Below are 57671 nucleotides of genomic sequence, written 5' to 3'. Positions count from 1 at the left end.
TAAAAAGCGCTACATCATTGGCGAAAACCTCCCAAACGACAGCTTCTATTGGCACGGTAAGATGACCAACACAGCGAGTTTAACTGTAAACTCGGAATGCAGTGACGGTGAATTTATTGTTCCCCGTGGGTCAAATAGATTTAATTTCGTTGGTGGGGCAAAGTTTATTCACGGTGGTATTATGCCACAAGAAATTTGTGTTCCAGTCATCCAAGTCAAAGAACTGACTACAAATAAATTGCAGTCACGATACGCCAAAGAGCGAGTACCCGTTGTTCCGCTTTCAAACCCTATCCGTCTTGTCTCTATGGCAGATAAAATAGAGCTTTTCCAAGCTGCGGCTGTTGGCGAAAAATATACGGCTCGTGAGCTAGAGATTTGGATTGCTGACCCTAATGGTCAGCCCGTATCCCACAAACAGAAAGTGATGTTTGATGCGACCTCTGAAAAACAAGATGATAGAAAGCGAAATGTCGTGATCATGCTCAACGGTACGGGATTTGATCGCACCGTATCTTATAAGTTAATGATGAAAGACATCAGCGATCCGACTAAGACACAAGAGCTACAACCTCACTCTGTCACGATCGATATCGCGATAGAAGATGACTTCTTTTAAGGCGTTAGGAACCCTGTATGACAGAAAATTATAATCAACAAGAGCCTATTGACGTCCCTAATCAGGCAGATGAAATCCAACATGTCAGAGATGTCGATCTGGATGAGTTGATGACGACTCAATTCAAAGGAAGAGTTGTACGTAAAGACCTGACCAAACAACTCAAGGAAGGAGCCAATGTTCCTGTCTATGTCCTCGAGTACCTGTTAGGGATGTATTGCTCGACTGATGATGATGAGTTGATAGAAGCTGGCTTAGGTCGAGTAAAACAAATTCTGACTGATAACTATGTTCGCTCAGACGAAGCTGAAAAGGTCAAATCACTGATCCGAGAAAAAGGCACACATAAAGTTATTGATAAAGTCACTGTAAAGCTTAATCAGAAAAAAGACGTATACGAGGCGAGCCTATCGAATTTAGGTATCAAGGACGCGGTGATCTCTGCCAATGTTGTTAAAGAGAATGAAAAGCTGCTGACAGGCGGTATTTGGTGCATCATTACTCTAAGCTACTTCTATGAGGAAGGCCAAAAAACGTCACCATTTTCTGTTGTTGGCTTAAAAGCAATTCAGATGCCTTCAATGAACATGCAAGAAGTGTTTGACGCTCGACGCAACTTCACTATGGATCAATGGCTAGATATGCTATTACGCTCAATTGGTATGGAACCTGCCAATCTGGAGCAGCGTGCTAAGTGGCATATTTTAGCCAGAATGATACCGTTCGTTGAAAATAACTATAACGTCTGCGAGCTAGGCCCTCGCGGTACAGGTAAGTCTCACGTTTATAAAGAATGTTCTCCGAACTCTTTATTGGTATCAGGCGGTCAAACCACCGTCGCTAACCTTTTCTATAACATGTCAAGCCGCCAAGTTGGTTTGGTTGGCATGTGGGATATTGTCGCTTTTGATGAAGTCGCTGGTATCCGATTTAAAGACAAAGATGGCGTGCAGATAATGAAAGACTACATGGCTTCAGGTTCATTTAGCCGTGGTCGTGACTCCATTGAAGCGAAGGCTTCAATGGTCTTTGTCGGTAATATTGATCAAAGTGTCGAAACGCTGGTTAAAACGAGTCATCTACTTGCCCCATTCCCTCCAGAGATGATTGACTCAGCGTTTTTTGACCGTTTCCACGCTTATATTCCTGGCTGGGAAATTCCTAAAATGCGCCCAGAGTTTTTCACAAACCGTTTTGGTTTGATCACCGATTACCTTGCTGAATACATGCGCGAAATGCGCAAACATGCATTTGCCGATGCTATCGACAAATTCTTCAAGCTGGGAAACAATCTCAATCAGCGAGATGTTATCGCCGTTCGCCGTACCACATCTGGACTACTAAAACTTTTAGTGCCACATGGCGAGTACTCTAAAGAAGATGTACGGATTTGCTTAACCTATGCACTCGAGGTTCGCCGCCGAGTAAAAGAGCAGCTCAAAAAAATTGGGGGAATGGAGTTCTTCGATGTTAACTTCTCTTACATTGATAATGAAACGCTCGAAGAGTTCTTTGTCAACGTTCCAGAACAAGGCGGGTCTAAAATCATCCCTCCAGGTAGACCCAATGCGGGAGTCGTTCATTTCGTTAGCCCTGGCACTGCGGGTAAACTTGGTGTATTCCGTATTGAAACTCAAAAAACAGCAGGTAACGGGAAACTAACGACATCAGGGCTTGGTTCGGATACAGAAGCAAAAGAGCAAGTCAAAGTCGGTTTCGAGTATTTCAAAGGAAACCTATCACGAATAGCAGCAAACAATCAGTATTCGGAACATGAGTTCCATTTGCATTTTGTTGACCTCCAGATGTCTGGTCACTCGCATAGTTCTAGCCTAGCCGCTTTGATTGCTAACTGCTCTGCTCTACTTGGAAAACCGATGCAAGAATCGATGGTGGTTTTGGGGTCGATGACCCTAGGAGGCGTATTGCATCCAGTTCAGGACTTGGCAGGTTCAATGCAAGTCGCTCTCGAAGCTGGTGCAAGCAAGATTCTTATTCCTATGGCATCTGCTACGGATATCCCGACAGTGCCAGCTGAAACATTTACTAAGTTTCAAGTTAGCTTTTACAGTGACCCTGTAGATGCTGTTTACAAGGCCCTCGGGGTTAGTTGATATTTGTTTATGAGATATTAAAGCGGCTTATGCCGCTTTAATATCATTACGCTGCTCAGTATTTATCATTTAGTCTTATATAAACTTCGCTTGCACTGACTCACTGTCAACATCGGAATTGACCTGTTCATTAACGTAGGTATTTAATAGCAAGCCTGAAAAAAATGCAACAAATCTCACAACAACTATCCTACACTAATACCCTTGCACCTGGTACGTAACCGCCCGATTTAGCTATCCTACGTTTTAATTCGAGGTGGTTATCAATAGCTAGTCCACACCACTTTCTGACATCTTCAATGATAGAGAATAACTTCAGTGAATTGATGTTCTCGATTACGACTAACAAGTCATTCTCATCCACATCAGTTTGCCAAGTGAGTTCACTCATATGTACGGCTCCATCGCCGTATTTTTCAGTATCTGGATAAGAACAAATCTGGTACTCATGAGAAAGATGAATCAGCAGGTGATAGTTCATGTCTTCACTTAGGTACAGTTCGCATCGTACCGATTGCCATAAATCATGTTTGATGCATTTATTGTTTGGATAGCGACGGCCATCGCCAAAACGCTCGATAATCGGTTGATTAACAGGTTTTGGTTTGCTCGAGTTCTCGATTAGTAATACTTTTTCTCCTGTTATGACGACCTCTTCGACATCAACGACAGGGTTTAGGTTAAAAGACTCCTCGGTAGCTAGCAAAAACGTCGGACATTGCTTAATAAGCATCCATAGTTGGTATATCAAGTGAAAAGCACCTTTATCCTCAACCAACACAGAGCTGTTGCACACAGGCATCTTAGGGCAGTTATCCTCATTCTGATTTTTTAACCAGTGATGATATCTTTGGAAGGTATCTTCTAAGTCATCATCGCGAATCATTTCATCTAGATCTGACAAGCGAATAGTTTCGATGTAGTTACCATTCTCATCTTCTATTGGAATACACTTACTTAATAAATTGGCCTGATTTTCATGATCTTGGAAAAAGCGAATTAGTTCCCGCAAGTAGCGATTTTCCATTAACTCACCAAACGACGCGACAAAGGTGTCTACGCTGTTAAAGCATAAAGCATGCTCAAAACGTCCAGACTCACGACGCGGCGCTCCGCAAAAGTCGATAATTGATTGCCTTTCAGATGGCGACAAAAGTCTTTTGGCCGTTTTCATCTCACTTATGCGAGACTCTTCTATACAGAGTACATTTGACATATCTTTCTGCGTTTTACCCTGACTCTTAAAGTAGCTGATAGCATGGTTTATCCACAATATGGTATCTCGTTTCTTGCTCATAAGTTCTCCTTAAGTATTGATTTATAGACTATAGAATACCCAATGAGATGTAATTACTTATTTATCGTAATTTATCGTAATAAATTACGAATCAACAAATACAGAGCATTTTGCACTGGGAGGTAATACCTAAAACCGAGTTACAATGCTGGACTGAAACTACTAAGCATCCTATAACTATCAGATCTGTTATTTCGAATGATGTAGGATTTTGTAAAATTGGTATGGAACTGGTTGACTTAGTGGGTGAGCAACATGAGCAATCGAACTCTTTAATCTGAATCACGATTGGTCCAAAATTAATGGATGTTTATGATACTTTAAACCAAAGATTTGGGTGTGTGGAACAAGGAGGAATCGCAGAAGTGCAAATGCGGCGTCAGATGTTAACGCCGCAATATACGACCCGATGGGTCGATTTACAGAAGAGCAGGTGCTAGCTATCCCACAGTCTACAATTCGATGTCACGATACACTAGTCTATTGAGTTCCTTTTCAGCTTTACAATAAATCTGATCAGCAAATATTTCCGAATTAAGGATCTTTGCGTCCGCTGCAATCCCTATAGCGCGATACACGTTGTTCAATTTCCACACGGTTTTACCGCGTTCAACTTCAACAAAAGTTGAATATGGTATGCCCTGGTATGAACCCGCAACTTTTGTATAAACTGTAACCAATACTTGAATACCTACCTGATCCTTTTTAAATAGATAAGTATCTAAAGTCTGCTGCACTTCGTTGAGTATTTTATAGACACCTTCGCTAGTTAATTCTCTAGCACGTGAACTTTTTTGCACTGATTTGAGTGCTTCATCTAAACCCTTAATTTTTATTGAACTCATTGTGACGCCTCCATTGCAGGTGAAGACATCAATGCAGGATTTAACTTCTCAAAATGTTTACTCATTCGAGCAATGACAGCATCAGGTACACCATGAATATTTTGGTATTTCCCATTTGTCTCAATAACTTCGAATGATACATTCATCTCATCCGCAAGTGACTTGTAAAATGACATTTCCCAGTTTTTTACGAATGTGTTTGCAACCACGACGTCAAATCCTGCACGAAGTAAACGCTTCGTTTCGAGTTGACACCAGGCATGAGCATTTTTGATTAGAGCGGGGTCGAATTGGTAGGTATCGTTGCTATCGATAAAAAATTGGTCAGCTTCGACTAAGACAGCATTGAGAGTTTTTGCGTATGTAGACTTTCCAGAGCCTGGTAATCCACGCACAAGAGTAAGTGTTTGCTTGGCCATTTTGGCGTTTCCTTTTATTAAAAAATAATTCCCTCCTCTCACCGATAAGGTGATGAATTCTTTAATATTGTTTAATTTATTTAACTCAATCTTTATACAAATTGAGATAGAGAGTGTTCGAGCTTATTAAAACGTATAAAAATCTTTTCGTCAACAATTTATTTCAATTAAAACAAAGGCTTATTATTTACTTTTAACGCTATTTATATCTAATAAAAACAAAGTGTCGGTTTTACCCCTTATCAGGGGTAAACGACAAGCTACCCTCTATAAGGGGTAAAAATGGTCGGAATTTACTATGAATCAAACATCGATTGATGCACTGCGAAAGCAGTGCTGATTGCGAGCAGCTAACTTCGTAGATGCATGTGCAGACTAAGGCAAACTTTATGTTGTTCCTGTGTTTTCTTTACTTAAAGCTGTTGCTAGTAACACTTCTAAGTACACCTGTTTGAATTCGATTGACGTATGCTTATATAGTGCAACTAACTAAATACTAGATGGCTACACAGGTTATGGGACACAGAAAAATCGCAGTACTTATTGATTCCGAAAATACTCCCCACTCAAAGTTGAGCCTGATCATTGAAGAATTATCTAGCTTTGGACAAATAATCGTTAAAAGGGCATACGGCGACTTCTCTTCTGAACATTTGGAAAATTGGAAACAGCCGTTAAATGAACTAGCAATTCAGGCAAAGCAACAGTTTGCGTATACGTCTGGAAAAAATTCGACAGATTCGTTAATGATTATTGATGCAATGGATCTATTATATACTCACAGATTTGATGCTTTTGCTTTAATTTCCAGTGACAGTGACTTCACTAGCCTTGCCACAAGGTTAAGAGAATCAGAAATACACGTCATTGGTGTCGGGAAAGCAATGACACCGACTGCGTTTAAAAACGCTTGTGATGACTTTGTAGCGATAGAGAACCTAAATCCTGACGTTGAGATTAAAGAAGTACAATCTAGCTCAGCTCAAGACGCAGAACGTGAACTCTGGCGATTAATGCACCAAGCATGGCAAAATTATAGAGATGAGACTGGTTGGGCTAAACTAGGGGAAGTCGGCAAATATTTAAAGAGATTGAAGCCAGATTTTGACCCTAGGAACTACGAATTAAAGAAACTGTCTGACTTTTTTGATAAGTATCCGACCCGCTATAGAGTCCGTAATAATAAGCGGTCTGGTATGGAATTTCAGCTGATCACAAAGGCAAGCAAATAGAAATAGCTTTCCATCTTGCCTTTTAGGCGATTTAGTAACTTTATGGCGTTAGAAATTGCCAAATGCGGCTACTGCCGCAAAGAACAAGTAACCAGTCACTCTTGTGGGTCAGAACTGATTCTCTCAGGAAGCGCTGCACATATCTCTAAATTTAGTTCGACAAAGTGGTCCCAGGCATACTGTTTTGAAAACCGAGACAGATACTGCAATTCGACCCGACAAATATCTGGCCTATCTTCATAGATAGAACAGAGCTTTGTATCTAAATCGAAATGCTTACAGCACCCATCTCCCCTATCAAGAAACTTCGTTTCATCAGAGAGATGGACGTTAGAACAGCATTTACCACATTGATAGCAAGGGAATGAGTAGCTCATCAGAATTTAAATGAATCCTCTGAGCACATCATTTGATCAAATTCTTCAAAAGATTTATATGGTAAAACAGAACCAAATTGATCGCTTATCGTATTCAATGCTTCTAAACATTGATTTGGTTCCCAATCATTCATTCCCAGATCAAATGAATCAAATGCAGACATGAATAATTGCTTTCTTAATTCAAAATGCTGATCAAGTTGCTGCTGAAGTGCTAAACGATTCTGACGAATTTGAGGAACAGCTGCAAGGCAAAGAGCTTGTATCTGACGTCTTCTCTCTTTCGCAATTTTCACTAATTGACTATCACCCAGAGCTACTAGACCTGATTGATGGATCAAATTGCCAATCATATATCCGACGCCAGCCCCGACAATGGAACCAACGACTGGGATAGGAATCATAACTTGACCAAGGGCACCATAATAGAATGACGCTGAACTGGTTATTGCGGTATGTGTAATTTCATCACTAAGTTGCTCTAGCTCTATGTCTCCTTTTAGGTAACTAATCATCGACTTACTAGAACTAATAATCCCTGATGCAATTGCGACTGGGGCATTGCTTCTTGCTAACGCTTTTGACACTCCAGCACCTAAAAAATGCGTCGCAGAGTGTGTTATACCTTTACTTAATGCTGTTACTGTATAACCAGTCGCGTAACCTTTTGCTGTCGATATTGCAATATTTACTGTTGCTTCTCCTAGCTCACGCTCACCGTTATAAACTTGATAAAACTCTGTCACGCTACTGGTCGCCCCACTCAATGCTGCGCCTATGTTACCAGCCCTTTTCCCTGACTCATGCATATCAGCAAAGGCTGCTTCCAGTTTAGATTGATTAGCGATGACTTCTGCAACATTGGCATCGGTGGCCTTTAGCGCCTCATCATAAGTTGTGCCAGCAGATCTTACATTTCCATACTCAAGTGATTCCGTCAGGTTTCTATAAGTTTGCTCGTAGTCTTCGGCCTTAAGGGTTCCTGCTTCAATCCTCTTCTCAAGCAATTCTTTAATTTTTTCAACTTGGTCTTGAGGTGCCAATCTTTGCATTTCTTGGTATTTTTCATTGGACAATGCGAATGCACTGCGTGCAGCACTGTTACAGGATTTTGCTTGCACTTCCCTCAAGGTCTCCTTGCCGTTGGAAATGATGATGTCAACAGGATCTGTTGGAAAGCCCATACTTGCTGTAGTCTTGGCGAAAAGTTCACTATCTTTTTTCAGTGCATCCAAGTTAAATTTTATGACTTCAAGCTGTTCGAACATATGGCCTTGAGCCTTATCAGCAGCGACATTCTTCCATTTTTGAGCGAGTTCAACTAGATGTTCACTATCTTCAAAAATATTGAATGTTCTCTCTGTAAATCTCTTTGTAGCAGCATCTGCTGTGTATCCACCCAGAATGGACACAAAATCATCTTGTTTTTTCATGATTGGGAAGCCTTGGATTTAACAAGTAGGAAGGCTTTACTGCCTTCCTATTTCGTTGCATTACGCAATAATTTTTTTGGTTTCTTCCAACACCTTGCGAGACTCTGGTGTTAGCGTACCCTCCTTGTCTATGATAGGAGCTTCCAGCAAGTTCTTTAAAACTTTTGCAGTAGACGCTGCGATCATTACACCCTTACGATCTTCTTCGGAGTACGTACTATAGTTTGTATTTGATTCTACCAACTCGTTTAATGATTGGAGTAATGGCTGGAATCTAAGTTCTAAGCTACGTAAAACTTTGGTAATTTCTTCAAACCTCAAGCGTATGCCACTTGCCGCAACCCTCGCCTCTTTCATCTGCTCTGAGGCCAACTCAGCCTTATCAAGATTGCCATATGCATCTTCTTTAGCAGCCTCCGCTTTTGAAGCCATCATCATTCCGCCAACAGCGAGTACAGGCCCAGCGACAACACCACCTAAAACCATCATGCCACCTGCCATACCGTACCCCCCCGCAGCGAGTGAGCCGCCCCCTAACCACGCTAGGGTAGCGTTAGTCGCTGCTGCACCACTTAATGTGCCTATGGCAGTACCTGTTGAAGCCGTCCCTAAAACACCGACGCCACCGTAAGCAGCTAAGCCAGCAAGTCCACCACTACCAAGAGCCGTGATTCCACCTGAAAGAACACCTTTTATCTCTAAGACGCTACTTTTCATTCGAGCAAGCTCTCCAGCACTCATCACTGGCAAATTTGTCGCGTCATCTAGGTTATTGTCCTCAAAGGAAACATTTTTTATTTTTGAAAAAACATCAACAAACGGAATGATCGACTCATTGTAAATTTTGTATTTTGCTTGACCTAAGTTTTCCATCGCTTTTTGAGTTAACTCACGCTCCTCTTCTAGCTCGGATTTTGCCTCGTCAAACATGCTCTGCGCACGTCTATTGACCCTTTTTGCAGTGTCAAAGTCATCTTTTGCATCGATACCTTTTTTCACACCATATCCACCCGCTACAATAGCCGCACCTGCTAATATAAATGGTAAAGGCATCGTTACATCTCCATGAATAGGTTGGCTTCTTTAACAAGAATCATTTGACGTTTAACCCAGTTTTCCATGTCAGTGAGCAGACTAGGCGAAATATTGAGAACTTCTGCTAAGTGCTCAATAACAGCCTTCTCACTGTCTTGATAAGTTTCATCTGCATAAGCAACACCAATGAGTTCCAGCATAAACGCCACTTTTTGATGCTGAAGCTCAAATAAATTTCCTAGTTCGTCTAATTCGGGTTTACTATCGAAATTCACGTTGACATCACACTGAGAGCGAATCGTTTCCAACATAAGCTCTTCTTTTTCGTCGATATGTCCATCGACAGAGATAATTTTTTTTGCAAAAGCAATCAATGTTGCCTGTTGTTCATTGTTCAAATGCTGAATAAACATATTTGTCCTTTCTTAAAATGCGATTTAGCAGGGTAATTGAGAACTTTAAACTAACGCTGTAGGTTATCTATTGCTCTCATAAGAGTTCTTGCTTGAGAACTGTCATCTAAACTAACCTTTTCACGTAAACGAATTAGTTGTCTTTTTGCATCTACATCTTGGCTAAACAAGCTATGGTCTTGAAGAGCTGCAATAGCTAATGCTCGCTTCAAGGAGTTTTGCGACTCTTGCTTGTTGTTTTGATGGTAATAATCTAATACACGGTCGCGCGGAGCTTTAGAAATCTTTCCCCAATGTTCCAATGTGCTTTTAGTTGCAGCATCGCCAGCAGCTTTTACGGCCGCTTTGCCAGCACTTACCAATGAATCAAAAAAGCCCATCTTTCTCTCCTTAAGTTAATGTTTCATATTCGTGGTCAGTAATACCTACATCCCATATCAAGTTACCAAACCCATTAAGCCACCTATCCAATTGCTTTGACTTTATGACAGTCGCTGTCACAACAAAATAGTCTGGATGTTCTTCGAGCGTTTGGTCACTCGATAATGGCGTTTCTTTTAGATAAAAACCTGTTTGTTTAGCGATGCAAAATCGAATCGAACACTTGTCACCTTCACCAAAGCCAAAGCGCCCATCCGTATAATATTGACTGAGCTTAAACTCTTTTGGTCTCTCAAACTCAAATGTTGAGACTGTGGCTTTCTTAATGCGGTGGATAGCAATCGTTCGTTCGTTGTCATACCCATCAAAACGGCAAACTAGATATAAACGCTGACCTTGCTGCGCTAATCCGAGCGGCATCACCATTGATGATTTTTGTGTTTGGCTTGCGTTTACGTAGTCAATGGTGAGATAACGATTGTGATACAGAGCATCACTTACTTTCCTGAAAACCAAACTGTCTATTTTCGGCGGTAACAGTGGCAATGTCTCACTAACCACCGCTACCTTTTTAAGCCATTCACGATCTTTGGTACTTCCAGAGGTCGGATTCAATTGGTATTTCGCTTCTTGAAAAAAACCATCCAATGAAGAAGTAAGGTTTGCAGGTAATAAGTACTTAAGATGCTCTTGAGCTAAACTGAGTAGCAAGGCATCAACGGACGATAATTTTGGTAAAGATAAACTCTCGGAACCCTTGTTCCAGCGATAACCATAAGGCTTTGTTCGATCATCTCGCAAAATATCAAAATGATCACAAAGCATTTCAAGGCTTCTTTGTACAGACCTAAGATCTCGAAGAATCCCAACTTCTTCTAACTGGCAGTGTAGTTCACGTGCCGTCACCTGATGTGATCTGGGTATGCGCTTTAGCAATTCAAACGCGATAACTAGAGATTCGTTAGTGCTCGATCGTTTAGCCATACTTGTTCTTGCCCAACTGCTCAAAATTAATTGCTTATTTAAAACACAACAAAGGTTTTAGAAATACATTATTGCCGCGTCATACTTTTTAATAAATTACTTATACATCAATATGCAACTTATAGGTAAGCACTAAGTAACACATGTATCCAATAAGTTCACTATAACGTGCGATTAGTCAAATTGTGTCGCACCAAATCGTTTACAAAACAACCACCTTGAGTAATAGAGCAAATTCAACACACAGTTAATCTCTTGTTCTATGTGACACATAATGTCGTACTTGGGTTTAAGATCACCTCTATTAAGGACACTTTTAACATCGGAGAGCACAATGTCTGTTAATAGGTGTGATAAAAATCTCTCTGCTGAAACCGCTGGTATCAGCACAATTACTAAGGTGACATGGCAGGATCTCATCAACCAGATACGTTTCTTAGAAGCTGAGAATAAGAGCCTCAGAGAAAAGGTGTACTCCTTAGAAAATCAGGTTCGAATAGACAGCCTAACTAAGGTTGAAACTCGTGAATATGGAATGTCATACCTAGAAATGTCTTTAAAAAATGAACAATTGAACTCACTAGGACTAGTCTTCATAGATGTCGATCATCTTAAAATAATCAATGATACGGAAGGACATGTGGTTGGGGATGAAGTTTTGTCTTATGTCGGTAGTACACTAAAAAAAATTAAGAAACCTTACGAATCTATCTCAAGATATGGCGGCGACGAGTTCCTTGCTGTATTGCCGAATGTGTCACGTCAAGAATTAGATGATTGGTGTAAACGAGTTCACGAAAACCTCGAACGACAACAAAGGACATATACTCGCCCATCGCCTCCCATCACAGTCTCGACTGGATGTCATGTATACAACATGAAAGGGTCAGAGAAACTTACATCGAAACAACTACTCAATCTAGTGGACCTAGATATGTATCAAAAGAAAAATCTTCGTTTTCGTTAACGAACCACACAAAAACCAGGAACTCTTTGGGTAAACGTTGAATGTGGACCAGGAAGCAAACATTGGCAATGCACTGCGAGAGCTGTGCTGATTGGAAGTGGCTTTAGACCCTATGACTGCCCCTAGTTAAAAGTCGAGATACGCAACGCTCAATGTGAACAACGGAGAGTTCAGCGCAATCAAGTGGCAGGAATTTTTCTTAGAACTAACTTGCTATACCGATATCAATTGTTCGTTATAAGCAAAAAGCATTGACTACTTGTTTTAAAAATTAAAGGATCTGTAGAAGTTGTGCTTCCAGCTCCTTGCCCATTAGGATCTCAAAAGAGGTATACATTGCAGTAAGACGCACTTCGTTTCCACATATCTCAATACGAGAAAAACCTTTAGATGTAAGTTTCTCAATAGAGACCTCAAGCTCTTCGACACTGCGACCTGTTATCTCAGATAACTTCCCTACACTATTTGGCCTCTCATAAGCCATCATATTCAAGAGCTTAATATTATCGTTAGTTAAAACCTGTGACAGCTCTGTTAAAGATGCAAACCAAAATTGAGGCATATCTTCCACATGGTTTAATTTACCAGCTGCAACATCCAATATATACTTGCGAACGAGTTCCTCCGAGGCGATTCCGATTCTAGCTTTCATAATTTATCCATGTTAACAAAAATATAATAACTTCCTTTAACTGAGAGGAAAAACAGTGATAATTATCATAAATTACAGTAGATTTCTCAAACCTCAATATCAAATTTCTTTAAACCACGCTCTCATCATTCGCTACTTTGATGAAGCGCAATAATCTTAAGAACATCAGCTGTAATATTAACTGCTTTAGTGTTTGATGGTATATCTATCTTATCTTGATATTGCACCCAAACTTCACCGTTTTTTGAAACTCGGATCATTGCAAATGTTTCAGCAAGAAAGGACTTATTGACGCCAAGCTGCTCATGAATATCATCGATCATAGTTATCCCTATTACATGTCGGTAGAAAATATGATTGAATACTAATCCATGATGTTCAGGAAAACAATACTATTCATCTATTAGATTACAAAGTGTACACTTGCATATAATATGAAAAGCCAGATCGTTGATCTGGCAGATATCAAAGAGGCTTTATTAAAGACTGGAACACAAAGACTCTAATATCTTTCTTTCAGTGCTTAATTTTTTAACTCTATTACCAGTTTCAAAACCGTCTATTTTGCTCATGTGTTTAACAAAGCGATCAGCATTTGCTTTACTTGAAATTTTAAAATTAAACAAATTATTGTAGGTTTTAATTTTATCAGTCAATTTTTTATCATAGAAAAGCATATTCTGAAAAAGAATATCAGGCATAACGTATGCGTCTAATACTTGTTTAATTCTGTACATTGATTGATACAGATCTTGTGCTTCTACAGCAGTCAAAAGACCATCTAAAGCAAGCTTTTCAACCATATCTGCTACGTCATGAACTGGCTTTGATATCTTTGCCGCCTCTTTCTTAATTCCCGCTCTGTCAATCTCGAAGTAACCGCGGCATTCATTCATTTTTGCTTTATGATATATTCTGTAATAGTATTTATGTTTAGCTAAAAATTTTTCATAGGCACCTCGAGTAATCTCGAATTCCCCCGACTTGACACATTCAGAAGCATTGTTACTTACAAATTCTTCAAATGTATACTTGGGATATTCATCAATACGTTTTTGAGCTACATTAATCACCATTGTCATTGGAGATCTATTTCTAGAATCTTCATTATCTATCTTTATATTTAATCGAAGATAAAGAGTCATACCTTTTCTATGTCGATACGGCGTATAATACATACCATCATTATTTTTGTTATATCTTTCTTTATCTACTGCTACATTAATTGCATCTGCGTTATTAGCCATGATTAAAACCTTATCATTTATTTTTATCTTTTAATATAAGATACCAGTTAAATTAATATAAGTAAAGAAACTGAAATTTGCCAAAAATATAATTTTAAAAGATTGATTTTCAATCTCTATCTAATACAAACCAACTGACATTCCATTATTATTGACAGAAAAATTTGATAAAAAATTTATTAACTAAGACGAATCATTGATTCTTAAAAATCACCGAGTCATTAAAAAATAATGACTAGGGAATTATATATAGAAAGTAATATCATTGCATTTAAATACAACTATAAATATTAGGTTACTTCTTTATACCTTTGTGATCCTGGTTAATGATACTTTCTAATAGTTTGTTCACCAAACTTTGTTGTGGTTTATCATTCTTGTGTAAGATCTCAACATGAGCGGTAGTAATAAAAGTCTTATAGTCACTCTCAGAAATCTGTTTTGTGCTTAAATTTTCAAATAAATTTTCCATTGCTTTTCGCTTAGTGATGCATCTAAATGCTTTATCAATAGTATCCAAAAATAGCGCTTCAATGACAGTTTCAAAACCCATTTCAACATCTTTAAGCGTAGAAATCATCTCAACGACATACACAACATCAGAAGCGCCTTTTAATCTTTTACGTGCTCTCAAGTTCCACTTCATATCATCTATTAATTGTTCCACTTCTCTGCGATATCTAACATTCACAGAAAGCATGACAAGATAAGTCCTCATATCTTGATCTTGCTTATTCTCATAAACTCTAATCGCATTATCTGATTGTTCTTGAGCGTGCGCAGCCGCTCTTTCAAGTTCTTCTTCATAGTTACTAAGGTCTTTACAGGCGTCATGTAGATTACCGTTTCTAATTAGCTTTCCTAGTGTATATTTTCGATTTCCGCCCAGCTGAGAAGCAGACATTCGAACCCCGTCGAGATTAAATACGATACCCACCGCCATCCCCTTCTTTGTTTGTAGCTCTACTTTGAGCCTTGAATGTGTTGACTCAACAGCAGTGACAAACTCTGCAAGATTAGAGCCTGGCTTTAACTTATTAATACCTGTTTTTACCAGCCGAGCGATTTGAGCCTTTATGTTAAATTTTTTAGCGTCATTAATATCAGCATAGGTATCGTAACCAATCTCATTACTACTTACTAATTGTCGCAGACCAAACTCTATCTCTAGCTCCCTCATTACTTCTTGTGCACGTATCTTGCTATAAGAGTCTTTGATGCGCTTTCTTGTCACTATATCGATGGTAGACGTGACTACGTGTATATGTTCTTCGTCGGTATCATTATGTTTAAAGACAATATATCTACAATTTGCATAACCCAAGCGGCTCATCAAATTTTTAGCTGTTTTACACCATTGTGCATTAGTTAAGCTTTCATTTGTATCGAGGCTAACTATCATGTGCTTAAACTGATGTTTAGCACTTGGGTTAAGCCTTATAGATTCTTGCATCTCCCTTATCGCAAGTGACATATCTAACATATCCCCTGGTGCGTTTTTAGCATTTACAGGGATATTTATAATATTATTTGAATAAATAAATTCTGTTAATGCACCAGCGACTTTAGTGGCTCCTGCACCATAATTTACTAAATATTTAGCCACTCGTTCATCGTCACCAGCAACATACTTTATGAGAGCATCTGCGGTTTGCTCTGTGTGTTTACCACCTTTTTGTTCAGCTTCCTTATAGATCATGACTTGAACCCATTAATTTCTTTCAGTAGCTGAAAAAGCTTGTCTTCATTTAAATGCTGTTTTGCTATTTCATAAGCCACTTCTTGAGTAAAGCTATTCACTAGCAAGTGACGAGTAGCTTGAAACTCTCTTAATAACCCTGCTAGTACAACAAGAGTACTTTCTATTTCATCTCTTGTGAGAGATTTACTATTATCAATATCGTTGGCAATTGTTTTAATGTATTCAGTGAGTTCTGAAGTTTCTGTGAAGAACTCTTTAGATGCCTCTAGAATGATGGGTTTGACTTTTACAGCATTATTGATGATGTCACGAGTAAATGCTGAAAGCTTTGAATAACCAGCTATGCATTGCTTGTTAACTAGCTCTTGATATTCTTTTTCAGTGAGATTTGTCTTTACTGATTTAATCTGCAAATCAGCAGGTTCTTTACGAGCTTTGTATTTCTCTTTTTTTACTGTCTTTATGGCAGTTTCAATAGCTCTAAAATCCTCTGCCCCTACATTCCTTAGAAGATCTAATATATCGTTTTTCATAATTATTACCTTTTGTTGTATTTATACTCACCTCTCAAATAATTAGATATGGTTATTACGAACTAAGACTTACAGCATATGATAAACCAGCGCTAACACCGAAGGGGGTTAGTGCAACCAACCTGAATGGGCGGAGTATTTGTCGGAGTTTAATTTGGAACAAATAAACGCGCAGACACAGCTTGCTTCAAAACTTATTACCTATATTATTAATTTAAAAAATACTTATTTCAACTTTTATTTTAATATACATAAACTCAATCAACAAAAATAAAAAATGAAATAACGAATAAGAAAGTTAAATAAACGTTTATAAATCAATATCATGGCTAGTTATTAATTAATATTATTTTAAAATTTACTCACTTCGTAAGTAAATTAAGCATCAAAGAAACTTAAACATTAATTACTCATGAAAAGTGTTGTTCTTATAGTATAAGTAGTTAGTTATTATAAAAAATTAACAAAGGAAATAATTTATTCAATGCTAATTATTGTGTCATCCACATAGAAATAAAAAACACTCAACGTTAATATTTTACTATATGTTCAAAGTGTTTTTAAACCGAACTTGAACTTGAACTTGAACTTGAACTTGAACTTGAACTTGAACAAAAATCATACTACGGGACAGATGTAATTCAACGATGATATCAATTACCTAGTAGTTTTTAATATGATAAAAAAGCCAACATTATTTGTTGGCTTTTAATTAGATTTCAACAATCTCATTAGAGAATGCATAGTCAACCTTTCCTTTCCTAAAAAATGGTGTAGACTCTATTTCTTTGAGCGAACGAACAATCATTTCTCTATAGTCCTTTGGAGGATTATCCATTTTTTGTCGGCGATTAAACTCTTCATGCAAGATCTTCTCGAGTTTCATTACTCTACCTTTATTCTACTATTCCTTAGGCCTCCTTATGTAAAACGTATAGAATTTTCGAACTCAGTAAATATTAAACTTCACTATCATCACTGTCAAATAATATTTCAATTTAATCAAGTGATATTAAAAATAAAATATCCATGACTTAATATATTATTTATAATATCGTCTTTCGTTATATTTACATCTAAATATTCATTCTTTACATCAGAAAATAATTTACCAAATTTTGATAGTTTTTTGTGTGATTCAATGGGACTCAATCAGAAACTTACGACCTGATCTGCTACTCTATTCAGTCACCATACTCCTATGCCTAAAGCCCGTTACGAAACCACTAACCACAACAAGGGCAATCAAGCACATATTTAAGTGATCGTAATCACTCGTTTATGTTCTTTTCAGGGTTTAGGAACACCTCATCGATATAACGCTAGCCTCTAGTTTATCTGCTCCATCTGCCTAGCTTAGCTAACCTCCTCGAAATGCATAGAGAACAGGAAAATTTCATAAGAAATAGATCCCCTCGTGCATGCACGGGGTACTTACTGTTACAACTCATGCGGAGTTGACCAGAATCCTTCTCACCTTGGGCCTAACATAATTCGCTATAACCTGTTCATTTACGACTACGCTACTGAAAAAGTAACCTAGTGACCGAACAATGTTATCTTTCCAGTAAACCTTACTTAGTCAACTGAACGGTTTTTGCATGTTGCGTATTTCGTTGATTGCGAACACCTGAACCAGCACTTTTTTCTTTCCCTATTTTTACTCTAAGTGTTCGAATTGCGCCAGTTTTCTCATTGACCATCCTGCCAGTTCTATTCGATGACTATCGTGAACGAGACGATCCATTAGAGCGTCTGCGACGGTGGCGTTGCCGATCATGTCGTACCACTACTTTACAGGTAGTTGGCTGATGACGATTGTGCTGCTGTTTTGGTAGCGGTCTTCAAGCACTTCTAACAAGTGACCCGCATGTTCTTGAGTCAGTTTTTTCATTCCCCAGTCATCGAGGATAAGCAGTGCTTTCTTAGCCAACGATTGCAGTTGCTTTTGATAGCTACCATCCAGACGACCTGCGGTCAGGTCATCGAGCAAGCGAGTTAATCGGTAGTATCTGACCGTTTGTTGTTGATCACAGGCGCTGGTTGCTGCTCTAACGCTTTGGCCGCATGACTTAAGCGCAGGGTTTTGAGTTGGTCGTTCAGTGCGTTCATATCCTTTTTCTCCTAGTGATAACAGTTCGGGCCACGAACATTGCTGTGAACAAGGTTCGGTGTGCTTGAGGTGTCTTTGCTCAGTTGCCCCTCGCGATTGTTTTTCAGCAGATTATTGATAAAGGTGTAGTTCGGTTTCGTCAGCATCAGTGCATCTTTACAGGCCTGCTCTAAGCGCGACTCGCCATGGGTTTTACTCAGATTGAGCAGCCCAAGACAGGAACGATAGGCCTGCTCTGGATGAGGCTTAGCGTTCAGCATCTTATTGACGACTTCTCGCGTTGCAGGGCCGATATTGGCTCCCCAGTTGAGCAAGCGTCCAGGCGACCACTTTTGATGTTGATGGTTACTCGGCATGTGCTCTGGTTGAGTGCTGTTTCCACGTTACCTTTGGCTGCGTGGATGTTGAGCGATCAAGTTACCTTGGTGGTAGATCTGCACCTTACGGTTGGAGGCTTCCAGCTCGACATGGTGGCCAACCAGTTGATGGGGAACCGAGTAGTAGTGACGGCGATATTCGATGTGATAATCAGGCCCAACCTTGGCTCGTCTCGTTTCGTTTCGTTTCGGTATAGAGGTATCGCTGCTTGGGCAGCGGCTTTAATGAAGATTTATCGAGTTTGTCGAACAGCGCTTTGCGTCTCGCGCCATACTGTTTCATCTCACGTCGGTTTAACTCATCCATCAGCGCTCGGATAGCGAGATTCAGCTCTTTGAAGGTATAGAAGGTTTGATGGCGTAGCCGCATCATGATCCAGCGTTCGACGAGGAGCACCGCATTTTCTGCCTTGGCTTTGTCTTTCGGTTTGTAGGGGCGAGCTGGCATCACGGCAGTTTGATAGTGATTCGCCAGTTTCTGATAGCTGTCGTTCAGTCTCGGCTCATAACGATTCGCTTTGGTAACCGCGCTGCGTAGATTATCGGGGGCCAAGAGATGGGGGACGCCACAGAAGTGCTCGAAGGCATTGGCATGTGCCTCTAACCAGTAAGACTTACCTTGACTCGGGAAGGCTTCCACATAGGTGTAGTTGGACGCGCCTAAGGTCGCCACGAACATTTCGGCTTCGCTCACTTCACCTGTGTCAGGATTCACCACTTGAAGCCGAGGCCCACAGTAATCGATAAACAGCTTATCACCTGCCACATGAAGTTGGCGCATGCTGCGCTTTTGGGTTTTGAACCAGCTGCGAGTGAAGTGCTCGCAGAACTGAGTATAAGCGTAAGCTTGCTCTTGATATTGCTCATGATATTCCTGCCAGAGCAACATCTTCGTCATACCTTTACGTCTGAGTTCGACAGCGTATTGCGTGAACTCTGGCATGACTTTATCCTAACTGGTTTTCTTGCCGTGATACTGCGCCTGCGTGAGATCAGCATCGCTGCAACCTTCGGGTAGAGGCCAGCCAAGTTGGCTTTGTTTAAAGCGAGTCAGGAGTTCCGATATGGTGGAGGGGCCGAGTTTAAGGCAAGTGCGATGCTGCGATTTGAGAGACCGCAGTCGTACTTAAGGCGTAATACCTCTTTGATTTTGTTCATTGGAGTTCTCTTTTTAGCCATTGACGCTTCCTTACGTTCTTGTTTAAGAAGTAAAGAATAGCGAGCTATTGATTTAAAAGAGAAAAAGGAAGGATTTCGGCATTCCGATCACCGATTTCGGAGTTAGGCTAAAAGTAATCGGATAATCGCGGGGGAATCAGTGAGCGGTTTAAACCGAAATGGGTGATTGGATAATCCCGAAATGACTGATCGGAATGCTCCGAAATATGCAACGTAGGTCTAATCTACGCATCTAAGGTTGCTACGAACACTTCTGCTTCGCGTACTTCGCCATCATCAGTGATAATTGACTTGGAAGAGTAGCCATTGCGGGAATTGGAGTTTGGTTTTTGGGAGTATTTTTCGTAGCCAAGGTGCTCATCAAGCTCAACATTTAATGCTGTCTCAACAGTCACCTTGGTTAACATCTTACGGAAGTTATTAAGATCAGATTCGGTCTTGATTGATTTAGCAGCTTCACGATCAAAAGCTTCAAGTGCTTTCTTATCCATACTGTCCATCCTTAGCCTTTAAGGCTTAAGTTTAGACAGTTAAACAGAATTAAGGATAGTCTCGAATGTCTAATTGTGAGTCACCAGTTCAACAGAGTAAGATCTAGTCGTGACTACTCCATCATCGGATGCGTAAGATCGATGATGGAGTACTACAATTGATTACTATAAATGATTATCATTAATTAATGTTAATTTCTTGATTGCATCCTTCTTATTGTATACTTCACAATCAACCATATATGAAATTGTTGGAAATCTCATAAGATACACAAATAGCTCATCAATGGTTTCAAATGATTTGAACCTAGCAGGATATAGATTTTTAATATATCTAACATTGATTTCAAATAGTTGTTCAAATCCAGTTATAGAAAGCTGATCTGCTTCGAGTTGTTTGTGTATTTGAGACTTCACAGGATTCAAACTTTCTACTACTTCTGTTCTGTAGTAGTAATTTGCACCAAATTGCTCTATTAGTTCATCTAATAAGTAGTGAACAAATGTTTTGTTTTCACTTAATTCAGGTGTATTCGAGTAGTATCGTTTCGAAACATTTATAGCATTATGTTCAGTAGCATTGTCTATCGCTTGCTTGACTCTTTTGTAATGTTCTGAGCGATAGACGCTGTAATGTGTGACCGCCATAAAATCCCCTCTCAAATTTTTAATCAACTCTATTACATACAAAGCATGAACAAAAAGTGACCATATTTTGTATCTGTATTTTTATCTGGATTCCAACAATACTATTGGAAAACGCATAATCAATTCGTTCGTTTCGTAAAAATGGTGCACTTCTACACCTTTAAGTCGGTGAACTTTTAACTTATTTCAAATATTTTTCCTTTATTCGAGACAAATGGACTTTCAAATCAAAGTTAGTAATTACTGCGTTCCCTCCTGAAAGAGAAATCCTTACTTCCTTAAACAAATGCATTATTAAGTCATATGCCTCTGATTCATCGTGGTTTTCAACGTTAATCTTGATAGAGTTAAACATTAAGTCTGATGAAAATTCATCTTGATACGCATACGTGCGAATTACATAATCGTCAAAACACACAATCACAAACTTCAATAATTTCGTTGAACAAACTTCCATATGAACGACATTTTGTCTTAGTTGTTGATTTACTGCTTTTCTCATCAACAATCGCTTCGAATAGTCCTCGCTTCGAAGCTCTTTTTTAATTGTTCGTTTATCGATTGGCTTTCCTGATTTTTCATATTCTCTTTCAACGCCTTTAACCTGTTCGTCAATTTTAACAAGTTCATTTTGTACGGTATGTAGTGACTCTTCATTTTTTGAGATTGAGTCAAGTAATAGAGTTGCATCAAGATTCTGTGTCACTATACTTTCAAAAGTTTTCTTCAAACCGTTTGCTTCTAGTAACAACTGTTCTTTTTCACTGTTCAAACGAGATTGTTTTATGCTGAGTCTTTTGAGCTTTGTTTTCAGTTTAGATTGAGTCGTAGAGAAAACAGTATAGTTTGAAGATGTGGCAAAACGTAAAAATGCCATTTCAAAGTCTTTGTAAATAATATTCTCTGCATCACAACCATCTTTCAGAATTGCGTTTTCACATCGAAGGTACTCAAACCAATCAGATTTACCGCTTTTGCCAGTCTTTCTCGTACCTTTAAAGACCAGACGACCACCACAGGTACATCTCAACACTTTTGAGAATACGTGTGTTTTGTCTTCTGGCTCTGATACTTTTTCCCCTTTATTATTCATCGCAATGACTTTTAATGCAGTTTCATATTTTTCAACAGTCACAACAGCAGGAAAGTAATTTTCCATTTCAGAAGTCGCATCTACTTTGTTTGAACGTGTTTTAAAAATACGCTCAGATTCACAAAAGTATTCTTGGTCTTCTACAGTTTTAAGCGTGAATGTACCTATTGTGCTTTTGTTTTTGAACAAATTAGAGATCGCAAAGGTGTGCCACTGTTTAGCTTTTCTACAGTTTCCATCTTCAAAGGTTGGGATTTTTTTTTGGTTTAGCAATTGGCATATCTTCGTATGACCTAAGCCTTGAATCTTCCAATCAAATATCTGATTGATAATTAAAGCTTTTTCTTCATCTAACGAAAATTCACTAAACGAGTCTTTCCTTGCTACTCCATTTTCATCAACAAAATCATAAATGATTTCAGATTCTAAAATCCATCGCGGTGTTGTTGATTGCTTTAGCCCAATATGCTTATGCTTTCCTTTCTGCGTTGGGTGATTGTAAAGATACTCTAACGTTTCTCTTCTACGCCTATGTGCATCAGACACATATACGCTCTTAACCTCACTCTCGTAGTGCGCACTAGACATTTTGATGATTGATATAAGCATACTTTCAAGATCTGCTTCTTTACTTGAATACAAACAATCATCAATAGTTGTGACGATATTAAATCCACGCTTTAGGATTCTAGAAAACTGCTCATAAGCAACTTCTGGATGTTGTCTAGAGAATCGATCAAATGCATGAAAGCATAGATATATGTTCTCACGCTCTTTAAATGGCACATCTTCTAGCACGTCGAGCAATAACGCCATTTGGCCTTTTTCAAACGTCTTTGAGAGCTGACCTTGCTTTGCAAAGCCTGAAACGCCCTTATCAGTGAATATGAGATCATCGCTGATATAAAGGTTGTTTTGACTTGCGTAGCGTTTCGCTTCTTCTAACTGACGCTCTAGCGACTTTCGACCTACTTTGTCTTGCTCCGTTGTTGAGAAACGTGCATATGGGATACAGATACCGTCAAATATGCTCTTGTCATAATCAAACATAATCAATCCCTTTACCAGAGTAGAACTTACGCTTCAGACGTTGTAAAGCTTCGATAAGATCTCCATTAGAAACGACTTCAGTTTCCCCTCGTAACGAACGTTTAATCTGATGAATGTAGATAAGAAATAGTTCATAGTTAAGTTGAGAATCTTCTACTTCGTAATTGATCTTTATCGTGTTGAACATTAAATCATTTGCATAGTTTTCACTATATGCGAACGTTCTAATCACATCGTCGTGAAAGCATAAAATCACAAACTTGCTATGTTTTGAGGAACAGACCTCCATCCATTTAATCTTTGAATGTAAGAAGTCGTTTAACTTCTTTCTCATCATTATCTTGGTTTCGGTCGATGAGTTTTTTATTCTCATACTATATTCAACAATATCAAGAAAATCAGACTCTTTTGAATCGAGAGATAGTTGTAACTTAGTGATTCGAACTTTCAGGTCATTTATTTTAGTTTCGATTAGGTCAGCACTTTTCTTTGCTTCATTTAGTGCAACAAGAACATAGTCGGCGTTGAGACCTTGACTAATTGCTGATTCAAACGTCTTTTCAAGACCTGAGTTCTTTAACTTTAACTCTTTCTTTTGTCCGTTTAGGTATGTAATTTCAGCTTGAAGGTTCTTGATTTCTGTCTCAAGTGACTTATCACCGACTAAACACACTTCTCTAAAGTCAATATGATGGACGTATTTGAAAAATGCGTGCTCTAGTTCTACATAGTTTATGTAATCATCAAAACATCCATTCTTAACCAAAGCGTTATTGCATCGTAACTGCTCTCGATATACAGGTGCTTTGTTCGATCTTTTATTAATTTGGGAACGGCTATATTGAAGCGTTGCGCCGCAATAGCAACTCATAAACGTTGCGAAGATGTTTGTTCTCTCACCGATGCGCCCTAGCGGCTTTCCCTTTTTCTCTTGAAACTTAAGCACGTTTGCTAGTCTAAACACTTCTTCATCAACAACTGCTGGATAATAATTCTCTAATTTTGAAGTGACTTCTTTCTTTACCTTTTTAGTCTTAATCTCATCAGTTTCTTTACAGTGGTATTCTTCCGTTACCATCTCCTTTAACGTAATGTGACCTAGCACTTTATCTGAGGTGATGATATTTTGAACTGCATAGGGGTGCCATTTCTTAGCTTTTTTGAACCTTCCTTGCTCAAACACTTCAACACCATCATTATTGAGTTTTTGGCAAATTCTGGTATAACCAAGCCCAGCAATTTTCAAATCGAAGATTTTTCTTACAATTTCTGCTTTATGTGAATTTAGGGAGAATTTTTTAAAAGTGTCTGTACGTTTTGAACCGTTAACATCAGTGTAGTCATAAGTAATACTTTCTTGATCTATCCATCTAGGTATTGACGGTTGAACCACACCTATATGCTTGTGTTTACCCTTCTGGGATGCGTGATTGTAAAGATATTCAATGACCTTTTTCTTTCTGCTCAACGCATCAGTAATATAGATCGACTTGTTTAAACTCTCTTGCCAAGCGGTCGTCATTTTGATGATAGAGATGAGCATATTCGACATACCTTTATCCCTACGATCATAGAGTTGGTTGTCGATAGTCGTGACGATTTTGAATCCACGATTCAGGATTTTGTTGAAGTGCGCCTGAGCTGCATCAGGTGACATTCGACTGAATCGGTCGAAGTTATGAAAAGTAATGTAGACATTATCACGCTCTTCTGGAGGAACTTCTTCAAGCAGCAAAAGCATCGTTGCCATCTGCCCTTTTTTAAAGGCTTTTGAAAGCTCACCTTGGTTTGAATAGCCTGAAACGCCTTTGTCAGTAAAAATAAGGTCTTCATTAATGAAGAGGTTATTACGTTTAGCGTATTCCCTCGCTTTTGATAATTGACGCTCAAGAGACTTTTTGCCGACTTTCGATTGTCCTTTTGTCGAAAAACGTGCATAAGGTACACATATGCCTTTGAACTTCGTTTTATCGTATTGAAAAATCTCTTCTCTTAAAGCTTCTGCGCCTATCATTATAACCTACTGAAAATTAATGAGATAACAACATTATATCACAACTTGTAATAGTGTTGGTAATAATGTCTTTATCTAAAGACATTAAACTCAACATGCTGGTCGACCCGGAAGTCCCTGGGGTAACCTGCCACATCGCCAGTGTTGAAGCCGACCTGAGCCTGGCTGACCCGAGTGACAGCTCCATTTCATGTCGACAAACCGGTGACATTACGCCGGAAATGATTGCCCGAATCGACAAATCCAAATCCGGCGACGTTGTTTTTAAGAAATCCAAAAGCATTTTCTTCAAGTCGATGAAAATTCGCCGTATTTACGATCCACAGAACCAGACGCTGATGTACTTGTCGTACTCGACAAAAGAAACCTCGGGCAGCTTTAAGCACAGCCTGTCTACCGTGCCATTGTGGGGCACCAAGGCGTATATCGAGCCTACGCCGGAAAAATAAGTTCACATTGAGGCTCTAGCTGTTTTTGGGCTTTTGGCTTTTGGCTTTTGGCTTTTGGCTTGCAAGGTGACAGGCAGAACCACAACGATCAAAAAAGGCGCTGTTAAAACAGCGCCTTTTTCAATGCATCTTAAATTAGTGGTTAGCCGCCGACTGGCCGATGTACTGCCGCGGGCTCAACCCAAATTTTTGCTTAAACCGACGGGTAAAATGACTTGGGTGCCGGAATCCCAAGGTGTAGCTGACTTCGGTAATATTGCCACCGGCGTTGAGTAGCCGGGCTGCAGCCTCAAGCTTCGTGTTGATAATAAATTCCGCCGGAGTACAGTTCAGCAGTAGCTTGAACTTCTGATACAAGTTGGTGCGGCTCATACAGGCCGCTTTACAGAGCATATCGATATCAAGGTCGCTGGTGACATTCTTACGCACCAAATGCAGTGCGGCATTCAGACCGTGCGAATCCGGCTCATCCTGACTGTGCTGCAACACAAAATGGCAAGTGTTCTGGCGCAGCAGACGCAACACCAGTTCAGTAATGGCCAAGTCTGCCACCAGCATCCGATCTCGACTGTGTTCTTCGAACACATGGCTGAGTTTATGAATCAGCGCCTGAGTCTGGGGAGCATTGGGCGTATGCCAGGCCATCGGCAGCATATCACTACTTTGTTCATACGTACTGTCAGCAAGGCACAACTGATTCGCCACCTGGCGCACTTTCTCACGGGAAATTTCGATCGTCAGGCACTTAGTCGGCTGATCCAGCCTGGCTTCCGGAAAATCAATATTCACCGACTCCCCCGCCGCCAGCACATATGACTCACCCGGACGAAACAACTTCTGGTCATTAACATGATGCATGATTTTGGTGCCAGTAATCATGGCGCAAAGTGTCAGCTCGCTGACCGAAAATCCAACGGCATCCTCCGGCAGATAAGTATCGTACATACAGACCTGAGAGTGCTCTCCGGTAACGGCCACGCGGTTTTCAACCAGTTTTTTGGGTACTGCGACAGAGATATTTGCCATGCATTGTTAACCAGTTGTTAATTTGTTTGAGTTCATATCATGGTGAAATATGCACCCACAGTCAATTAGTCTGTACTCTGATGAAAGAAAGCACACGCTTTTAACACTAAATTAACCTTGCTTACCAACGACAGTGTGACTCCAGCAACAGTCCACACTCTCAGATAATAACGAAACAAGGAGCAAGACAATATGATTTACCCATGCCCTGGACAAGAAGGCAGTATTGTTGAGTTTAAATCCCGCTACGGAAACTACATCAATGGTGAATGGGTTGCCCCGATTGAAGGCACCTATTTTGAGAACATCAGCCCTGTAAATGGCGAAGTTATCTGTGAAATTCCTCGCTCTTGCGCCAAAGATATCGAAATGGCGCTGGATGCTGCTCACAATGCAAAAGATGCATGGGGCAAAACCTCGGTCGCAGACCGCTCCAATATCCTGCTAAAAATTGCTGATCGCATTGAAGCTAATCTTGAAATGCTGGCTGTGGCAGAAACCTGGGATAACGGTAAAGCCGTGCGTGAAACTCTGGCTGCCGACCTGCCGCTTTGCGTCGATCATTTCCGTTACTATGCTGGTTGTATCCGTGCCCAGGAAGGCTCGATTGGTGAGATCGATGAAAACACCGTGGCCTATCACTTCCATGAGCCGCTGGGTGTTGTCGGTCAGATCATCCCCTGGAACTTCCCACTACTGATGGCAGCATGGAAACTGGCGCCGGCACTGGTCACAGGTAACTGTGTGATCCTAAAGCCTGCCGAGCAGACTCCGGTTTCTATCCTTAAACTGGTTGAAGTCATTGGCGACCTACTGCCACCGGGCGTACTGAATGTGGTTAACGGCTTTGGTGCCGAAGCCGGTGAAGCGCTGGCAACCAGCACACGTATTGCAAAAATTGCCTTTACCGGTTCGACGCCTACCGGATCCCACATCCTGAAATGTGCCGCGGAAAATATCATTCCGTCGACCGTTGAGCTGGGCGGTAAGTCACCGAACATCTATTTCTCTGATGTCATGAATCAGGACGAAGCCTACATCAACAAGTGTGTTGAAGGTGCCGTACTGGCCTTCTTCAACCAGGGTGAAGTCTGTACCTGTCCGTCGCGCCTGCTGATTCAGGAAGACATTTACGACGCATTCATCGCTCGTATCATTACTCGTATCCAGGAAATCAAACGCGGCAACCCACTGGATACCGAGACCATGGTAGGTGCGCAGACTTCAAAGCTGCAGTACAACAAAATCCTGTCTTACCTGGAAATCGGTAAAGAAGAAGGCGCACAGGTGCTGATCGGTGGCGGTATCGATCAAACATCAAGTCTGCCGGGTAGCGGCTTCTACATCCAGCCAACATTGCTGAAAGGCACCAACAAGATGCGTGTTTTCCAGGAAGAGATTTTTGGTCCGGTTGTGGCAGTCACCACGTTCAAAGACGAAGCGGAAGCCATCGCCATTGCGAACGATACTGAGTTTGGTCTGGGTGCCGGGGTCTGGACCCGCGACATGAACCTGGCGTACCGCATGGGCCGTGCGATTCAGGCCGGTCGTGTATGGACAAACTGCTATCACCACTACCCGGCACACGCAGCCTTTGGCGGATACAAGAAGTCTGGTGTTGGCCGTGAAACCCACAAAATGATGCTTGATCATTACCAGCAGACCAAAAACATGCTGGTCAGCTACAGCGACAACGCATTGGGTTTCTTCTGATTCAAAAACAACGTCAATGAGAAGCGTCCTCTCATAGGGCTGATGCCCTGATAAGACAAAGAGCGATAGGGGAAACCCTATCGCTCTTTTATTGACAGGAATACAGAATGCTGCTTAATGGCTGTTTTCGTTTTTATGCTGAGTGCTCCCTGCCACCCGCACCTGTTGCTTCCGCTGACGTTTAACAGACAACATCATTGCTGCTGCGATGCCCCCATAAACCGCCACCTGTAACCACAACTGCGTCCACCAGCCAACGACCTGATGGAAATCCGCCCCCATCTGATTCAGACGCAGAAAAGCATTAATCGCAGGTGTCGACGGAATCAACTGTGCCAGTGCCGTTATCGGTGCCGGTATCGCTTCCGGCGGCCAGATAAAACCTGCCGAAAAAACTAACGGTAACGAACTGAGCAGTACGACAACCGTGGCCAGTTCCCGGCGCGGAATAAGCTGTCCCAGAATCATTCCCAGGAAAATCACTGCCAGTAAAAACGGCAGCGTAACCGCCAGCAAATCCCAGATATTGGCCAGTCGGATGATGTGGTAATAGCTGAAACTGAAGCCGAAATAGTACATGACCAGCGGCAGATAAATCAGCGAAAAGCAGATTCCCCGAACCACCACCACTTGCCAGGCCGGATACTGCAGCCAGTAGCCGGTTTTTCCGGCCAGACGATACTCATTCTGCCCGCCTCCAAGCAAGGCGACCGCAATCAGCAGCGTCTGGTGCAGAATCAATACAAAAACGGCCGGCACCACATAATTGACATACCCCATCCCCGGATTAAAAACCGGCTGGGCATTGAGCTTTATCGGGGTAAATTGCTGGGCAGCCAGAGTCAGGTTTTCACCGGACATGACCATACGGCTGACCTTGGCTTTGGCGGCCAGTGTGCCTCCGGCAGAAGCTAACCCTTCCACCACCGTGCCATATACCAGAAAATAAGCCGCATCACCGGCGTAAACCAGTGTCGGGCTTTTCCCCAGCAACAAATCCCGGTAAAAATTCGGCGGGATCACCAACAAGCCTTCAGCTTGCCCGGCATTGATGCGTTGCCGGGCCTCAGCCAGAGACTCTGCCCTGACGGCAATGGTTACTTGCGGCGTGGCATCCACCATGCGTTCCAGTTCACGGCTGAGCGGGGTTTTATCCTGGTTGACGACCACAATTGCCTGCTCCCGCGGCAGCTGATTGGCATAAGGCATCGGATACAGAAAAGAGTAAATCAGGACGCCACCAAAAACCGTAAACAGAATGGACGGATTGGTAAAAATGGCGCGCAACTCAAACTTAAACAAGGTACGCCAGCTCATTGACTCCCCTCCTGTTCGCTCTGGCTTGCGCCGATGTCATTGACGCGATTAATGTCACTGACACCAGGCGGCGTGGGGTTGTTCGGCTTCGCCAGGTGAGTCACCCGCCAGGCGGCCAGGCACAGCGTCACCGAAAAGACGGCCAACACCAACAACTGCGGCATGGCCTGTGACCAGCTCTGTCCATGGTTAACCTGATGTAACTGTATATCGAGATAGTGCGATACTGGCAGCATCGCACGCCAGAACTGAGCAAACCCCGGCATATCAGTCGCCGGAAACGTCACCCCAACAAACGCAAAGGCCGGCGCGGTAAACCCCGCCGCCAGACTCATTGCTTTGGTGGCATCCAAGGTCATCAGAAAAAGCAGGCTGGCAATGCCCTGACAGGCAATAACCGTCAGGCATTGCGCCAACAAAAGAACGCCCCAGTGACCGTGCATCGGCCAGTCCAGTACGCCGTACACCCCCCAAAGGAACAGCGCACCATGCAACGTGAATATCAAGGTATAGGGCAACAATTTCGCCAACAGGCGGCGAACCGGATAACTTTCCAGCCATGAGCTTATCCCCCGTCCACGCTGTTCTGCGGCGAGGGCCATGATGGTGGTGATCACTATCGCAATCTGCCATGCGGCAGGAATTGCAGCCGCCACCAGAAACTGGCCGTAGTGGCTGTTGCTGTTATAAAGCGGCGTGATCTGACTTTGCACCGGCACGGCCTGCCCCAGCGCCTGTAACGGAACCGAGGCTCCCGATGCCATATGCTGCAAAGCTTCCACTTTGGCGTTCAGTGTTCCTTGCGCCTGCAACACCGCCGAGTTCACCAGTTTGCCAATCAGAATAAACTGGCTGTTGTAAAACACCGTAACCGTGGGCGCTTTGCCGGTCAGGGTCTCTTTTTCCAGATCCCGCGGTACGACCACCAGCGCATAAATATCACCGCCCCGCAGTGCCGCGCCCCCCTCTTCAACCGACGTGAACGATCTGGTCACACTGAGCGTCGGGCTGGCGTCATAATCACGGATCAACTGGCGCGACAGACGGCTGTGGTCGCCATCAACCACCCCGATCGGTAAATCTCTGGCGATCCCGGCAGAAAATACGCCCCACAGCAGGAGGAACACCAGCACCGGTACCCAGCTCACCATCGCGAAAAGCCAACCATCACGCCGGATCAGCTGCCATTCCTGTTTCAGTGCCTGTCGTCTGCACCATGTCGGTGGCGTAACGGATAAATCGGAATGTGCCATTGTCATTACTCGATAATTACACTCATCCCGACACGGAGATGCTCAATCGGCTTCATCGGGCGCGCTTCCACCTCAAACGTACGCATGTCAAAACCCTGCGCCGGATCGGTGGTACGCCAGGTAGCGAAATCCCCCATGGCCGCCACATGGCTAACCTTGAACGCATGGGCTTTATCACCCAGCGCCGGAATCACCGCATTAAACTCTGCCCCGGGGGTAAACTTGTTCAGTTGATCTTCTTTGACATGGAACACAGCCCACGCATCCTGCATGTCAACCACGCTGACCACCGGGAAACCCTGCGGTGCCAGCTCTCCTTCATGCAACAAAACTTGGGTAACCTCACCGTTGTACCAACTGGTGATCTGGGTATCCGCCGCGTAAGCTTCCACTTCCGCCACTGCGCCAGCGGCCATGCGGGCTTTTTCCTGCGCGGCACGACGGGTTTCTTCCCGCGCCCCCTCTGTGGCCATAGCATACATCTGATAAGCGGCGCGTTCGGTATAAAGCGCTGCCTGCCACTGGGTAAAGGCTTCATCCCGTTTTTGCTCGGCCATCACACCGTCTTTGTACAGGTTGTCGACCCGGCGATAGGTTTTTTCCATCAATCCGGCGGCGGCTTTAGCTTTTTGCCATTGATCTTTCGCTGCTGCGATTTCCTGAGAACGCGCACCGTTTTCTGCCTGCTGTGCCAGCGCGCCCGCGGCTTCTTCACCGGCACGGGCTTGCTCCAGCTTGGCGTCCAGCTCCGGGCTCAGCAGAGTAAAAATCAGATCACCCTTCGCAACCGTATCCCCCTTACGCACCAGAACATGTTCAATACGTCCCGGCACTTTGGATGAGATATTGTACTGCTGGGCTTCAACTTGCCCCTGCAAACGGACGGGAGACGGCTGATAAGCCTGCCAGAAGGAGTAACCCAGCCATCCGACCAATGCCGCAGCCGGTATAACCGCGGCCAATGTTTTCAACTTACTCATGACTGAACCTTAATCCCCTGGTATTGCTGATATTGACTGAATTGATTGATATCGCTGCTGACCGCCAACAACTTGGTCAGTGACATGACATACTGATAGGCTGCCGCCGAACGCTGGGTTCGGATACCGGCAAGGTATAACTCTGCGTCGACCACATCCAGTGATGTCGACAGACCCTGACTAAAGGCTTTTTCACGCAGGTTGAGATTTTCCTGTGCCAAAGACAGGCTGGACGCCAGACCATGGTATTCCTCCAGCGACTGCATCGCTTCGCGGTATGTTTTTTCAACCAGCACCGACAGATCCTGCTCAGCCTGGGCCCGCAGATAGTTCACCTGAGTCACGGCACTGTGCGCAGCTTTAACTTTGCCGGAGCGACCACCGTTATCCACCAGCGGAATTGATACTCCAACGCCAACCGCCCAGTCAGGTGCCGTTTTCGCGGCCAAGGTGTCATCTTCATGCAGGCTGTAATTGCCGTACAAGAACACTTCCGGGTAGTACTTGCCTTTTTCCGCATCAATCAGTCCCCGCGCCTGACGGCGTTTGGCGTCAAGAATCTGTAAACCCGGGTAGTCTGCCAGCGTCTTGTCGATAAAAGTGTGCATCGGCGGCAGCGACGGATTGATGAACAGCGCCGTAGACGGCATCACGGCACCCGGGAATTTCAGTAACCGAGACAATGCTGCCTGGGCAATTTCCAAATCCCGTTGGGCTTTTTGGCGATCAACCCGCGCTTTGTCATAGGATGCCTCTGCCTGCAGACGTTCAACACGAGCGATCTGTCCTTGCTGCTCCAGTTTTTGGGCATGCTCCCAATGTTTTTTCAGGCCGTTCTCTACATCAATACGAGTATCAAGCACCTGCTTTGACATTACGACGCCAAAATAAAACTTGGACAGGTCTTCAAACGTCGCTTGCTGCTTCATCGCCAAAAGGGATTTCGCTTCAACCGTCTGTCCTTCGGCAATATCCTGCGCAGCGGTAATTCGGCCACCGGTAAAAATCGGCCAAACCGCTCGGATCGAACTGGTAAACACATCCCTGTCTGTCAGTTGCGAAGTAAACAAGCGATCGATATTAGCCGGGTTGATCCCCAGCATCTGGGCTATGCCCTGAATCGCCTCGCCAGCCGGCATACTAGCAGCCAGATCCGATGGCTTAATTTCAACGGCCTGATCCAGCCGGGTGTAGTTGGCTGACGCAGTGACTTTCGGCAGGTAGAGATCCCTGGCGGCATCCTGCATATGGCGATACCGGTCCACATTTGCTCGCTCAGCGGCCAGGCCATCGTTCTCGCTGATAACTTTCTGCCAGGCATCCCAAAAACTGATGGTCTGCTGTGTATGTCCGCTCTCGATGCGGCTTGTCATCGTGGCCCCCTGAGTGGCCGACGCACCAGATACTGCTATCTGGGCCGGTGAGGCCTGAGAAACCGGTGAGGCTACGCAGGCAACCGAGAGCCATAATGAGGCACAGCCCGGCCACCAGACTGTTCGCTTCTTCTTCATTTTTTTACCTATAAACCATTCCTGGCCGTTTACCGTTGACGATAGAGACGGATTGAAACTGCCAATTCTAGAGCAATAGCTCTAAAAAACAACCAGTCTCCTTATCTGACAAGCACAGCTAATGTCAAACACGTGCCTGAACCCTCCCACAGGGCAACCAAGTCTTCTGTCAGTTGTCAGTCTCAAGCTGTTCTGGTCTGCTGGTATGGACGCATTGCATCCGCACTTTATTTCAGCAACTTGCACATACAGCGTTATACAGAAACCCAGACATGATACGCAATCTGGCACCTAAGCACACCCTGAGGTTCTGAACCACAATAAAGACTGCCCTCTGAAAGACTGTGGTACTGCCTGTATGTCCCTTGACTTAGCTCCCCTGATTTTTGAGCTTTGCGTGATCATTATCAGCGCAGCCCTGTTGGGCACCCTGTTTCTATATGCCTGCCAGCCCATCATTCTTGCCTACATTGCGGCCGGTCTGCTGCTGGGGCCACACGGGCTCAATCTGGTCACCAGTGCCGAAAATATTACTCAGTTCGGTAATCTGGGGGTCATTCTGCTGTTGTTTTTGATCGGCCTGAACCTGCAACCCAAAAAGCTGCTCAGTCTGTTTCATGAAAGCGCCATTATCACTCTGTGCACCAGCGCTTTCTTTTTTGCCGTGACCCTCGGATTTTGCCTGCTGATCCGACTGCCACTACTGGATTCTGCAATCATTGCCGCGGCCTTGATGTTTTCCAGTACCGTCATCGGACTAAAGCTCATTCCGACCACCACTCTGCACCACAAACGTATGGGGGAAGTGATTACCAGTATTTTGCTGGTACAGGATATTCTGGCGATCAGCGTCATTATTTTCCTCAACATGGAAAGCGGTGAGGCAATGGCATTGAGCTTCCTGATGATGCTGGGCGAGTTTGCTCTGATGTGTGTGATGGCTTTTCTGGGGGTAAGATTTGTGATTTTGCCCCTGTTCCGGCGTTTCGATGTCATTCAGGAATACAGCTTTGTGACCACCTTAGCCTGGTGTTTTTTCTGGTCAGAGCTCGCACATCAGGTGGGGTTGTCTTACGAAAGCGGCGCATTTATCGCGGGGCTGTCCATTGCGGTCAGTCAGGTATCACAGGCTATTGCCGTCCACCTCAAACCGCTGCGGGAGTTTTTCCTTATCCTGTTTTTCTTTGCCATCGGGGCCAGAATAGATATTCAGCAAGCCAATATCTACAGCCTGCTGGGGCTGGCATTTGGGGTTATTCTGGTTGGTGTGAAATTTTGGGGATTTAAAGTTGCCTTGCAGCTGGCCAAAGAGAAACCCAGTATGCATCAGGAACTCAGTGCCCGGCTCAGTCAGGCAAGTGAGTTTTCCTTCCTGGTCGCTTATGCCGCCATGGAGACCGGCATGCTGTCCAATCAGGCAGCGCTGTTCATTCAGTTTGCGACTATGGCCACCTTTATTCTGTCGACCTACTGGGTCGTGAAGCGCTACCCGACCCCCATCTCCACGGTCAAAACGTTACGTCAGGACTGATGTCTTTACATCGGCTCTTACCTTGAATCCACCTGATAACTGGAATCCTCCTGATAACTGGTATTCACTTGGGTGTGTCCTCCCGCGCTTGTGGCTCAGCCGATCCGCCCTGCTGAATTAAACAAAAAAAAGCTGCAACCCCAGCCTCAAGGGTTGCAGCAAACTACGGTCAGCATGAACGTAGAAATCGTTGAATAGTGTTTTTCAGACTTGGCTGCGCTTGTGGCCTTAGCCGGGATTGCGGCTAAGGCGTGCGTCTATCCAAGTCCTACTCGGTTTCTTCTCTCACATTTTCTTTTTATCCGTTTGTCTATTATCCACTGCCTCAGGATTACATGGACCAGATATAGAAGATCTGAGATTTCATACGAATGATGATGCCACGCAGCACATCCAGAAACTGCAGGAAACTGTTAGGCTTTTCAGCACTGATCCATGCGATACCAGCTGAGCCGACCGGAATGTCATACCCCGCAGATTCTTCCAGCTTCAGACGAACAAAATGGTGCTTGTTCATAGCATTTTGACCCGTTGTCATACGCACATATTCATCCCGTCCAATCAGGTTGCCCTGACTTTCGCCGGTTGCTTCGATAATGCCTTCCACTTGCGCATTAAAAATAGTGCCGGGATACACCGCAGACGCAAACTCAGCTCGCTGACCCACTTTCACATTGCGAATCGCCTGATGATTTACCCGCATCAACACGTATTTTTCGTTGGTATACATTTGAATACGCGGAATCACACCAACATATTGCCCTTCACGCATGATGAAGTTGGTCAAATAACCATCGGCGGGCGCATATATACGGGTATGGTCCAGATTCCATTCAGCCTGTGCGACCAATTCCTGCTTTTCTGCCAAAGCCGCTTCCCGGCTGCTGACTTCCAGTTGGGCTTTCTCCCAAGCCAGCGTCGCGCGGTTCGCTGCCAGCTTCGCTTGCTCAACTTTGGAGACCAGTGTTACCTGCTCAGCCTTGGCAACATTAACGGCCGTGCGCTGTTCATCTAGCTGAGTTTCAGTGATGGTATGCTGCACAATACGGTTCTGCTCGACATAACGCTGTAGCGTCGTCTGTTTCCACGTCAAATCTTCTTTCGCCGCAATGAGCTGGTTTTCCGCAATCTCGATGTCTTCCTCAGCGGCCAGTTTATTCTCATGGGCGATGCGGACATCCTCACGAGCAATCGACAGGGTCGCTGCTGTCGACGCCAGTTTGGCTTCCGCCTTGTTCAGCGCAATCTGGTACGGTTCGCTATTTAGGGTATAAATCAACTGCCCTTGCTTCACTTTCTCATTTGGCTTCACCAGAATCTGGTCCACATGACCACGAATATCTTTGGAGGCTGGTCGAAGCTGAATAAACGGCGACTGCACGACCGACCCGCCAGACATGTCCATCGGCGCAAACGTAATCAGTCCGATCCAGACAAAAATCAGCCAGCCGCCACCACCAAGATAGGCGAATGACTGGGTGTATTTGTTCCATGGCATGCCGACCATACGTAACAGGTAAATAAACAGCGCCCATACCGCTAATCCTTCAAGCATGATCAGCCTCCGTCGACACGTTTTCTCCCGCCGCCACCTGACGCGAAGAGTGTGGTGCATGTGCCGCCGTTGCTGACAACGCATCACTCTTTACCGGGTGCTTCGCCGCTTCTTCATCGCGACCGAACCAGATATCACGGATCCGGCGCAGCGCCGCTTCACCATCGACAAACGCAATGATCACCGCCATCACCCACACCCAGTGCCAGATAAATCCAATCCAGGTCAGGGCTGTAATCAGCCCTAGCTGGCGATGCTCTTTTTTGTGGGCTTTCTGAATAGGTAATTCATGAATGCGCCAAAATCCGTATGCAGCGGCAACAATGGCACCTACCAGTACCACGCCCGCCACGATATGCAGGGTAGTATCCACCCCGGTATCAACAAATGGCATGCTGACGAGACTCATTTCTTCTCCTGTTCTGAACCAAAAAGTCAGATGTAATACATTGTTTTTATGCAGGTGATTTTGTGAGATCAGGTGGGCTGCTGTAATAAATACGGACAGATTCATTCAAATTAAGCAGATCTATGAAATAATCTAACCATGCCAATCAGCCCTGAAGACTCAAACCATGTCTGTGTCCCCTCCCCTGTTCAATGCTGCCTTTACCCGGGCCATTTTTCTTCAGCCGTTACTGAAAGCACTGAACCGCCATTACAGTCTGTCGCCGGCTCAACTGGATATCCCAGAAGTCCTGTATCGTGAACCGATGCGGTTAATTCCGTTCTCCGATATCAATCGCTGGTTAGAAAACATGGAAAGACAAACCGGTGACCCGGCGTTTATGGTCAAGCTGGCTGAAGATTTGACGTTTAGAGAGATGGATAGACTCGGCGAGTGGTTTTTATCCTCACCGGAATTGGCCTTATCATTTCGCCGAATCAATTACGGTACCAGCTGTCTGCAGGCCGGAGCGACGTTTTACGGCGAACAGTCCGGGAAGTTCATCAAATGGTGCTACGACAACCATTTTTCGCACGGTCGAGGACGGCTGCATGACAGCCTGCGCATGGCAATCATGTTCACCAATACCCTGCGCGACTTTCTGGGTCATAATTACCAACCCCTCAATGTCGAGATCTCTGGTCCTCCCTGTGGTGAGAAAGCACTGCGGGCATTTTTCGGTTGCGACATTCGCTGGAATGCCCCTAAAACCAAAGTCTGGCTGTATGTTTCTGTGCTGGAGCAGAGTAATCAGCATTTGTATCAGAGCCAGCGCCCGATGATGCTGTCTAACCTGGAGCTGGATGAATTTCTCAATATGCCCCAGCCCCACGATGCCGCAAAAACGGTCTATGAAATGATCAATTATTCGCGCTGTTTCGGTTTTCCGTCACTGGATACCGTGGCCGGAAAATTCTCGCTGTCACCTCAGCAATTTCAGCGACGTTTGCGTCTTTATGGCTGGAACTTCACGTCAATTACCAGCTATGTGCTGTGTAATCAGGCTATACAGTATATGCAGGCGGATATCCCCATTGCAGAAATTGCAGCCAAACTGGGCTACTCGAACGTGCAAAGTTTCAGCAAGGCGTTTCAACGTCAGCGGCGAGAGACACCAACCCAGTACAAAGAAAAATTGCTGGAGCGGATGCGCCACTGAAGCCTCTCGCCTGCATCACTCTCTGCGCTGTCGTTGCCAGAAGAAATGAGGTGCAAGGAACTGGACACAGAAAACCCAACCAAGGCATGGTTTCATGCCCCTTTAAGAGTAGGATTTGAGGTTTAGGTTTAGGTTTAGGTTTAGGTTTAGGTTTAGATTTAGATTTAGATTTAGATATTGGGCAGCGACTGACTTTTGGTTAAATCAGAAAATGAACGCGACCAAAATCAAAGGCTGCACATTCTTCAGATGAGGCTAACCCACTCAGATTTGGCGGCTACAGTGGAGGATAAACCGCTGGTTAGGCGTGATATGGTGGCGCATTTCAAAGCGTGCGTGATTTTCATCCCCGAATTCAGGTTCAAAGAAAATTCGGTATCCCAGTAAATCACGTAGTGCATCCGCGTCAAAAGGGTTGAGGTTGTCGCGGTCCACCTTGATGTTACGTTGTAACAAAACCGGTTTCAGCACATACTGCTTACCGTTGTGAGACAGTTGATAATCCACCGTCATGGTAAAATCCAGCGCGATCTCATCACCCTGGCGGGTTTGCACCCACTCCTGAGAGTGGATCGTGCCGTCGTGATTGAAATGATACGTTGTCCATTCCCGGATATTGTCAGGCGTATCAGGGCGCAGGCAACGCCAGGTGCCGCCTTCCAGACTGGTTGCGCCGGCCATACCTGAACCTGCCAAACCAGACAGAAAAACCATCACCTGTACAGCTTTACCCAACCGCATCCGTTTAACTCCTGATATTTATTTGATTACAATCAGTTATAGCAGGTATTCGTGGTAAGCAAAAGCCACAAAAAAGGGGAAGCCAATGCTTCCCCTGTCTTCATATCCGGGATGGGATTAGAAGTGGTAGTCCACAGACCAGACAACTTGCTGGGAGTAGTCGATCTTGGTGTTGTTCTCTTTGTAATCCTGATCCAGGTAACGGTAAGTCAGATCTGTTGACCAGTTGTCGGTGATTTTGTACATCGCACCTACCTGGCCGCCCCATACAAAGTCAGATGAGCTGTCGTTGTTAATTTCGCTGTCAGCAAAACCGGCAGATACACCCGCAAACAGGTTCACTTTCTGATGAACTGGCAGTAGGTAATCGTATGAAGCCAAGAACATGTTTTGCTCTGACTTATCCATATAGCTGTAAGTACCCATCAGACGGTGGTGATCGTTGATGATGGCACCACCACGCAGTTGGTAAGTCGCATCTTCGCCGTTTTGTTCGTACTGACCTTTTACGTTGTCGTTCTGGTAACCAACACCGCCACCAACAAACCATTCAGTGTCAGCAGCAAATGCAGGAGAAGCAGCCATTACAGCCAGTGCCAGTGTTGAGATTGCAGTGATTTTTTTCATCTTTTTTGCTCCTATCTCTTCCACTCAGCCCGGTCACACCTGACCGACCTGTTGAAAAAAAATTGTGTGTAAAGTTTGTCTTCGTTAAACACCTTACACCTGCAACCTTAACCACAACTTAAAATATAAAACATCGTTTTTAATCTGAATGCACGCTGAACGGCACATTTTTTTCGCCACCACTTTTATGAATCATACGAAACGGTATACCAAACGTTGCGCAAGACATCTGATGCTCAAAAGGCAAAATGACCGCTTTCGATCAAAGCCACCGCGCAGCATTAGCGAGCCCACTCCTCAGGCCAGCGCCAGTTGTCCCGCCTTGCTCGGCGGCAAGCCAAAATACCGCTTGAACTCCCGACTAAACTGGGTTGGACTTTCATAACCGACTTTTATCGCGGCCACATTAGCGGGCATCCCTTCCTGAATCATCAGAGTTTTTGCTTTGTTCAGGCGAATTTTCTTGATGTACTGTAACGGTGGATCGGTCACCACTTGCTTGAAGGTTCGGTGAAATGCTGAAACGCTCATCCCTGCCATTTCCGCCAACTCTTCAATCGACAATTTCTGATCGAAGTGAACCTGAACATGGTTAATCACCCGCGAGACTTTCGACAGAGCACTGTCCTGCTTACAATATTGTGACAGCAGGTATCCCTGCTCACTTTTCAGTAACTGAAAATAAAACTCTCGCAGTAACTGGCGCCCAAGGACTTTGGCATCCAACGGTTTATCCAGGCAACTGAGCAGTCGACAGACACTGTCTTCAATTCCCGACGTGATTGGCGTTACAGCGACCCCACGGCCAGACTCTTCACGCCAACACAGCGTACCATCGTCATGCTGTTCGACGCTATCCACCAGCTCCTGCAATAGGGTTCGATCGAAATCAATATCAATGCCAATCAACGGCGCGTCTTCAGATGCAAAAGTTTCACAGGCGATAGGGTATGGCGTTGCCACAATCAGGCAATGTTCGGTATCGTACTCAAAACGATAATCGTTGAGATGACCAATCTTATTCCCCTGTAAGATCACGACAACCCCTTGCTGATACATCTGAGGTGTCACTTTGTGGTATTTGTTGATTCTGAACAGGCGAACGCCAGGAACCTCGGTCTCAACAATTCCGGCCTGATGGCTCAAACCATAGTAATGGCAAAGCTGTTCACCTTTTTCCTGACACTTTTTCATCGTGGTATTCCCAAATTGGATGCTTTCTCTGAACCTGAGTTTCACCGCCATCTTAGGCAGGGTTGGGGCGGAAAACAAGGTAAATGACTGAGTGACTCACAAAGCAGGACCCTAACCAAGACAATATGAAATCTGGCAAACCACAAGTATTTTCTGACAAACACGCCTCACTTATTTTGAGAGAAATAGGCAAGCATTAAACAGGATCGAGCATCACCTTTCAGTCTTAACTGGCGTAAACTTGTTGGCGTACTAAAACAGGCCTCACTCGCCTTATCAGTGAGGCAGTCACTACCCTGGAGACGTATCATGCAAAAATTCACCTACCAGAACCCAACTCGCATCCATTTTGGTGAAGGCCAAATCGCCGCTATCGCCAATGACATTCCGAAAGACAAGAAGGTACTGGTGATTTATGGTGGTGGCTCCATCAAGAAGAATGGCGTGTACGAACAAGTCAGCGCAGCACTTGCTAGCCATGAATGGGCTGAATTTGCCGGTGTTGAGCCTAACCCGCAATATGACACCCTGATGAAAGCAGTAGAGAAAATCCGCAATGAGAAATTCGACTACCTGCTGGCCGTTGGCGGAGGATCTGTGATTGACGGTACCAAGTTCATCGCTGCGGCAGCCTGCTATGAAGGTGAAGATCCGTGGCACATTCTGGCCAAGCAGCATACGGTAGAAGCTGCGCTGCCACTGGGTTGCGTACTTACCCTGCCTGCCACAGGCTCAGAGAGCAACAAAGGTGCAGTGGTTTCACGCGGTAAAGACAAACTGGCTTTCATGACTGACAAAGTCCAGCCACTGTTTGCGGTACTTGATCCAACCACCACGCTGAGCCTGTCTCCGCGCCAGGTTGCCAACGGCGTTGTCGATGCCTTTGTCCACGTCATGGAGCAGTACCTGACGTTCCCGGTGAATGCCAAAGTACAGGATCGTTTTGCAGAAGGCCTGCTGCTCAATCTGATTGAAGAAGGCCCGAAAGCACTGGCTACCCCGGATGATCTGGATGTGCGCGCCAACATCATGTGGACCGCCACTCAGGCATTAAACGGTCTGATTGGCGTGGGGGTGCCTCACGACTGGGCAACTCACATGATTGGCCATGAACTCACCGGTAACTATGGTATCGACCATGCCCGTACCCTCAGCATCGTGCTGCCTGCGGTCATGAAAGAACGCCGTGCCGACAAAGAAGCAAAACTGCTGCAATATGCTGAGCGTATCTTCGGTATCCGTGAAGGTTCTGTTGATGAACGCATCGACGCGGCCATTGAGCGAACCATTGCTTTCTTCAAAGAAATGCAGGTGCCAACTCGTCTTGCCGACGTGAAACTGGGCGAGAGCGATATTGATGTGCTGATGAGCAGCCTTGAAAGCCACGGTATGACAGCACTGGGTGAACACGGCAACATCACTCTGAACGACAGCCGAGCGATTCTGGAAGCCGCACTCTGACAGAAACAGGTTAAACGCCAGTTTGCTGGGACTCTAGGTGCCTGAAAAACACGCTCCTGTACCTCAATGAAAACGCCCGAGGCTGTATCAGCCTCGGGCGTTTTTTATCCGGAGCCGTTTCAACCCCACCGAAATATCAACTTACTGCATATTCAATGCATGGCTCGCTACAAGCTATCAGGCTCAACCCGCGCTAGCATTTCCCCGGCCGACACCGGTTGAGCCGCCAGCTGAGACTGGTGTTCGTTGGGCTTATTACCCGCTAAATGAGTAGCGTCCAGTTTAGCTGTCGCCAACGGAAGTTGCCGTCCCTGAGTGTAGCGGGAGGCCAGAATAATGCTGCCACCTTTAATCACATCGATAATCTCACGGTTTTTTTCCGGTGGCAGTGCCGGGCAGCCCCAACTCCAACCAATAAAATTGTTATTTTTCAGAAAGTCCGGCGATGCATAATTGGCCCCGTGGATCACGATATGACGTCGACGAGCATTATCGTTCACCCCTTCCGACAAACCGTCCAGGCGCAAGGAGTAACCATATTTACCGTAATAGGTTTCTGCGGTCTTATACACGCCCAATGAGGTTTGCCGAGAATTGACCGTGTTGGAAAACTTGGTCGCGAAAGCGCCACCACTTTCAATACCGTGGGTGGTGAAAGTATGATACTTCAGTTTTTTTTCCAAGAGGTCTATCACGTAAAAACGACGCTGATAGGATGGACGGTTAAAATCGATGAGCACCAGATGGTGATTAGCGCCGGAGCCATGGCTGAGATAGGCGTCAACACCTTCTTCAAGCAGGCTATAGTCCAGTACCCCCTGCAATCTTGCAGACTGATACACATCCTTGGCTAACTTTTCTGCATACTCGCTCGGGCTCGCCAGAACTACAGCAGGAAAGTACAACAGGCAGAGAAGTTTTTTAAGCATATTGTGTTTACGACTTTGTCATTATCTTTGTATTCATTCTCACATCTAATAATAACAGACTGCATTTGAATAGATTTGTTTTTTATTACTGGCTCTACCAGCTACGCAAAATTATGCAACTAAAACCGCAAAAAGGTCACAAAGTCATCAAAACTGCAACTCTCGGGGGAATTTCCCCAACAAAAGTGGGAAATTCCCCTACTTTTTTTAAATTACAAATTGCTAAAATAAGCCTGTGAAAATCGATCAGAATACATATTTATCTGTCCTTATTCACATGCTAGAAAACACCCCAACGCCAGCAGGGCTGAAGTCAAAAGACGGCGTGTTTGCGTACGCTAACCAGGCATACCGCACTCTGGTCAACGCACCGGATAACATCGAAGGGCTGACAGACGGTGATCTACCATGTGATACGGCTCAATTTGCGCCCGTGTTTGTCCAACAAGACAGACAGGCAATGGCACAAAACAAGACAATCACCACAATTGACATCCATCACTACGCGCATGGCTTTGATGCCTACACGTTCGAGAAACGTCCGATAGTGATTAATGGTGAGACATGGGGGATCCAGTTCAATGCCATAAACCTGAAAAAGTGGGTAAATCTGGCAACGTTTGCCGAAGTGTTTGCTCTTGATAAAACAAACGCCTCACTCTGTACCCTGACGCCACAGGATGTACAGTTAACCTCATCCCAGGAAATCGTGCTCTTCTGGCTGTTAAGGGGACGCCAGACTAAACAAATTGCACAATTGATCCATCGCACTCCGAAGGCGGTGGAAAAGCAAATCGCCAACTTGATCACCAAGTTTGCTGATTATGGCGTTACTAACCGCGCCTCTCTGATTGAGTACGCACGCAGTCATGGATGGCTGTCTGTCATCCCTGAGCAACTGTTCAAACGTCCGGTTTCTGCCGTTATAGATGAACAAGGCCTCAACTGAGGCCTTGGGGATGTCTTCGTTAAACGTCATCGCTAACGCTTAGCTTGTTAAAAAAGTGTGCTTCAGCCACATAGCCTACTAGACAGATGTCAGCAGTGTTTCCGCCAAACGTTCCGAGGCGGACAACGAGGATGAGCCCACCCGTTGCTGCTGCATATGACTCAGCTTTACTACCATTTCCTCGCCGGATACTGGCCTGCTGAACAAAAAGCCCTGACCGTAATCACAGCCTTCAGCAAACATTTCAGCGTATTGCGCCTGCTGTTCAATGCCTTCGGCCACCACTCGCATACCCAGTCCTTTCGCCAGGGTAATAATGGCGCGGATAAAGCGAATATCGTAGCCGGACTGATGAATTTTCCAGATAAAGCTTTTATCAATTTTCAGGATCTGAAACGGCATTTCCTGTAAATGGCTGAGCGAGGAATACCCGGTACCAAAATCATCCAGCGCCAGCTCTACCCCCATCTCCCGCAGCTTTGGCAACACATTGGCAGAATTTTCAATATCATGCGATGCCGTATCTTCAGTGACTTCCAGTACCAGATCGTTCGCCGACATCCCGGTTTTAGTCAGCAAGCGCTGGACTATCTCCGCCAGATCACAATGCGAATACATGGTCGGTGAAATGTTCACTGCCACCCGGATCGCCGGGAGCCCGGCCTGTCGCCAGCGAACATTCTGCTGGCAAGCCTGTTCCAGCGCCCACTCATTCAGCGTTTGCGCCAACCCGGATTTCTCTGCGATATCGATCACTTCTGCCGGGGAAATATCGCCGTAAATGTCATGATGCCAACGAACCAGTGACTCAACCAGCTTGATGTCCCGGGTTTGCAGGCACACAATCGGCTGATAAACCTGCCTCACCTCACCACGCATCAGCGCCTGGCTTAACGCATCTGTCAGCACCCGCTGGCGAATGGCCTTCTCATTCATATACGGCTCAAAAAAGCAGTATGAGGTTCCGCGGGTCTTCTTCGCAGTATACATCGCAGTATCTGCATGGCTCATCAACTGCTCTGCCTCAGCCGCATCTTGCGGATAAAGGCTGATACCGATGCTCATCTGGGCTAACTGGCGGTGCCCGTCAACCTCAATTTCATCGTCAAACTGTTGTTTGATTCGTTCAATAAGCTGCAGGCACTCGCCCCTTCCCTGCACGGCAGGCTGAAGAATGACAAACTCATCGCCCCCCAAGCGGGCAACTTTACATCGTGCAGGTAATTCTGACAGCCGTCTGGCCACTTCTTTTAAAAAGATGTCTCCCGCACCGTGCCCAAGGTAGTCATTCACGCCCTTAAAGTTATCCAGATCCAGGGTATAGAGGGCCATTTGCTGATTTTTCCCCGGCTCCAGCGATATGATGGCGTCTTGCAGACACCCGTTGAAACAGGCACGGTTTGGCAATCCGGTCAGAGGGTCACGAAACGCCTGACGCCGATTAATCCGGCTTTCCCGAATCACCAACAAAATCAGCATTGCACCACTCAATAACAAACCGTATAAGTAGTAGTCTTCTCCTGTATGGGCATCAAAGATACGGGTCAGGTTGTCACGAGTCGACTTGATTGAAAAATTGTTAACATAAAATTCCCGCACCTGTTTCTGAATCGGAGCAAACTCACGCATCAGCCTTTCCGCTGCCGGGTCACCACCGGTTAGTGCAAATACCTCAGGTTCAAACCGTTCCAGCTCATGTTTTAGGTTCTCCAGCAGCTCGACCGCACCGTGGCGTTCTCGGAACATCCGGTTTTCTTCACCAACCGCCAGTACATCAATCCGACTCCAAAGAATGTCAAAGCGAAGCTGAACGTCCGCAGCACCTTCAAAATCCAGCGCAACCAGCTGCAACGAGTGCATAAACTGGTAGAGTTCACGATCCAGTTCCGACACCGCCCAATTGACCGCTTTCATTGAACCGGTGATCAGTTCCGTGACATGGTGATGGCGCAGAGAGCTGACCACAGAACTGATTGCAAAAATGGCAACCGTCATCGACAACAGCAGTATCTTTATCTTATACATCAATACACAACCAGCTCGTGTAGTTGCCAGACCATATCTTCATGGAACAGCGTCGTATCTAATTCAGGGTAATCCGACAACGGCAGAATCAGCCATAACGGGCCTTTATCCCGAACCCTCATGTACTCACCATCGGTTTTAATGGCAATAATGACCGGGTATTTGCCCAGGACCTCCATGTTCAACTCGGCCTGATAACCGTTCAGCCCTTTTGCCACAACCCTGTGCCCTTCGGCCTGCAACTGATCCAGCAGATCGGTCAGTAATACGCCATCGTACCGATGCAGGGTATCCGTCCAGGGCGTCAATGTGACTACCTGGGTCTGCGGAAACTGTTCCAGCATCTCACGATCAAACTGCGCAGCGCGGTTCAGATTCGTGTGATGAATGGCACCGCTCACCGACAAAATCACATCCATTTTCGGTGTCGGAAAAACGGAAGCATTACTGACAAAACTGCTGAGGGAGATAAGAAATAAAATAAAAAATCTATTCATCCTGATGTCTCTGGCTGACTGTATCCTGAATTAACGTTGCTTATCAGAAATACCCATTAGGGGGTAACTCATATTGTTTCCCACGGTTTATTTAAATCAATGTAGGTGAATGCTTCTCTGGTCGGCGTTGATTGAAGATAGATATTCCCACCCAAGTCTCTACTTGTTTAGGTGGTTTAATTTAAATATCAATATGATTTGTAAGTGAAAAGAACGTAAGAAATGCGTTGTGCAAACGTGCAGCGATACATAATCTCAAGTATTCATTAACGAAAATTATATGTTAGGCTAATAAAATTGCAAAGCGTATCATGCACATAAAGCATACTTCAGCCATAGAACATCATTCTGTAAACATCATACGACGTCAATTATTTGAAAAGATAAATTCCAATTAAATAAATTATTAATAATTTTTAGAGAAAATTATCACGTTCTGTAATTCTTCTTCCATATATTGAGTGGGTTTCAATAATCACTGTCTATCAAACAGACGATGAGCAAAAAACAAACACCATGCAAAATAAAATGAATTGTTATCAATATATTTGTTACAAAATATATCTTATTGCGTAATCGGCACCTTCCAAGTCACCAACAGCATTAAATCGCTATATGTTAATGGAAATGATTTCCAATCACTTTAAGTGATACAAATATTTATTGTTCTATCTCCTGCAGCAACGCTTACTTTCACAGAAAAAATAACAAGCACGTCACATTGACACGTTTCCAGGTGTATGTGAATTTAGACTTCACTGTTCACATTTCAGTCTGTTCAAACCGTTGTAAGGCTGTCCACTTCAATTTCAATGAAAGCCCCGGAGATCACATGCTGGCTGATTTTGCCCTTTCTGTCACTGACCTGCTCAGTTTAGGCACGTTCACCATCATGACCTCTGTCGTGGCCGCGGTATTAGGATTTGGCGGAGGCATGCTGCTAATCGCGATCATGCCATTCTACCTGCCGGCTGCTGCCATTATTCCGGTACACGGTGCCACACAAATGGTCAGCAACATCAGCCGGGCGATGTTTTCCTGGCGCGAGGTGTGCTGGTCACTGCTTCCGTCGTACCTCATAGGTGCAATAACCGGTACTCTTCTCGTCGGATTGACTGCCGTTAGTCTGGCAACCGAATACCTTCCCTTGTTTATTGGCAGCTATATATTGATGAACATCTGGCATCAGGGATTTATGCGATGGGTGAGCCGATTTGAATCCATGTTTTTGGCCGGGTTTATTCTGAGCGGCCTGTCACTGTTGGTCGGTGCGCCGGGTCCCCTCTTTCATCCTATGATGATGAAGAAACTGTCCGATAAGAACCACCTTGTGGCCACCACCGCCATGATGATGACCATTGCCCACGGACTAAAGCTGATTCTGTTTGGCTTAGTGGGCTTTAATTACCTGTCGCAATGGCCCTTGCTGACCACCTTAGTACTTTGCGCCATTCTTGGCTCCTGGCTGGGCACACGGGTACGCCACCGCAGCCAGAACCAACATGTCCTGCTGCTGATAAAAATCATTCTCAGCCTGCTGGCCCTCAAAATGATGCTGTCTGTGTGGCTGACTTATCAATAAACTTGCAGCTCAGACTTTCTGGGTAAAACCTCCCGTACGGTTATACACGACTCGTCTCCCCACGGGTTTCAACATCGCATGAAACCCGTGGAAATCCATCAGCACATCGTTACAGCGACGCTCATCAGCAATGTCAGCGGCAGACATCATCGCTTGGTCTTCCTCATCAAAATGAATTCTTCGACCGCTATTGCCTTGGCCATTAACTGATTAATCACTTTGGTCGCATTTCGTTCAGAACAAGTGTGATGATGTGCCCAGATCTCAACACCAAATAGCGTTTTTTTGCCATTACGTGATTTCTTTAATAAGGTTCGCGAGGTTGTCACGTTCGCAAAATAGGATGACTTTCAGATGTTTGGCTGTGCCAACTGCATATTGCTGACTGGCAAGGAATGTGGTCATACAGCAATCATGACGAGGTTCACCTGTTACGTTGCCTCGCGAATGCACCACCCATAACCATGAGTTAATGGTATGACCGGTATCGAGCAAAACCGGTACCCGGAAATACATAACCCATGACAATAAACCAACAACAATAATCAGAATCAATTATGAAAAAGATAGCTATTTCACTTCTCGTTACCTCTGCTCTGGCGTCTGGAGCAGTACACGCAAACGTCGGGGATTACGCCGTTGTGCTTATTCACGGCTTCCAACCGGGGCAACTGCAATCGAAACCTGATGCCACAACGGTAACTCAGGATGGCGCCGCTTACTGGCAAAACTATTGGCTCAGTCAGGCTGATGCCCGAATTGACTGGCCGTCACACGAGCGCATTGCCGATAAAATATCCACCGATTATCTCTGGCCAAAGCTGAAGGAACTGTCCCAGAACGGTACCTGCCAGCCGGGTTGCGTATTAGTGACGCACTCCACCGGGGATTTGGTTGCCCGATACCTGCTGGATAATCAAGCTAACTGGCTGGAAAATGCAGGACTGCAGCCACTGAATATTGTCGCAACGTTTGACTTTGCCGGTGCTGGCGGTGGTTCCGAATTGGGCGATTTAGCCGTTAATATTGCCGAAGGCAGCGGGACCTGGAACAGTTTAATGAAGTCAGCCATTGCCATGTGGCTGGGAGAAACGCCGACCAAAGACAATACCGGCGTGCTCAACGATTTGCGTGTTGCCAATGCCCGCCAACTGGCGGCTTTGCCAGACAGCCGCGTACCCCGCATCCGTTTCGCCGGTGACAGTTCTGACTACCTGGGAACGACCTCCGGCTTTTTGCCAGGCAACGATGACGGGGTCGTCGCCAGCCATTCATCCTGCGGGGCCAGTGTCGCGGGAGACTACAGCAGTTGCTCGGTAAAAGTGGCATTTAACGGCAAGCTGACCGCGCAATCCGGTGGCGTCAGCCAGTTCATGCCCTTCCATTACCCTCTGCTGATGGGCTCGGACTACAGTCACAGCAGCCTGATTCAACAGGCCCACCAAGGTCAGGTGACCACGGCAACAGACAGTGTCACCATGCTAAGTGGTCAGGCGATAAAACCGGAAACCAGCGATGAATGGTACTGGCTCAATGGCAGTTACTATCGCTACGTCAACGGTTCTGAGTCGCAATCGATATCAGAAATTGCACATTCCTATTTGTAATTTCTGCTGATAGAGCTGATCTCAAAGGCTTTGGTTACGACCAAAGCCTTTGTTCGTGTCTGTATGCAAGCGGCTAAAAATTTAGCTTTCGGACATAACTTCAGTGGTACGGTGAGCCTGCAGTATTTTTCATCGGAAACAGTTAACAAATTATAAAATCCGTTTGCCTAATGCTGTTCTCCCCTCGCTTTTATGTGACACTTTTACCGGTCGCTTTACCTTGCGCCATTCACCAGAAGTGTTTTTTCAAAGCCCTTCACCAAGGGCTGGACATCGAAAACTATGAAAAAGAAACCTCTTATTCTTCTTACCGGCGTGGCTGTCGGTGCAGGCATGCTGTTGGTTCAGGACAAACTGGCGAGCCAATCTTCCGCTTCGGCTTCATCCGCAACCGTTGCTTCTTCCGAACACTCGCCTTCTCTGGGTAATAACACGTCTTTGAACGAAAAACCGGCCCATATCAATCAAACACGTCAGGATAATGAAGGCGCACCTAAGCAACCGGCGATAGCAGAGGCCATTTCTGAAGCAGTAACAGACGATGTGATGACAGAGTCTATGACCGAACAGTTTGCTATCTTATCCAGCGCCTATGCTGATGCGCTTAGCTACCCCTCTTACTCTCAGCCTTTAAATCCGCACGATACCCAATGGCTTGAGCCCGAACGCTACAGCACTGTCAGTCTGCCGGTACTGGATGGCGACGCCCAAGCGGCATTGAGCCTTGAAAAATATCGCTTTATTTACCCGGAGCCGATCACTATTTCAGTCTCAGGAACCTTACCTGTGGAGGCCATGACCATTGAGCTGCTGGATGTTGAAACTCACCACATCCTTTTCAAGCAACGGGTTAACGAAGCATCCCTTGAATTACCAGGTAAAACAGACTGGCCGCAGGAAATAAGGGTCAAAGCAACCATTGATTTTACCTCTGGCACTGATGTGTTAACGGCAGATTTTCACTATTACCAGCCAGTCGCTGAAATCACCCAGGTTGAAGCACCTTCCTCAGCCGGTTCCGATATAGCCATTCCGGTCCAGATTCAGGTCGAACAAAGCGGTATCTATCGCATTCGTGCCAATTTGTTCACCCAAAGTGGTCAACCCATCGCAGTGCTGACCGAGAAACAGAGATTGGGAGAAGGAAAACAATCTCTGACACTGAAAGCACACTACAGTGTCTTGAACGGTCACAACGATACATTGGAGCTGCGCACCATGCAGGTTGAAAAGATGTCGGGCTTTCCCGGGGAAAAAGCGCAATACGGAATCAGTCGTCAGGCAATCTGGCCGTTAGGTACCTTCAATACCCGTTTGTTGAAGCAGGCTCCCTATCAACCGAGTGCCGAAGAGCAGCAACGCCTGGATTTCCTGCGTTCAGCGGCCGGCCAGTAACCAGTCAAACAATAAATCGAGTGAGGGATTACTGCTCTGGCCAGGACGCACCAGGTAGTATCCCTTCCCCGAAGGCACACTCAGAGGATGGGGCCTGACCAATCGTCCTGCCGCCAGATCCTGCCTGGCCAGCTCAACATCACCAATTGCAATGCCGAACCCCTGAATGGCTGCACTAACCGCCAAATCCAGCGTCGCAAAGTGCTGGTTCTGAGTCGCAAAGCGCCCGGTAACGTTGGCCTGTTCCAACCACAATTGCCAGTCAGTCTGCTGCGGGGTAGCATGCAGCCAGGTAAACTGGGTAAGCCCATCAATATCAAGTTGCAGGGGCTGAGGTGTAGGGGTAGACGATGTAAGCGATAGCGCACCTGACGCTACGGTTTCCTGCAGCAGCACCGGGGAGCAAACCGGAGCCAGTACTTCTTCAAACAGCAAATAGTTTTTCCCTTCCCGACCCGGTGCCCGATCTGCATAACAGATAGCGGCATCAAATGGTTCTGTCGAAAAATTCACACTGTGCATAATGGCTGAGGTCAGTTCCACATCAATATCCGGGTGAGCCTGCTGGAATGACATTAACTTTGGCAACAACCATGACGTGACGCAGCTGGGTGCCTTCAGTTTGATTTTTAACTTTTCATTGGCGACCTGCTCCACCGCTTTTTGCAATTGCATCATTACCTGCTGCACCAAAGGCAGAAACTCATTACCTTTACGCGTCAAACTCAACCCGCGCGCGTGCCGGTGAAACAGCTTGACCTTCAGTTGATCTTCCAACGTCAGAATCTGACGGCTGACGGCTCCCTGCGTCACATTCAGGTGTTTTGCCGCCACGGTGAAATTTAGGTGCTCTGCCGTTACAAGAAACGCTTGCAACTCTCGGGTCGAAGGCATCCGCATCATTTAAACATCCTTTTTAGCCATGCATTTTTCTCATAGCTAGTATGCCGACTTTTCGATTCTTATTTCAATCCAAGTTGTTTAATTTATGTAAACGGGAATATTAAAAAGCCAATTATGAATATCCAACCATAAAGATTGGATTCTGATTGATAATCATGCATATTAGCGAGGTGGTTTGTGTTGTCACTTGCAGATAAATTAGCGCCAGAGGTAGTAAAAAACCTCATACCCTATCAGTCCGCACGTCGTATCGGCGGGAATGGACACATCTGGCTAAATGCCAATGAGCTGGAAGAAAGCGAGCTTTACGGTGAATCAGAGGGCTACAATCGATATCCGGACTTTTTACCGCAAGTTATTGAGCAGGCTTATCTTGACTATAGCAGCCATTTTACGCCTTCGGGGAATCCACTCAGTTGTCAGAGCCGTGCTGTTCGAGGTGCAGATGAGGGCATTGATCTCCTGATCCGAACATTTTGTGAACCTGGCAAGGATCGCATCATCGTTTGTCCGCCAACCTATGCCATGTACGAATTCTGTGCTGATGCATTTGCACTTAAGACCATCAAGGTGCCGCTGATCGAGGGTTTTGGCCTTGATTTGGATGGAATCAAAGAAAATTTGCCACACAGCAAAATGCTGTTTTTATGCTCACCGAACAATCCGACCGGCAACGTCATCCCGCACAGTCACATCATCCAGTTGCTTGAAGCGGCAAAAGAGACAACCCTGATTGTGGTCGATGAGGCTTACATTGAATTTGCGCCGCACACGACGGTAGCGGAACTGATTGCCAGCTACCCGAACCTTATCGTCATCCGTACCTTATCGAAAGCTTTCGGACTGGCTTCGGCTCGCATTGGATTTATCCTGGCCGATCGCAGCGTGATGACTTATTTATCACGCCTTATCGCCCCCTACCCGATTCCGGATCCTAGCGCACGCATCGCCGAAAAAGCGCTGGCTGACAGCGGCATTGCAGCGATGCGGAATCAAACTGAAGCGCTGGTTTCAGTGCGTGACTGGTTTGCCGACGAAGTGGCCTTGCTGCCGTTTGTGGAAGCGGTTTATCCGTCAGCGACCAATTTTGTCCTGATCCGATTTAATACTGACGACTGCCTCTATCGCTATCTGCTGGAACACGGCATAGTGACACGTAATCAGGCCCACGAACCTCAGCTGAAGCGCTGCGTCAGGATCTCTGTCGGTACTCAGGCAAGCATGCAGGAAACACTCAACGCCCTGAAAGCGTTCAAGGCAGCTTCACCACAAAACGCGGCGTGAACGGCGAAGAAGCACAAATCACGAGACATAAACGTATAACAACAAACAGTACGGTATGAAGAGGGATAATATGAAAAAATACGTTGGAATGGGCCTGTTACTGGCTACCACCCTGTTTGCCAATGCCCAGGCCGCCGAGCGTCCGGTCAGACTGGCATCGGACTTTACCTATCCGCCTTTTAATTACAAAGACGAGACAGGCACACCAAAAGGGTTTGATATTGAAATTGCCGATGCGCTGTGTACCGAAGCTCAGCTGAAGTGCGAGTGGATCACCCAGAGCTGGGATGGCCTTATCCCATCGCTGCTGGCCCGTAAGGCAGATGTGATCATGGCTTCCATGCGTATCACCGAAGAACGTAAACAGCGCGTTTTGTTTACCGACAAGTACTATCAGACTCCGGCACGTTTCGTCGCGGCCAAAAGCGCAAATCTGGTGATTGATAAAGCAGGACTGACCGGAAAAAACGATCGGTGTTCAGCTTGGCACGATTCACGACCGATACGTCACTGACATGTTCGGGGATGTGGCTAAAATTCAGCGCTATACCGGACAAGATGAAGTGTACATGGACATCCAGTCAGGCCGTCTTGATGCCGTATTTGGCAACTCGGATCAACTTGCCCTTGCGTTTTTAGACAAGCCTCGTGGCGCTGATTACACCTTTGTTGGCGAACCGGTAACGGACACAGCTTACATCGGCGAAGGCACTGCCCTGGCACTGCGTAAGCAGGACAAACAACTGGCTGAGAAATTCAATCAGGCCATTCAGGCCATTCGTGAAAACGGCACTTACGACCGTATCGCCAGCAAATATTTTAAATTCGACATTTACGGCGAGTAATCCCCTTCGATAAATCCAACGCGATGACGGCATATTGCTGGCATCGCGTTGTCTTTCTAATGGCCTTTCACTGTAATCCCAGACTGTTTGCCCCAGCAATATTGCCCCATGGCTCACCTCCAACCCCAATTTTTATACAGCGATACAAGGGTTCAGGAATACGGAGCGGAGCAGCTTTGGGGCGAAAATATCCGGCTATACGTGCGACACCAACTCTTCCCGCAAATGCTCAAGTAACAAGGTCAGCCGCGCCGTGTGCCGCAGCGTCGGTTGGTAGAACATGTACATTTCTACCTGGGGTATCGGGTATTCTTCCAGTAACGGTATCAGACGGCCCCGATCGAGAAGTTCCTGAACCTGGAAAATCGGCTGAAGAGCAATACCGGCACCTTCCAGTGCCGCCGCCAGCATCGCCTGAGTACTGTTAAACGTCATTCGGGATGACACTTTCGGTTCAATCATGCGTCCTTTGTCACTAAAGCTCCAGGGCGTAACCACATGCAACTGGTTATGCTGAAAACACTGATGCCCGACCAACTCCTCCGGATGGCTCGGCTTGCCGTATCGGGCCAGGTATTCCGGCGAGGCGCACGGTATGACCGGGTACGCCCCGACTTTTACTGCCACCAGACTCTCGTAGTTGTTGGAAAACTCACGAAAAATGACATCCACCCCATCCTTGCGCACATCTACCGGCTGGTTATCAAGGACAAGATCCAGCGTCAGAGAGGGATATTTCATCTGGAAGCGGGCCAGTAACGGGGAGAGTAAAGAAATACCAAAATGTACCCCGGACACAATTTTCAGGTGACCATGGGGCTCATGCATTTCCCGGTAAATGTCTTCCTCTGCGGCGGCCAGCTCCGACAAGATGTTCTTGCAGCGCCGGTAGTATTGCTCTCCGGCAGTGGTCTGACTCTGAAACCGAGTTGATTTATTCAACAGCTTTGTGCCCAGCGAGGCTTCCAGCCCGCGGATATGCTTTCCGACCATCTGCGAACTGATGCCTTTTTCCTCGGCAACAGCGGTAAATGAGCCCAGTTCGACCGCCCGGACAAAGATTTCAATACTGGTTAACCGATCCACACCCAGCCCCGATTGGAAACAAAATTTGGATAATTTTAACACTAATTTGAAACCAATAGTTTCAAGTGTTTTCCATATTGACGACTTTATCCTTTACCAACATGTGATTAACATCACACTTGGAAATCTAATCCTGAGTCGACCGGCTCGTCAAATTCCATTGATTCTGCTTAAGAGTGTACGACGTGATGTTTGATCTTCTCGCGATACCCCAAGTCCCCAAAGAGGTCGCTATTGGTGATGTGTACCTGCCACCGCTGATGGTAGCTGGCATCTTGGGGTTAGTCTGCACTTCCCTCACCGTACGGCTGCTGAATAAAGTGCGATGGCACCGGTTTATTGCCAGTCCACCGCTGGTCGAACTGGCTCTGACCGTGCTTTATACCCTCTGGTTCGGCACGTTTGTTTTTCCTTCATGATTGACTGTTGAGAGTATGCCTGTGCTTAAACGTGTTTCCCTGACAACTATTTTATTACTTGCCGCCCTGGCTGCGATTGGCTGGAAATATCAGCAGTACCTCAGCAATCCCTGGACCCGGGACGGTCAGATTCGTGCGCAAGTTATCCAGATCACCCCGCGAGTTACCGGGCCTATCACCCATATTCACATTAAAGACAACAGTGTTGTCAAAGCCGGTGACCTGCTGTTTGAGATAGATCCGCGTACCTATCAGGCTGCGCTGGAAAAAGCGGAAGCCAGCCTGGCTCAGGCCAACGCAATACTGAAAAAGGCACAGGATGAATCCCATCGCGGGCACTCACTTGCCCGCCGTCAGCCTGGCGCGGTCTCCCAGTTAACGCTTACCCAGCTTAATAACGGTGTAGAAGCCGCACGCGCGGGCGTCAAAGTGGCTCAGGCCAGTGTCGAGGAAGCCCGTCTGAATCTGGGCTTTACCAAAGTGTCGGCACCGGTTGACGGCTTCATTACCAATCTGAACATGCGCGTCGGTACTCAGGTGGTCGCCAACCAGCCGGTGGTGGCATTGGTGGATCAGCACAGTTTCTGGATTGAAGGCTTTTTCAAAGAAACAGATATCCGTGACGTTTCTACCGGCGACAAAGCCACCGTGTCTCTGATGTCATACCCGGATCAGCCTCTGCAGGCTACCGTCGAAAGTATCGGCTACGGTATTGCCCATAAAGACGGCAGCACCGGGGTGTCGCTACTGCCAAATGTTACTCCGACATTTCAATGGATTCGTCTGGCCCAGCGGATACCGGTTCGCGTGCAGATTGAGCAGCTGCCGCCAAACATCCAGTTACGGGTCGGCACTTCCGCCTCAATCATCATCCATAAAGTGGCACCGGTGACCATCGAACAAATCGCCCTTAAGACTCAGCGTTAACGTCAGGAGCTATCATGTTTTTCAGCGAACGCAGCAAGCGGCCGATTAAGGTTGCTTCCGCTTTGACACTGGCAATTGTCAGTGCCTTATGGCTCGGTTGGGAGCGCCCGTACTGGGCCGCATTTGCCGTCTTTGTGATGGCGGCAACGGAAACAACCGGCCATTCGCTGCAAAAAGGCCGCCACCGTATTATGGGCACAGTTCTCGGCATGGTGGCTGCTTTTACCCTGGCCGGCCTGTTTGCCCAGCAGCAACTGCCGTTTCTGATCAGTTATTCACTGTTTACTGCCCTGTGTGTCTATCATCAGACCAATCCGAAAAACGGCTACGTCTGGACAATGACCTTTATGGTGGCTTCCCTGATTTTGGTGATGGGGAAGTTTTCCAGTGATCAGACTTTCAACATTGCGGTTCTGCGCCTGCAGGAAACCGTGTTGGGGGTTCTGTCGTTTACCTTGGTGTACAGTCTGCTCTGGCCTAGCTCCAGCCGTCAGGTGCTGACCAGTACGCTGCAAGGGTATTACGCTACTCAGGCAACACACCTCCAAGCCGCGTTAGAGCAATTGGCAGAAACCGGTACATTCAGTCACAGCCTGTCTGTCGGTGACAGCATTAAGCGCCTGACCCGACTGGAGGATCTGATTTCCGCGGCCCAGGCCGACAGTTACCATATCGCCAGCACCAAACAGCTCTGGCAGCACTATCTGGCACAGATGAACCAATGGGCTTTACTGTGCGGCCACTTATCCGAAGCTTCAGCACTTCTGCCTACGCCATTGCCGGAAAGTGCTCAGGCGGATATTCACGATCTGTTGCTACGGCTTGAGCAACGTACCCGCCGTGCCGAGAGCTTGCTGTCTGGCGGCGGCGCAGGCGTAAATCCCCTGCCACAGCAAAGTACCCTTAGCCAGCAGCCACAGGAGCTGTCTCATCATCACGGGGCACTGCGAATGCTGGAAAATGTCCTGACCAAAATTGATCGGCTGCACCACGAGATGCTAAACACCCTTGAAGCCATCATGCTGGATAAGGCAAGAGCGCAA

At 45.4% G+C, this 57671-nt stretch carries 51 protein-coding genes and 5 pseudogenes (2 of these 56 running past the window's edge); 19 read left to right on the top strand and 37 right to left on the bottom strand.

Features of this window, described 5'->3' with window-relative positions:
- Together pglZ and brxL are read left to right on the top strand one after the other, a co-directional pair.
- Positions 1-619: the 3' end of a BREX-1 system phosphatase PglZ type A gene (pglZ, locus tag FH974_RS17010; RefSeq protein WP_207103961.1), read on the top strand. It extends 2081 nt beyond the left edge of the window; the window shows 619 of its 2700 coding nt (coding positions 2082-2700); its start codon lies off the left edge, out of view; it ends in the stop codon at positions 617-619.
- A gap of 74 nt (positions 620-693) precedes the next feature.
- A complete protein-coding gene (gene brxL, locus FH974_RS17005) occupies positions 694-2733 on the top strand; it encodes a protease Lon-related BREX system protein BrxL (protein ID WP_207104214.1) in 2040 nt (679 codons plus the stop codon).
- A gap of 190 nt (positions 2734-2923) precedes the next feature.
- Here the strand turns inward: brxL and FH974_RS17000 are convergent, their stop codons facing one another.
- The gene (locus FH974_RS17000) at positions 2924-4030 is read right to left on the bottom strand and encodes a hypothetical protein (RefSeq protein WP_025525728.1); all 1107 of its coding nucleotides are present in this window, start codon (positions 4028-4030) and stop codon (positions 2924-2926) included.
- A 302-nt stretch (positions 4031-4332) separates the two neighbouring features.
- Here FH974_RS17000 and FH974_RS26450 point away from each other — a divergent pair, with 302 nt between their 5' ends.
- On the top strand, positions 4333-4470 hold the full coding sequence (locus FH974_RS26450; protein ID WP_080258714.1) for a DUF4113 domain-containing protein: 138 nt from the start codon (positions 4333-4335) through the stop codon (positions 4468-4470).
- Positions 4471-4482: 12 nt separating this feature from the next.
- Here FH974_RS26450 and FH974_RS16990 read toward each other — a convergent pair whose 3' ends face one another.
- On the bottom strand, positions 4483-4875 hold the full coding sequence (locus FH974_RS16990; RefSeq protein WP_025525730.1) for a hypothetical protein: 393 nt from the start codon (positions 4873-4875) through the stop codon (positions 4483-4485).
- Positions 4872-5294 (bottom strand): ATP-binding protein, encoded by a 423-nt coding sequence (locus FH974_RS16985; protein WP_025525731.1) that lies wholly within the window; start codon positions 5292-5294, stop codon positions 4872-4874. Before FH974_RS16985 ends, FH974_RS16990 begins: the two co-directional genes overlap by 4 nt.
- Positions 5295-5809: 515 nt before the next feature.
- On the opposite strand from FH974_RS16985, the gene FH974_RS16980 reads away from it, so the two are divergent.
- Positions 5810-6526, top strand: a complete 717-nt coding sequence (locus FH974_RS16980; protein ID WP_207103960.1) for an NYN domain-containing protein — start codon at positions 5810-5812, stop codon at positions 6524-6526.
- 95 nt (positions 6527-6621) lie between these two features.
- Here the strand turns inward: FH974_RS16980 and FH974_RS26445 are convergent, their stop codons facing one another.
- Genes FH974_RS26445 through FH974_RS16950 form a run of 6 tightly spaced genes read right to left on the bottom strand, consistent with a single transcriptional unit; the run spans position 6622 to position 11149 of the window.
- The gene (locus FH974_RS26445) at positions 6622-6903 is read right to left on the bottom strand and encodes a YkgJ family cysteine cluster protein (RefSeq protein WP_140106216.1); all 282 of its coding nucleotides are present in this window, start codon (positions 6901-6903) and stop codon (positions 6622-6624) included.
- Entirely contained in the window at positions 6903-8336 is a 1434-nt protein-coding gene (locus tag FH974_RS16970) for a hypothetical protein (protein ID WP_053542806.1), read from the bottom strand. Before FH974_RS16970 ends, FH974_RS26445 begins: the two co-directional genes overlap by 1 nt.
- A 60-nt stretch (positions 8337-8396) precedes the next feature.
- Positions 8397-9389, bottom strand: a complete 993-nt coding sequence (locus FH974_RS16965; RefSeq protein WP_102887512.1) for a hypothetical protein — start codon at positions 9387-9389, stop codon at positions 8397-8399.
- Between the two features lie 2 nt (positions 9390-9391).
- Positions 9392-9784: a TerB family tellurite resistance protein gene (locus tag FH974_RS16960; RefSeq protein WP_053542808.1), complete on the bottom strand. Its 393-nt coding sequence runs from the start codon at positions 9782-9784 to the stop codon at positions 9392-9394.
- A 50-nt stretch (positions 9785-9834) separates the two neighbouring features.
- Positions 9835-10164 carry a hypothetical protein gene (locus tag FH974_RS16955; protein ID WP_025526526.1) on the bottom strand — a complete coding sequence of 110 codons (330 nt, stop codon included), beginning with the start codon at positions 10162-10164 and terminating at the stop codon, positions 9835-9837.
- Positions 10165-10174: 10 nt separating this feature from the next.
- Positions 10175-11149: a helix-turn-helix transcriptional regulator gene (locus tag FH974_RS16950; RefSeq protein ID WP_029831919.1), complete on the bottom strand. Its 975-nt coding sequence runs from the start codon at positions 11147-11149 to the stop codon at positions 10175-10177.
- A gap of 334 nt (positions 11150-11483) precedes the next feature.
- Between FH974_RS16950 and FH974_RS16945 the strand changes: the two genes are divergently transcribed.
- Positions 11484-12116 carry a GGDEF domain-containing protein gene (locus tag FH974_RS16945; protein WP_110097201.1) on the top strand — a complete coding sequence of 211 codons (633 nt, stop codon included), beginning with the start codon at positions 11484-11486 and terminating at the stop codon, positions 12114-12116.
- Positions 12117-12387: 271 nt separating this feature from the next.
- Here FH974_RS16945 and FH974_RS16940 read toward each other — a convergent pair whose 3' ends face one another.
- The 12 genes and pseudogenes from FH974_RS16940 to FH974_RS16885 all read right to left on the bottom strand — a co-directional run bounded on the left by FH974_RS16940 (position 12388) and on the right by FH974_RS16885 (position 25215).
- A complete protein-coding gene (locus FH974_RS16940; protein ID WP_025526531.1) occupies positions 12388-12768 on the bottom strand; it encodes an HVO_A0114 family putative DNA-binding protein in 381 nt (126 codons plus the stop codon).
- A gap of 125 nt (positions 12769-12893) precedes the next feature.
- Positions 12894-13091, bottom strand: a complete 198-nt coding sequence (locus FH974_RS16935) for a hypothetical protein (protein WP_060533708.1) — start codon at positions 13089-13091, stop codon at positions 12894-12896.
- 156 nt (positions 13092-13247) lie between these two features.
- Positions 13248-14015: a hypothetical protein gene (locus tag FH974_RS16930; protein WP_148513838.1), complete on the bottom strand. Its 768-nt coding sequence runs from the start codon at positions 14013-14015 to the stop codon at positions 13248-13250.
- 295 nt (positions 14016-14310) lie between these two features.
- On the bottom strand, positions 14311-15714 hold the full coding sequence (locus FH974_RS16925; protein WP_207103959.1) for a relaxase/mobilization nuclease domain-containing protein: 1404 nt from the start codon (positions 15712-15714) through the stop codon (positions 14311-14313).
- Entirely contained in the window at positions 15711-16250 is a 540-nt protein-coding gene (locus FH974_RS16920; protein WP_207103958.1) for a chromosome partitioning protein ParA, read from the bottom strand. Before FH974_RS16920 ends, FH974_RS16925 begins: the two co-directional genes overlap by 4 nt.
- 712 nt (positions 16251-16962) lie before the next feature.
- Positions 16963-17136, bottom strand: coding sequence for a hypothetical protein (locus FH974_RS16915; protein ID WP_158108835.1), 174 nt, complete (start codon positions 17134-17136; stop codon positions 16963-16965).
- 774 nt (positions 17137-17910) lie between these two features.
- A pseudogene (locus tag FH974_RS16910) lies at positions 17911-18297 on the bottom strand (ATP-binding protein); the annotation flags it as partial.
- Positions 18298-18374: 77 nt separating this feature from the next.
- Positions 18375-19919: pseudogene (gene istA / locus FH974_RS16905) on the bottom strand (IS21 family transposase).
- Positions 19920-20182: 263 nt separating this feature from the next.
- A pseudogene (locus FH974_RS16900) lies at positions 20183-20410 on the bottom strand (transposase); the annotation flags it as partial.
- A 165-nt stretch (positions 20411-20575) separates the two neighbouring features.
- On the bottom strand, positions 20576-21058 hold the full coding sequence (locus FH974_RS16895; protein ID WP_158108836.1) for a hypothetical protein: 483 nt from the start codon (positions 21056-21058) through the stop codon (positions 20576-20578).
- Between the two features lie 181 nt (positions 21059-21239).
- A complete protein-coding gene (locus FH974_RS16890) occupies positions 21240-23201 on the bottom strand; it encodes a recombinase family protein (protein ID WP_158108837.1) in 1962 nt (653 codons plus the stop codon).
- Positions 23194-25215, bottom strand: a complete 2022-nt coding sequence (locus tag FH974_RS16885; RefSeq protein WP_207103957.1) for a recombinase family protein — start codon at positions 25213-25215, stop codon at positions 23194-23196. The genes FH974_RS16890 and FH974_RS16885 overlap by 8 nt, the downstream gene beginning before the upstream one ends.
- Before the next feature lie 65 nt (positions 25216-25280).
- Between FH974_RS16885 and FH974_RS16880 the strand changes: the two genes are divergently transcribed.
- Positions 25281-25664, top strand: a complete 384-nt coding sequence (locus tag FH974_RS16880) for a CreA family protein (protein ID WP_242551944.1) — start codon at positions 25281-25283, stop codon at positions 25662-25664.
- A gap of 135 nt (positions 25665-25799) precedes the next feature.
- Here FH974_RS16880 and FH974_RS16875 read toward each other — a convergent pair whose 3' ends face one another.
- On the bottom strand, positions 25800-26690 hold the full coding sequence (locus FH974_RS16875) for an AraC family transcriptional regulator (protein WP_047887715.1): 891 nt from the start codon (positions 26688-26690) through the stop codon (positions 25800-25802).
- A gap of 192 nt (positions 26691-26882) precedes the next feature.
- Between FH974_RS16875 and exaC the strand changes: the two genes are divergently transcribed.
- Entirely contained in the window at positions 26883-28403 is a 1521-nt protein-coding gene (gene exaC / locus FH974_RS16870; RefSeq protein ID WP_047887714.1) for an acetaldehyde dehydrogenase ExaC, read from the top strand.
- A gap of 114 nt (positions 28404-28517) precedes the next feature.
- Here the strand turns inward: exaC and FH974_RS16865 are convergent, their stop codons facing one another.
- Genes FH974_RS16865 through FH974_RS16850 form a run of 4 tightly spaced genes read right to left on the bottom strand, consistent with a single transcriptional unit; the run spans position 28518 to position 33326 of the window.
- Positions 28518-29720 carry an ABC transporter permease gene (locus tag FH974_RS16865; protein ID WP_047887713.1) on the bottom strand — a complete coding sequence of 401 codons (1203 nt, stop codon included), beginning with the start codon at positions 29718-29720 and terminating at the stop codon, positions 28518-28520.
- Entirely contained in the window at positions 29717-30973 is a 1257-nt protein-coding gene (locus tag FH974_RS16860) for an ABC transporter permease (RefSeq protein WP_084712707.1), read from the bottom strand. Before FH974_RS16860 ends, FH974_RS16865 begins: the two co-directional genes overlap by 4 nt.
- Positions 30974-30978: 5 nt before the next feature.
- On the bottom strand, positions 30979-31953 hold the full coding sequence (locus tag FH974_RS16855; protein WP_047887712.1) for an HlyD family secretion protein: 975 nt from the start codon (positions 31951-31953) through the stop codon (positions 30979-30981).
- Positions 31950-33326 (bottom strand): TolC family protein, encoded by a 1377-nt coding sequence (locus FH974_RS16850; protein ID WP_047887749.1) that lies wholly within the window; start codon positions 33324-33326, stop codon positions 31950-31952. Before FH974_RS16850 ends, FH974_RS16855 begins: the two co-directional genes overlap by 4 nt.
- Positions 33327-33822: 496 nt before the next feature.
- Here FH974_RS16850 and FH974_RS16845 point away from each other — a divergent pair, with 496 nt between their 5' ends.
- The gene (locus FH974_RS16845; RefSeq protein ID WP_047887711.1) at positions 33823-34995 is read left to right on the top strand and encodes a cation:proton antiporter; all 1173 of its coding nucleotides are present in this window, start codon (positions 33823-33825) and stop codon (positions 34993-34995) included.
- Between the two features lie 331 nt (positions 34996-35326).
- On the opposite strand, the gene FH974_RS16840 is transcribed toward FH974_RS16845, so the two are convergent.
- Together FH974_RS16840 and FH974_RS16835 are read right to left on the bottom strand one after the other, a co-directional pair.
- Positions 35327-36550, bottom strand: a complete 1224-nt coding sequence (locus FH974_RS16840) for an HlyD family secretion protein (protein WP_047887710.1) — start codon at positions 36548-36550, stop codon at positions 35327-35329.
- A complete protein-coding gene (locus FH974_RS16835) occupies positions 36543-36959 on the bottom strand; it encodes an MFS transporter (RefSeq protein WP_242551943.1) in 417 nt (138 codons plus the stop codon). The genes FH974_RS16840 and FH974_RS16835 overlap by 8 nt, the downstream gene beginning before the upstream one ends.
- A gap of 166 nt (positions 36960-37125) precedes the next feature.
- Here FH974_RS16835 and FH974_RS16830 point away from each other — a divergent pair, with 166 nt between their 5' ends.
- Positions 37126-38157, top strand: coding sequence for an AraC family transcriptional regulator (locus FH974_RS16830; RefSeq protein WP_047887709.1), 1032 nt, complete (start codon positions 37126-37128; stop codon positions 38155-38157).
- 264 nt (positions 38158-38421) lie between these two features.
- On the opposite strand, the gene FH974_RS16825 is transcribed toward FH974_RS16830, so the two are convergent.
- The 3 genes from FH974_RS16825 to FH974_RS16815 all read right to left on the bottom strand — a co-directional run bounded on the left by FH974_RS16825 (position 38422) and on the right by FH974_RS16815 (position 40719).
- Entirely contained in the window at positions 38422-38898 is a 477-nt protein-coding gene (locus tag FH974_RS16825) for a hypothetical protein (RefSeq protein WP_084712703.1), read from the bottom strand.
- A 117-nt stretch (positions 38899-39015) separates the two neighbouring features.
- Entirely contained in the window at positions 39016-39525 is a 510-nt protein-coding gene (locus tag FH974_RS16820; protein ID WP_047887708.1) for a porin family protein, read from the bottom strand.
- Positions 39526-39822: 297 nt separating this feature from the next.
- Positions 39823-40719 carry an AraC family transcriptional regulator gene (locus tag FH974_RS16815; RefSeq protein WP_053061952.1) on the bottom strand — a complete coding sequence of 299 codons (897 nt, stop codon included), beginning with the start codon at positions 40717-40719 and terminating at the stop codon, positions 39823-39825.
- 309 nt (positions 40720-41028) lie between these two features.
- On the opposite strand from FH974_RS16815, the gene FH974_RS16810 reads away from it, so the two are divergent.
- Positions 41029-42180 (top strand): iron-containing alcohol dehydrogenase, encoded by a 1152-nt coding sequence (locus FH974_RS16810; RefSeq protein ID WP_047887707.1) that lies wholly within the window; start codon positions 41029-41031, stop codon positions 42178-42180.
- Positions 42181-42500: 320 nt separating this feature from the next.
- On the opposite strand, the pseudogene FH974_RS16805 reads toward FH974_RS16810, so the two are convergent.
- Positions 42501-43109 (bottom strand): annotated as a pseudogene (locus FH974_RS16805) (murein L,D-transpeptidase catalytic domain family protein); the annotation flags it as partial.
- A 277-nt stretch (positions 43110-43386) separates the two neighbouring features.
- On the opposite strand from FH974_RS16805, the gene FH974_RS16800 reads away from it, so the two are divergent.
- The gene (locus FH974_RS16800) at positions 43387-44058 is read left to right on the top strand and encodes a PAS domain-containing protein (RefSeq protein WP_207103956.1); all 672 of its coding nucleotides are present in this window, start codon (positions 43387-43389) and stop codon (positions 44056-44058) included.
- 78 nt (positions 44059-44136) lie between these two features.
- On the opposite strand, the gene FH974_RS16795 is transcribed toward FH974_RS16800, so the two are convergent.
- Complete coding sequence (locus tag FH974_RS16795) at positions 44137-46083, bottom strand: putative bifunctional diguanylate cyclase/phosphodiesterase (protein ID WP_207103955.1); 1947 nt, start codon at positions 46081-46083, stop codon at positions 44137-44139.
- Positions 46083-46580 (bottom strand): putative pterin-binding protein, encoded by a 498-nt coding sequence (locus tag FH974_RS16790; RefSeq protein WP_047887705.1) that lies wholly within the window; start codon positions 46578-46580, stop codon positions 46083-46085. The genes FH974_RS16795 and FH974_RS16790 overlap by 1 nt, the downstream gene beginning before the upstream one ends.
- Before the next feature lie 832 nt (positions 46581-47412).
- On the opposite strand from FH974_RS16790, the gene FH974_RS16785 reads away from it, so the two are divergent.
- Positions 47413-48162: a sulfite exporter TauE/SafE family protein gene (locus tag FH974_RS16785; RefSeq protein ID WP_207103954.1), complete on the top strand. Its 750-nt coding sequence runs from the start codon at positions 47413-47415 to the stop codon at positions 48160-48162.
- 9 nt (positions 48163-48171) lie between these two features.
- Here the strand turns inward: FH974_RS16785 and FH974_RS16780 are convergent, their stop codons facing one another.
- A complete protein-coding gene (locus FH974_RS16780) occupies positions 48172-48312 on the bottom strand; it encodes a hypothetical protein (protein ID WP_157038334.1) in 141 nt (46 codons plus the stop codon).
- Between the two features lie 407 nt (positions 48313-48719).
- Here FH974_RS16780 and FH974_RS16775 point away from each other — a divergent pair, with 407 nt between their 5' ends.
- Both FH974_RS16775 and FH974_RS16770 read left to right on the top strand, forming a co-directional pair.
- Positions 48720-49769 (top strand): hypothetical protein, encoded by a 1050-nt coding sequence (locus FH974_RS16775; RefSeq protein WP_047887702.1) that lies wholly within the window; start codon positions 48720-48722, stop codon positions 49767-49769.
- Positions 49770-50051: 282 nt separating this feature from the next.
- Complete coding sequence (locus FH974_RS16770) at positions 50052-51164, top strand: hypothetical protein (RefSeq protein ID WP_053061949.1); 1113 nt, start codon at positions 50052-50054, stop codon at positions 51162-51164.
- Here the strand turns inward: FH974_RS16770 and FH974_RS16765 are convergent.
- Positions 51147-52064, bottom strand: a complete 918-nt coding sequence (locus FH974_RS16765; protein WP_422894371.1) for a LysR family transcriptional regulator — start codon at positions 52062-52064, stop codon at positions 51147-51149. The genes FH974_RS16770 and FH974_RS16765 overlap by 18 nt on opposite strands.
- 180 nt (positions 52065-52244) lie before the next feature.
- Between FH974_RS16765 and hisC the strand changes: the two genes are divergently transcribed.
- Together hisC and FH974_RS16755 are read left to right on the top strand one after the other, a co-directional pair.
- On the top strand, positions 52245-53351 hold the full coding sequence (gene hisC / locus FH974_RS16760) for a histidinol-phosphate transaminase (protein WP_047887700.1): 1107 nt from the start codon (positions 52245-52247) through the stop codon (positions 53349-53351).
- A gap of 70 nt (positions 53352-53421) precedes the next feature.
- A pseudogene (locus FH974_RS16755) lies at positions 53422-54196 on the top strand (ABC transporter substrate-binding protein).
- A 195-nt stretch (positions 54197-54391) separates the two neighbouring features.
- On the opposite strand, the gene FH974_RS16750 reads toward FH974_RS16755, so the two are convergent.
- Positions 54392-55282 (bottom strand): LysR family transcriptional regulator, encoded by an 891-nt coding sequence (locus tag FH974_RS16750; RefSeq protein WP_047887742.1) that lies wholly within the window; start codon positions 55280-55282, stop codon positions 54392-54394.
- A 188-nt stretch (positions 55283-55470) separates the two neighbouring features.
- Between FH974_RS16750 and FH974_RS16745 the strand changes: the two genes are divergently transcribed.
- The 3 genes in view from FH974_RS16745 to FH974_RS16735 are tightly spaced (at most 21 nt apart) and all read left to right on the top strand, a layout consistent with a single transcriptional unit that may run on beyond the window.
- Positions 55471-55701, top strand: coding sequence for a DUF1656 domain-containing protein (locus FH974_RS16745; protein ID WP_047887698.1), 231 nt, complete (start codon positions 55471-55473; stop codon positions 55699-55701).
- A gap of 21 nt (positions 55702-55722) precedes the next feature.
- Entirely contained in the window at positions 55723-56628 is a 906-nt protein-coding gene (locus FH974_RS16740; protein WP_047887741.1) for an HlyD family secretion protein, read from the top strand.
- A gap of 14 nt (positions 56629-56642) precedes the next feature.
- Positions 56643-57671: the 5' end (the start) of an FUSC family protein gene (locus FH974_RS16735; RefSeq protein ID WP_047887697.1), read on the top strand. 1161 nt of this gene lie beyond the right edge of the window; 1029 of the gene's 2190 nt are visible here — the first part of the coding sequence; the start codon lies at positions 56643-56645; its stop codon lies off the right edge, out of view.

This window comes from Photobacterium ganghwense (genome assembly GCF_017329545.1).
Lineage (GTDB): Bacteria > Pseudomonadota > Gammaproteobacteria > Enterobacterales > Vibrionaceae > Photobacterium > Photobacterium ganghwense.
This window is presented reverse-complemented; position numbering and strand designations above follow the sequence as displayed.

Bases quoted from the DNA above. Each gene is read 5' to 3' on its own strand.
- FH974_RS16815 (WP_053061952.1), bottom strand. From the start codon at position 40,719: ATGAAAAAGTGTCAGGAAAAAGGTGAACAGCTTTGCCATTACTATGGT.
- FH974_RS16980 (WP_207103960.1), top strand. From the start codon at position 5,810: ATGGGACACAGAAAAATCGCAGTACTTATTGATTCCGAAAATACTCCC.
- FH974_RS16865 (WP_047887713.1), bottom strand. From the start codon at position 29,720: ATGAGCTGGCGTACCTTGTTTAAGTTTGAGTTGCGCGCCATTTTTACC.
- FH974_RS16950 (WP_029831919.1), bottom strand. From the start codon at position 11,149: ATGGCTAAACGATCGAGCACTAACGAATCTCTAGTTATCGCGTTTGAA.
- FH974_RS16745 (WP_047887698.1), top strand. From the start codon at position 55,471: ATGTTTGATCTTCTCGCGATACCCCAAGTCCCCAAAGAGGTCGCTATT.
- FH974_RS16765 (WP_422894371.1), bottom strand. From the start codon at position 52,064: ATGCGGATGCCTTCGACCCGAGAGTTGCAAGCGTTTCTTGTAACGGCA.
- FH974_RS16820 (WP_047887708.1), bottom strand. From the start codon at position 39,525: ATGAAAAAAATCACTGCAATCTCAACACTGGCACTGGCTGTAATGGCT.
- FH974_RS16885 (WP_207103957.1), bottom strand. From the start codon at position 25,215: ATGATAGGCGCAGAAGCTTTAAGAGAAGAGATTTTTCAATACGATAAA.
- FH974_RS16990 (WP_025525730.1), bottom strand. From the start codon at position 4,875: ATGAGTTCAATAAAAATTAAGGGTTTAGATGAAGCACTCAAATCAGTG.
- FH974_RS16825 (WP_084712703.1), bottom strand. From the start codon at position 38,898: ATGCGGTTGGGTAAAGCTGTACAGGTGATGGTTTTTCTGTCTGGTTTG.
- FH974_RS16970 (WP_053542806.1), bottom strand. From the start codon at position 8,336: ATGAAAAAACAAGATGATTTTGTGTCCATTCTGGGTGGATACACAGCA.
- FH974_RS16945 (WP_110097201.1), top strand. From the start codon at position 11,484: ATGTCTGTTAATAGGTGTGATAAAAATCTCTCTGCTGAAACCGCTGGT.
- FH974_RS16925 (WP_207103959.1), bottom strand. From the start codon at position 15,714: ATGATCTATAAGGAAGCTGAACAAAAAGGTGGTAAACACACAGAGCAA.
- FH974_RS16795 (WP_207103955.1), bottom strand. From the start codon at position 46,083: ATGTATAAGATAAAGATACTGCTGTTGTCGATGACGGTTGCCATTTTT.
- FH974_RS16845 (WP_047887711.1), top strand. From the start codon at position 33,823: ATGTCCCTTGACTTAGCTCCCCTGATTTTTGAGCTTTGCGTGATCATT.
- FH974_RS16875 (WP_047887715.1), bottom strand. From the start codon at position 26,690: ATGGCAAATATCTCTGTCGCAGTACCCAAAAAACTGGTTGAAAACCGC.
- FH974_RS16780 (WP_157038334.1), bottom strand. From the start codon at position 48,312: ATGATGTCTGCCGCTGACATTGCTGATGAGCGTCGCTGTAACGATGTG.
- FH974_RS16800 (WP_207103956.1), top strand. From the start codon at position 43,387: ATGCTAGAAAACACCCCAACGCCAGCAGGGCTGAAGTCAAAAGACGGC.
- FH974_RS16850 (WP_047887749.1), bottom strand. From the start codon at position 33,326: ATGACAAGCCGCATCGAGAGCGGACATACACAGCAGACCATCAGTTTT.
- FH974_RS16855 (WP_047887712.1), bottom strand. From the start codon at position 31,953: ATGAGTAAGTTGAAAACATTGGCCGCGGTTATACCGGCTGCGGCATTG.
- FH974_RS16785 (WP_207103954.1), top strand. From the start codon at position 47,413: ATGCTGGCTGATTTTGCCCTTTCTGTCACTGACCTGCTCAGTTTAGGC.
- exaC (WP_047887714.1), top strand. From the start codon at position 26,883: ATGATTTACCCATGCCCTGGACAAGAAGGCAGTATTGTTGAGTTTAAA.
- FH974_RS26450 (WP_080258714.1), top strand. From the start codon at position 4,333: ATGGATGTTTATGATACTTTAAACCAAAGATTTGGGTGTGTGGAACAA.
- FH974_RS16930 (WP_148513838.1), bottom strand. From the start codon at position 14,015: ATGGCTAATAACGCAGATGCAATTAATGTAGCAGTAGATAAAGAAAGA.
- FH974_RS16965 (WP_102887512.1), bottom strand. From the start codon at position 9,389: ATGCCTTTACCATTTATATTAGCAGGTGCGGCTATTGTAGCGGGTGGA.
- FH974_RS16985 (WP_025525731.1), bottom strand. From the start codon at position 5,294: ATGGCCAAGCAAACACTTACTCTTGTGCGTGGATTACCAGGCTCTGGA.
- FH974_RS26445 (WP_140106216.1), bottom strand. From the start codon at position 6,903: ATGAGCTACTCATTCCCTTGCTATCAATGTGGTAAATGCTGTTCTAAC.
- FH974_RS16810 (WP_047887707.1), top strand. From the start codon at position 41,029: ATGCAAAAATTCACCTACCAGAACCCAACTCGCATCCATTTTGGTGAA.
- FH974_RS16940 (WP_025526531.1), bottom strand. From the start codon at position 12,768: ATGAAAGCTAGAATCGGAATCGCCTCGGAGGAACTCGTTCGCAAGTAT.
- FH974_RS16920 (WP_207103958.1), bottom strand. From the start codon at position 16,250: ATGAAAAACGATATATTAGATCTTCTAAGGAATGTAGGGGCAGAGGAT.
- FH974_RS16935 (WP_060533708.1), bottom strand. From the start codon at position 13,091: ATGATCGATGATATTCATGAGCAGCTTGGCGTCAATAAGTCCTTTCTT.
- FH974_RS16770 (WP_053061949.1), top strand. From the start codon at position 50,052: ATGAAAAAGAAACCTCTTATTCTTCTTACCGGCGTGGCTGTCGGTGCA.
- FH974_RS16890 (WP_158108837.1), bottom strand. From the start codon at position 23,201: ATGTTTGATTATGACAAGAGCATATTTGACGGTATCTGTATCCCATAT.
- FH974_RS16830 (WP_047887709.1), top strand. From the start codon at position 37,126: ATGTCTGTGTCCCCTCCCCTGTTCAATGCTGCCTTTACCCGGGCCATT.
- FH974_RS17000 (WP_025525728.1), bottom strand. From the start codon at position 4,030: ATGAGCAAGAAACGAGATACCATATTGTGGATAAACCATGCTATCAGC.
- FH974_RS16790 (WP_047887705.1), bottom strand. From the start codon at position 46,580: ATGAATAGATTTTTTATTTTATTTCTTATCTCCCTCAGCAGTTTTGTC.
- FH974_RS16840 (WP_047887710.1), bottom strand. From the start codon at position 36,550: ATGCTTGAAGGATTAGCGGTATGGGCGCTGTTTATTTACCTGTTACGT.
- FH974_RS16960 (WP_053542808.1), bottom strand. From the start codon at position 9,784: ATGTTTATTCAGCATTTGAACAATGAACAACAGGCAACATTGATTGCT.
- FH974_RS16835 (WP_242551943.1), bottom strand. From the start codon at position 36,959: ATGAGTCTCGTCAGCATGCCATTTGTTGATACCGGGGTGGATACTACC.
- FH974_RS16915 (WP_158108835.1), bottom strand. From the start codon at position 17,136: ATGAAACTCGAGAAGATCTTGCATGAAGAGTTTAATCGCCGACAAAAA.
- FH974_RS16895 (WP_158108836.1), bottom strand. From the start codon at position 21,058: ATGGCGGTCACACATTACAGCGTCTATCGCTCAGAACATTACAAAAGA.
- FH974_RS16880 (WP_242551944.1), top strand. From the start codon at position 25,281: ATGTCTTTATCTAAAGACATTAAACTCAACATGCTGGTCGACCCGGAA.
- FH974_RS16955 (WP_025526526.1), bottom strand. From the start codon at position 10,164: ATGGGCTTTTTTGATTCATTGGTAAGTGCTGGCAAAGCGGCCGTAAAA.
- FH974_RS16775 (WP_047887702.1), top strand. From the start codon at position 48,720: ATGAAAAAGATAGCTATTTCACTTCTCGTTACCTCTGCTCTGGCGTCT.
- FH974_RS16860 (WP_084712707.1), bottom strand. From the start codon at position 30,973: ATGGCACATTCCGATTTATCCGTTACGCCACCGACATGGTGCAGACGA.